Source organism: Kitasatospora sp. NPDC088861, from assembly GCF_044750105.1.
Classification (GTDB): Bacteria; Actinomycetota; Actinomycetes; order Streptomycetales; family Streptomycetaceae; genus Kitasatospora.
The window spans coordinates 56,480-112,896 of record NZ_JBIVJF010000010.1 but is presented as its reverse complement, the minus strand read 5'-3'; the positions used below and the strand labels follow the sequence as shown (position 1 = coordinate 112,896).

Annotated in this window: 51 protein-coding genes (2 of these 51 running past the window's edge); 16 read left to right on the top strand and 35 right to left on the bottom strand. The window is 73.3% G+C overall.

Annotated elements, in window-relative coordinates:
* The 7 genes from pheT to infC form a co-directional block, all read right to left on the bottom strand.
* Window positions 1-1,880 carry the 5' portion of a phenylalanine--tRNA ligase subunit beta gene (gene pheT / locus ACIP37_RS19155; RefSeq protein ID WP_363583814.1) on the bottom strand. It extends 622 nt beyond the left edge of the window, so 1,880 of the gene's 2,502 nt are visible here — the first part of the coding sequence; the start codon lies at window positions 1,878-1,880; the stop codon falls past the left edge of the window.
* Entirely contained in the window at window positions 1,880-3,001 is a 1,122-nt protein-coding gene (gene pheS, locus ACIP37_RS19150; protein ID WP_363372880.1) for a phenylalanine--tRNA ligase subunit alpha, read from the bottom strand. The genes pheT and pheS overlap by 1 nt, the downstream gene beginning before the upstream one ends.
* Window positions 3,002-3,336: 335 nt before the next feature.
* Window positions 3,337-4,440, bottom strand: coding sequence for an ATP-binding protein (locus ACIP37_RS19145; RefSeq protein ID WP_400803671.1), 1,104 nt, complete (start codon window positions 4,438-4,440; stop codon window positions 3,337-3,339).
* Between the two features lie 110 nt (window positions 4,441-4,550).
* On the bottom strand, window positions 4,551-5,417 hold the full coding sequence (locus ACIP37_RS19140) for an RNA methyltransferase (protein WP_350877932.1): 867 nt from the start codon (window positions 5,415-5,417) through the stop codon (window positions 4,551-4,553).
* A 104-nt stretch (window positions 5,418-5,521) separates the two neighbouring features.
* The gene (gene rplT / locus ACIP37_RS19135) at window positions 5,522-5,917 is read right to left on the bottom strand and encodes a 50S ribosomal protein L20 (RefSeq protein ID WP_030055649.1); all 396 of its coding nucleotides are present in this window, start codon (window positions 5,915-5,917) and stop codon (window positions 5,522-5,524) included.
* A 109-nt stretch (window positions 5,918-6,026) separates the two neighbouring features.
* A complete protein-coding gene (gene rpmI, locus ACIP37_RS19130; protein ID WP_030055648.1) occupies window positions 6,027-6,221 on the bottom strand; it encodes a 50S ribosomal protein L35 in 195 nt (64 codons plus the stop codon).
* A 141-nt stretch (window positions 6,222-6,362) separates the two neighbouring features.
* Window positions 6,363-7,124, bottom strand: coding sequence for a translation initiation factor IF-3 (gene infC / locus ACIP37_RS19125; protein WP_400803829.1), 762 nt, complete (start codon window positions 7,122-7,124; stop codon window positions 6,363-6,365).
* 482 nt (window positions 7,125-7,606) lie between these two features.
* Here infC and ACIP37_RS19120 point away from each other — a divergent pair, with 482 nt between their 5' ends.
* Window positions 7,607-7,984: a DUF1844 domain-containing protein gene (locus ACIP37_RS19120; RefSeq protein WP_350877933.1), complete on the top strand. Its 378-nt coding sequence runs from the start codon at window positions 7,607-7,609 to the stop codon at window positions 7,982-7,984.
* A gap of 76 nt (window positions 7,985-8,060) precedes the next feature.
* On the opposite strand, the gene ACIP37_RS19115 is transcribed toward ACIP37_RS19120, so the two are convergent.
* Entirely contained in the window at window positions 8,061-8,834 is a 774-nt protein-coding gene (locus tag ACIP37_RS19115) for an SseB family protein (RefSeq protein WP_363583818.1), read from the bottom strand.
* A gap of 91 nt (window positions 8,835-8,925) precedes the next feature.
* Here ACIP37_RS19115 and ACIP37_RS19110 point away from each other — a divergent pair, with 91 nt between their 5' ends.
* Both ACIP37_RS19110 and ACIP37_RS19105 read left to right on the top strand, forming a co-directional pair.
* Window positions 8,926-10,149 carry an alanine racemase gene (locus ACIP37_RS19110; protein WP_363618179.1) on the top strand — a complete coding sequence of 408 codons (1,224 nt, stop codon included), beginning with the start codon at window positions 8,926-8,928 and terminating at the stop codon, window positions 10,147-10,149.
* Window positions 10,150-10,441: 292 nt separating this feature from the next.
* Window positions 10,442-11,365 (top strand): lytic polysaccharide monooxygenase, encoded by a 924-nt coding sequence (locus ACIP37_RS19105; RefSeq protein ID WP_400803675.1) that lies wholly within the window; start codon window positions 10,442-10,444, stop codon window positions 11,363-11,365.
* A gap of 154 nt (window positions 11,366-11,519) precedes the next feature.
* On the opposite strand, the gene ACIP37_RS19100 is transcribed toward ACIP37_RS19105, so the two are convergent.
* The 4 genes from ACIP37_RS19100 to ACIP37_RS19085 form a co-directional block, all read right to left on the bottom strand.
* Window positions 11,520-12,710, bottom strand: coding sequence for a DUF2510 domain-containing protein (locus tag ACIP37_RS19100; RefSeq protein WP_400803678.1), 1,191 nt, complete (start codon window positions 12,708-12,710; stop codon window positions 11,520-11,522).
* A gap of 128 nt (window positions 12,711-12,838) precedes the next feature.
* The gene (locus ACIP37_RS19095) at window positions 12,839-13,627 is read right to left on the bottom strand and encodes a 3-oxoacyl-ACP reductase (RefSeq protein WP_363583826.1); all 789 of its coding nucleotides are present in this window, start codon (window positions 13,625-13,627) and stop codon (window positions 12,839-12,841) included.
* 6 nt (window positions 13,628-13,633) lie between these two features.
* Window positions 13,634-15,001: an aldehyde dehydrogenase family protein gene (locus tag ACIP37_RS19090; RefSeq protein ID WP_363583828.1), complete on the bottom strand. Its 1,368-nt coding sequence runs from the start codon at window positions 14,999-15,001 to the stop codon at window positions 13,634-13,636.
* A gap of 5 nt (window positions 15,002-15,006) precedes the next feature.
* A complete protein-coding gene (locus ACIP37_RS19085) occupies window positions 15,007-16,392 on the bottom strand; it encodes a glutamine synthetase family protein (RefSeq protein WP_363583830.1) in 1,386 nt (461 codons plus the stop codon).
* A 152-nt stretch (window positions 16,393-16,544) separates the two neighbouring features.
* Between ACIP37_RS19085 and ACIP37_RS19080 the strand changes: the two genes are divergently transcribed.
* The 4 genes from ACIP37_RS19080 to ACIP37_RS19065 all read left to right on the top strand — a co-directional run bounded on the left by ACIP37_RS19080 (window position 16,545) and on the right by ACIP37_RS19065 (window position 20,327).
* Window positions 16,545-17,273 carry a gamma-glutamyl-gamma-aminobutyrate hydrolase family protein gene (locus ACIP37_RS19080; RefSeq protein WP_371516265.1) on the top strand — a complete coding sequence of 243 codons (729 nt, stop codon included), beginning with the start codon at window positions 16,545-16,547 and terminating at the stop codon, window positions 17,271-17,273.
* A gap of 154 nt (window positions 17,274-17,427) precedes the next feature.
* Entirely contained in the window at window positions 17,428-18,495 is a 1,068-nt protein-coding gene (locus ACIP37_RS19075; protein ID WP_363583834.1) for a cation diffusion facilitator family transporter, read from the top strand.
* A gap of 58 nt (window positions 18,496-18,553) precedes the next feature.
* Entirely contained in the window at window positions 18,554-19,456 is a 903-nt protein-coding gene (locus ACIP37_RS19070) for a 5'-3' exonuclease H3TH domain-containing protein (RefSeq protein ID WP_400803832.1), read from the top strand.
* A gap of 610 nt (window positions 19,457-20,066) precedes the next feature.
* On the top strand, window positions 20,067-20,327 hold the full coding sequence (locus ACIP37_RS19065) for a hypothetical protein (RefSeq protein WP_400803684.1): 261 nt from the start codon (window positions 20,067-20,069) through the stop codon (window positions 20,325-20,327).
* A 422-nt stretch (window positions 20,328-20,749) separates the two neighbouring features.
* On the opposite strand, the gene ACIP37_RS19060 is transcribed toward ACIP37_RS19065, so the two are convergent.
* The gene (locus ACIP37_RS19060; RefSeq protein WP_350878048.1) at window positions 20,750-23,602 is read right to left on the bottom strand and encodes a DEAD/DEAH box helicase; all 2,853 of its coding nucleotides are present in this window, start codon (window positions 23,600-23,602) and stop codon (window positions 20,750-20,752) included.
* A 366-nt stretch (window positions 23,603-23,968) separates the two neighbouring features.
* On the opposite strand from ACIP37_RS19060, the gene ACIP37_RS19055 reads away from it, so the two are divergent.
* Window positions 23,969-24,343: a hypothetical protein gene (locus ACIP37_RS19055; protein WP_350877952.1), complete on the top strand. Its 375-nt coding sequence runs from the start codon at window positions 23,969-23,971 to the stop codon at window positions 24,341-24,343.
* A 29-nt stretch (window positions 24,344-24,372) separates the two neighbouring features.
* Window positions 24,373-24,750 carry an ArsR/SmtB family transcription factor gene (locus ACIP37_RS19050; protein WP_400803687.1) on the top strand — a complete coding sequence of 126 codons (378 nt, stop codon included), beginning with the start codon at window positions 24,373-24,375 and terminating at the stop codon, window positions 24,748-24,750.
* 55 nt (window positions 24,751-24,805) lie between these two features.
* Here the strand turns inward: ACIP37_RS19050 and ACIP37_RS19045 are convergent, their stop codons facing one another.
* Window positions 24,806-25,978, bottom strand: coding sequence for an aminotransferase class V-fold PLP-dependent enzyme (locus tag ACIP37_RS19045; RefSeq protein WP_400803690.1), 1,173 nt, complete (start codon window positions 25,976-25,978; stop codon window positions 24,806-24,808).
* An 82-nt stretch (window positions 25,979-26,060) separates the two neighbouring features.
* Here ACIP37_RS19045 and ACIP37_RS19040 point away from each other — a divergent pair, with 82 nt between their 5' ends.
* The 3 genes from ACIP37_RS19040 (at window position 26,061) to soxR (ending at window position 31,450) form a co-directional block, all read left to right on the top strand.
* The gene (locus ACIP37_RS19040; protein WP_400803693.1) at window positions 26,061-28,151 is read left to right on the top strand and encodes a prolyl oligopeptidase family serine peptidase; all 2,091 of its coding nucleotides are present in this window, start codon (window positions 26,061-26,063) and stop codon (window positions 28,149-28,151) included.
* 203 nt (window positions 28,152-28,354) lie between these two features.
* Complete coding sequence (locus ACIP37_RS19035; protein WP_400803696.1) at window positions 28,355-30,727, top strand: immune inhibitor A domain-containing protein; 2,373 nt, start codon at window positions 28,355-28,357, stop codon at window positions 30,725-30,727.
* Between the two features lie 240 nt (window positions 30,728-30,967).
* On the top strand, window positions 30,968-31,450 hold the full coding sequence (gene soxR / locus ACIP37_RS19030) for a redox-sensitive transcriptional activator SoxR (protein WP_400803699.1): 483 nt from the start codon (window positions 30,968-30,970) through the stop codon (window positions 31,448-31,450).
* Between the two features lie 205 nt (window positions 31,451-31,655).
* Here soxR and ACIP37_RS19025 read toward each other — a convergent pair whose 3' ends face one another.
* From ACIP37_RS19025 to ACIP37_RS19005, 5 genes are read right to left on the bottom strand one after another with little or no spacing between them, the layout of a single operon-like run.
* Window positions 31,656-32,633, bottom strand: a complete 978-nt coding sequence (locus tag ACIP37_RS19025; RefSeq protein ID WP_363583847.1) for an oligopeptide/dipeptide ABC transporter ATP-binding protein — start codon at window positions 32,631-32,633, stop codon at window positions 31,656-31,658.
* Window positions 32,630-33,628 carry an ABC transporter ATP-binding protein gene (locus ACIP37_RS19020; protein WP_363583849.1) on the bottom strand — a complete coding sequence of 333 codons (999 nt, stop codon included), beginning with the start codon at window positions 33,626-33,628 and terminating at the stop codon, window positions 32,630-32,632. Before ACIP37_RS19020 ends, ACIP37_RS19025 begins: the two co-directional genes overlap by 4 nt.
* Complete coding sequence (locus tag ACIP37_RS19015; protein ID WP_363583851.1) at window positions 33,628-34,614, bottom strand: ABC transporter permease; 987 nt, start codon at window positions 34,612-34,614, stop codon at window positions 33,628-33,630. The genes ACIP37_RS19020 and ACIP37_RS19015 overlap by 1 nt, the downstream gene beginning before the upstream one ends.
* Complete coding sequence (locus tag ACIP37_RS19010; protein WP_363627453.1) at window positions 34,611-35,570, bottom strand: ABC transporter permease; 960 nt, start codon at window positions 35,568-35,570, stop codon at window positions 34,611-34,613. Before ACIP37_RS19010 ends, ACIP37_RS19015 begins: the two co-directional genes overlap by 4 nt.
* A gap of 13 nt (window positions 35,571-35,583) precedes the next feature.
* Complete coding sequence (locus ACIP37_RS19005; RefSeq protein ID WP_400803703.1) at window positions 35,584-37,335, bottom strand: ABC transporter substrate-binding protein; 1,752 nt, start codon at window positions 37,333-37,335, stop codon at window positions 35,584-35,586.
* 213 nt (window positions 37,336-37,548) lie between these two features.
* Between ACIP37_RS19005 and ACIP37_RS19000 the strand changes: the two genes are divergently transcribed.
* The gene (locus ACIP37_RS19000) at window positions 37,549-39,018 is read left to right on the top strand and encodes an aminopeptidase P family protein (protein WP_400803706.1); all 1,470 of its coding nucleotides are present in this window, start codon (window positions 37,549-37,551) and stop codon (window positions 39,016-39,018) included.
* A 17-nt stretch (window positions 39,019-39,035) separates the two neighbouring features.
* Here ACIP37_RS19000 and ACIP37_RS18995 read toward each other — a convergent pair whose 3' ends face one another.
* Genes ACIP37_RS18995 through ACIP37_RS18985 form a run of 3 tightly spaced genes read right to left on the bottom strand, consistent with a single transcriptional unit; the run spans window position 39,036 to window position 42,031 of the window.
* Window positions 39,036-40,061 (bottom strand): nitronate monooxygenase, encoded by a 1,026-nt coding sequence (locus ACIP37_RS18995; protein ID WP_400803709.1) that lies wholly within the window; start codon window positions 40,059-40,061, stop codon window positions 39,036-39,038.
* A gap of 48 nt (window positions 40,062-40,109) precedes the next feature.
* Complete coding sequence (locus ACIP37_RS18990) at window positions 40,110-40,775, bottom strand: response regulator transcription factor (protein ID WP_363583861.1); 666 nt, start codon at window positions 40,773-40,775, stop codon at window positions 40,110-40,112.
* A gap of 56 nt (window positions 40,776-40,831) precedes the next feature.
* Window positions 40,832-42,031, bottom strand: a complete 1,200-nt coding sequence (locus ACIP37_RS18985) for a sensor histidine kinase (RefSeq protein ID WP_363583863.1) — start codon at window positions 42,029-42,031, stop codon at window positions 40,832-40,834.
* A 164-nt stretch (window positions 42,032-42,195) separates the two neighbouring features.
* Here ACIP37_RS18985 and ACIP37_RS18980 point away from each other — a divergent pair, with 164 nt between their 5' ends.
* Window positions 42,196-43,272 (top strand): ABC transporter permease, encoded by a 1,077-nt coding sequence (locus ACIP37_RS18980; RefSeq protein ID WP_400803714.1) that lies wholly within the window; start codon window positions 42,196-42,198, stop codon window positions 43,270-43,272.
* Window positions 43,269-43,949, top strand: a complete 681-nt coding sequence (locus tag ACIP37_RS18975; RefSeq protein ID WP_400803716.1) for an ABC transporter ATP-binding protein — start codon at window positions 43,269-43,271, stop codon at window positions 43,947-43,949. The genes ACIP37_RS18980 and ACIP37_RS18975 overlap by 4 nt, the downstream gene beginning before the upstream one ends.
* A 1-nt stretch (window position 43,950) precedes the next feature.
* On the opposite strand, the gene ACIP37_RS18970 is transcribed toward ACIP37_RS18975, so the two are convergent.
* Entirely contained in the window at window positions 43,951-44,547 is a 597-nt protein-coding gene (locus ACIP37_RS18970) for a Uma2 family endonuclease (RefSeq protein WP_400803719.1), read from the bottom strand.
* 109 nt (window positions 44,548-44,656) lie between these two features.
* Entirely contained in the window at window positions 44,657-45,367 is a 711-nt protein-coding gene (locus ACIP37_RS18965; protein WP_063346897.1) for a GntR family transcriptional regulator, read from the bottom strand.
* Window positions 45,368-45,630: 263 nt separating this feature from the next.
* Here ACIP37_RS18965 and ACIP37_RS18960 point away from each other — a divergent pair, with 263 nt between their 5' ends.
* Window positions 45,631-45,972, top strand: a complete 342-nt coding sequence (locus ACIP37_RS18960) for a hypothetical protein (protein ID WP_400329720.1) — start codon at window positions 45,631-45,633, stop codon at window positions 45,970-45,972.
* A gap of 3 nt (window positions 45,973-45,975) precedes the next feature.
* Here ACIP37_RS18960 and ACIP37_RS18955 read toward each other — a convergent pair whose 3' ends face one another.
* The 11 genes from ACIP37_RS18955 to ACIP37_RS18905 form a co-directional block, all read right to left on the bottom strand.
* Entirely contained in the window at window positions 45,976-46,905 is a 930-nt protein-coding gene (locus ACIP37_RS18955) for an ornithine cyclodeaminase family protein (protein ID WP_400803723.1), read from the bottom strand.
* 68 nt (window positions 46,906-46,973) lie between these two features.
* Window positions 46,974-48,002, bottom strand: a complete 1,029-nt coding sequence (locus ACIP37_RS18950; RefSeq protein WP_363583874.1) for a proline racemase family protein — start codon at window positions 48,000-48,002, stop codon at window positions 46,974-46,976.
* On the bottom strand, window positions 48,002-49,372 hold the full coding sequence (locus ACIP37_RS18945; RefSeq protein WP_363583966.1) for an aldehyde dehydrogenase family protein: 1,371 nt from the start codon (window positions 49,370-49,372) through the stop codon (window positions 48,002-48,004). Before ACIP37_RS18945 ends, ACIP37_RS18950 begins: the two co-directional genes overlap by 1 nt.
* A 75-nt stretch (window positions 49,373-49,447) precedes the next feature.
* On the bottom strand, window positions 49,448-50,452 hold the full coding sequence (locus ACIP37_RS18940) for a proline racemase family protein (protein ID WP_363627445.1): 1,005 nt from the start codon (window positions 50,450-50,452) through the stop codon (window positions 49,448-49,450).
* A gap of 115 nt (window positions 50,453-50,567) precedes the next feature.
* Window positions 50,568-51,431: a dihydrodipicolinate synthase family protein gene (locus tag ACIP37_RS18935; RefSeq protein WP_363627538.1), complete on the bottom strand. Its 864-nt coding sequence runs from the start codon at window positions 51,429-51,431 to the stop codon at window positions 50,568-50,570.
* 129 nt (window positions 51,432-51,560) lie between these two features.
* The gene (locus ACIP37_RS18930; protein WP_400803728.1) at window positions 51,561-53,015 is read right to left on the bottom strand and encodes an NAD(P)/FAD-dependent oxidoreductase; all 1,455 of its coding nucleotides are present in this window, start codon (window positions 53,013-53,015) and stop codon (window positions 51,561-51,563) included.
* On the bottom strand, window positions 52,996-53,310 hold the full coding sequence (locus ACIP37_RS18925; RefSeq protein ID WP_400803731.1) for a (2Fe-2S)-binding protein: 315 nt from the start codon (window positions 53,308-53,310) through the stop codon (window positions 52,996-52,998). The genes ACIP37_RS18930 and ACIP37_RS18925 overlap by 20 nt, the downstream gene beginning before the upstream one ends.
* A 132-nt stretch (window positions 53,311-53,442) precedes the next feature.
* Window positions 53,443-54,612, bottom strand: a complete 1,170-nt coding sequence (locus ACIP37_RS18920; protein WP_363583884.1) for an FAD-dependent oxidoreductase — start codon at window positions 54,610-54,612, stop codon at window positions 53,443-53,445.
* A 163-nt stretch (window positions 54,613-54,775) separates the two neighbouring features.
* On the bottom strand, window positions 54,776-55,717 hold the full coding sequence (tatC, locus tag ACIP37_RS18915; RefSeq protein ID WP_363618122.1) for a twin-arginine translocase subunit TatC: 942 nt from the start codon (window positions 55,715-55,717) through the stop codon (window positions 54,776-54,778).
* Window positions 55,718-55,793: 76 nt separating this feature from the next.
* Window positions 55,794-56,111 carry a Sec-independent protein translocase subunit TatA gene (gene tatA, locus ACIP37_RS18910; protein ID WP_363583888.1) on the bottom strand — a complete coding sequence of 106 codons (318 nt, stop codon included), beginning with the start codon at window positions 56,109-56,111 and terminating at the stop codon, window positions 55,794-55,796.
* A 285-nt stretch (window positions 56,112-56,396) separates the two neighbouring features.
* Window positions 56,397-56,417, bottom strand: partial view of a hypothetical protein gene (locus tag ACIP37_RS18905; protein ID WP_360230298.1) — the 3' portion only. The gene runs 156 nt beyond the window's last position; only the last 21 of its 177 coding nucleotides appear in the window; the start codon falls outside the window, past its right edge — the gene reads right to left on this strand; it ends in the stop codon at window positions 56,397-56,399.

Here is a 56,417-nt window from a genome sequence, read left to right as displayed (position 1 = left end):
ACCCGGCGCGGCTGGTCCGGCAGCGCGGCGTCCAGCGCGGCCAGCTCCTCGGCGCTCGGCCGGCGGTCGACGGCCGGACGCGGGGCCACGGACAGCTCGTCCTTGGGCAGGAAGACGGTGCCGGTCTCGTAGATCGCCAGGTCGGTGTTGCCGCGGCCGACGTTGCGGCGCAGCGAGCCGAGCAGGCCCGGCAGCAGCGTGGTGCGCAGCGCCGGCTCCTCGTCGTTGAGCGGGTTGACCAGCTTGACGGTGCGCCGACGCCGGTCGTCCGGCTCCAGGCCGAGCGCCTCGAAGGCGCTCTCGCCGAGGAACGGGTAGTTGTTGACCTCGACGTAACCGGCCCCGGCCAGCGCGACGCCGATCCGGCGGTGGACGCGCTGGGCCTCGGTCAGGCCCTTGCCCGGGGGCACGTTGGGCATCCGGGCGGGGACGTTGTCGTAGCCCTCCAGCCGGATGACCTCCTCCGCGAGGTCGTACGGGTCGGTGAGGTCGGGGCGCCAGGTCGGCGGGGTGACCTCCAGGACGTCGGCGCCGGCGACCGAGCAGCCGATCTCCTGCAGGCGCCGGGTCACGGTCTCGCGGCCGTACGCGGTGCCGGCGACCCGGTCGGGCAGGTCGGCGGAGATGGTGATGGTGCGCACCGGGTGCGGGGCGGCGATGTCGGTGACCCCGGCCTCGGCGGTGCCGCCGGCGATCAGGACCAGCAGGTCGACGGCGCGCTGGGCGGCGGCGCGGGCGGCCTCCGGGTCGACGCCGCGCTCGAAGCGCTTGGACGCCTCGGAGGGCAGCTTGTGCCGCTTGGCGGCGCGGGCGACGGCGACCGGCTCGAAGTGCGCCGCCTCGATGATCACCTCGGTGGTGCCCGGGCCGGCGGCCGGGTCGAGGATCTCGGTGGAGGCACCGCCCATGACGCCGGCCAGGCCGATCGGGCCGCTGTTGTCGCAGATCAGCAGGTCCTCGGCGGAGAGCTTGCGCTGCACGCCGTCGAGGGTGGTGAGGCTCTCGCCCTGCTCCGCCCGGCGGACCGTGATCGGGCCGCTCACGCGCTGCTTGTCGTAGGCGTGCAGCGGCTGGCCGACCTCCAGCATCACGTAGTTGGTGATGTCGACGGTCAGCGAGATCGGGCGGATGCCGGCCTTCTGGAGGCGGCGCTGCAGCCAGATCGGGGACTTGGCGGTCGGGTCGATGCCGACGACCGTGCGGGCCACGAAACGGTCGCACCCGGCCGGGTCGTTGACCTTGACCAGGTAGCCGAAGGAGTTGGCCGGCGGCACGTCGAGCAGCGCCGGGTCGGCCAGCGGCAGCCCGTACGCGGCGGCGGCCTCGCGGGCGACGCCGCGCAGCGACAGGCAGTAGCCGCGGTCCGGGGTGACGGCGATGTCCAGCACCTCGTCGACCAGCTGGAGCAGCTCGATCGCGTCGGTGCCGGGCTCGAACTCCGGCGGGAGCACGATGATGCCGTCGTGGTCGTCGCCCATGCCGAGCTCGCGGGCCGAGCAGATCATGCCGGCCGAGGTGCGGCCGTAGGTCTGGCGGGCCGCGATCGGGAAGGGGCCGGGCAGCACGGCGCCCGGGAGCACCACGACGACCTTGTCGCCGACGGCGAAGTTGGTGGCGCCGCAGACGATCTCCTGCGGCTCGCCGGTGCCGTTGGCGTCGCCGACGTTGACGAGGCAGTGCCGGATCGGCTTCTTGAAGCCGGTCAGCTGCTCGATGGAGAGCACCTCGCCGACGACCAGCGGGCCCTTGAGGTCGCCGCCGAGCTGCTCGACGGTCTCGACCTCCAGGCCGGCCCGGACCAGGCGCTCCGCCACGTCACGGCCGGTCTCGCCGGCCGGCAGGTCGACGTACTCACGCAGCCAGGAAAGCGGGACGCGCATCAGATCTCCATCCCGAACGGGAGGGTGAAGCGCACGTCACCCTCGACCATGTCGCGCATGTCGGCGACGTTGTGACGATTCATCAGGATCCGCTCCAGGCCCAGGCCGAAGGCGAACCCGCTGTAGCGGTTGGGGTCGACGCCGCAGGCGACCAGCACGCGCGGGTTGACCACGCCGCAGCCGCCGAGCTCGATCCAGCCCTCGGAGGAGCAGGTCCGGCAGGGGCGGTCCGGGTTGCCGACGCTCTCGCCGCGGCACACGAAGCACTGCAGGTCGATCTCGGCGCTCGGCTCGGTGAACGGGAAGTACGAGGGGCGCCAGCGGAGCTCCAGGCCGCCGCCGATCAGCTTCTCGACCAGCACCTCGATGGTGCCCTTGAGGTCGGCGAAGGTGATGCCCTCGTCCACCGCGAGGCCCTCGACCTGGCGGAACACCGGGGTGTGCGTGGCGTCCAGCTCGTCAGTGCGGTAGACGCGGCCGGGGCAGACCACGTAGACCGGGGGCTCGCGGTCGAGCAGGGTGCGGGCCTGGACCGGGGAGGTCTGGGTGCGCATCACCACGCCGGAGTCGGCGGAGCCGTCCGGGGCCTGCACGAAGAAGGTGTCCTGCATCGAGCGGGCCGGGTGGTCCGGTCCCAGGTTGAGGGCGTCGAAGTTCAGCCACTCGGCCTCGGCCTCGGGGCCCTCGGCGACCTGGTAGCCCATCGCGACGAAGGTGTCCTCGATGCGCTCGGCCAGGGTGGTCAGCGGGTGCCGGGCGCCGCGCGGGGCGCGGTCGTACGGCAGCGTGACGTCCACCGCCTCCTCGACCAGCACGCGGGCGTCGCGCTCCGCCTCCAGCTCGGCCTGCCGCTTGGCGAGGGCCTTGTTGACGGCGCCGCGGGCCTGGCCGATCAGCTTGCCGGCGGCGGCCTTGGCGTGCGGGGGCAGGGCGCCGATCTCGCGGTTGGCGAGGGAGAGCGCGGAACGGTCGCCGGTGTGGGCGACCTTGGCCTCCTTCAGCTCGTCGAGCGTGCTGGCGGCGGCGAAGGCGGCGACGGCCTCGTCCCGCGCCTGCTCCACCACCTCGGGCTTGAGGGCCTCGACCTCGACCGGGTCGTACGACTTGTTGGGTGCCGACATCTCTATCTTCCCGTGCTCCTGCTCGTCCGTGCTCAGGTAAGGGTGGCTCTCCCCTGCGGTACGCCCGGCGTGGCCGGGGCACGGGCAGCCGTTCTCCGTACGACGGGGAAGAGGGGTGTCCGCGGCTCAGCCGCACAGGGCGTCCCACAACGCCAAAGGTCGAGTGTAGTCGCAGCGCGTAGCGCGGCTGCCTGGAAGCCCGTCCAGCGGGACCGCGGAGCATGCGTTCATGCTCTTTCAGAGCATGCCCCGATCGTCGTCATGCTCCTTCAGAGCATGCTCTGCTTGTCGTTCATGCTCCTTCAGAGCATGCTCTGCTTGTCGTTCATGCTCCTTCAGAGCATGAAGTCCGGAACGCTGGCGGGCAGGATAAATCGGAACCGGGCGCCGCCGCAGGGGGCCCGGTCGACCCGGATCGAGCCGCCGTGGGCCTCCACGATGCCCTTGACGATGTACAGGCCCAGGCCGGTGCCGCCGCGCTTGGAACCGCGCCAGAAGCGGGTGAAGACGCGCGGCATCGACTCCTCGGGGATGCCGCTTCCTTCGTCGCTCACGGTGACCGCGGTTCCTTCCACGATGCGGGGAGGGGTGCCCGAGCGCTCCCAGAGGGGCGCCTCGACGACCTCCTTGGCCGGTGCCACCTCGATCGTGACAGTTCCCTCGCCGTGGCGCACCGCGTTTTCCAGCAGGTTGGCCAGCACCTGGTCGACCTTGTCCGGGTCGGCCCACAGGACGGTCAGCGACTCGCTGATCCGGACGTCGAAGCGCTCCTCGGGGATGCCGGTGGCGACCTTGCGCTCGACGTGCCGGCGCACCGCGGCGGCCAGGTCGACCACCTGCTTGCGCAGTTCCAGCCGGCCGGCGTCGATCCGGGAGATGTCCAGCAGTTCGGCGATCAGCCGGGTGACCCGGTCGGCGTCGGCGTCCACCGTCTCCAGCATCAGCCGCTTCTGCCCGTCGGTGAAGCGCTCCCACTTGGCCAGCAGCGTCGCCGTGAAGCCCTTGACGCTGGTGAGCGGCGAGCGCAGCTCGTGGGCGACGGTGGCGATCAGCTCGGCGTGGCTGCGCTCGGTGCGGCGCCGGGCCTCGGTGCCGCGCAGCGCGATCACCACCCGCTGCGGCGGCCCCAGCGGCACCTCCCGGACGTACCGGGCGGAGACCAGCACCTCGCGGCCGCCGGGCAGCAGCAGGTTGCGCTCCGGCTGGCCGGTGCGGGTGGCCAGGCCGCCGTACGGGTCGGTCAGCTGCCACCAGCGACGGCCGTCCAGGTCCTCCAGCGGGAGGACGTCCTCCAGCCCGCTACCGAGCGCCGCCTCCGGGGGCAGGCCGGTGAGCCGGGCCGCGGCCCGGTTGAAGCAGACCACCCGGCCCAGCGCATCGGCGACCACCAGGCCGTCCGGTAGGTCGTCCGGGTCGAGCTCTGGCCCGCTGCCGACCATGGGTGTCCTCCCCGATTACCCACCGTGCCGTTCCCCCCACAGAGGCAGACCCTAGCGCCTCGCAGCCCCCTGTAGTAGGCCCTCGGCCGGTGGCGCCGGGAGCGTGCGGGTCAGGCGTTCGAGCGGCAGCCGCCGGGCGAGCGCTGCGCCCGGGCCGAGGCGTACAGGCAGACGGCCGCGGCGGTGGCCAGGTTGAGGCTCTCGGCGTGCCCGTGGATCGGGACGCGCACGACCTCGTCGGCCAGCGCGCGGGTCTCCTCCGGAAGCCCCCAGGCCTCATTGCCGAACACCCACGCGCCGGGCGCGCCCAGGGTGCCCTCGTCGAGCTCCTGGTCCAGGTCGCGCTCCCCCGCGCCGTCCGCGGCGAGCACCCGGACCCCGGCCGCGCGCAGCTGCGCGACGGCCTCCTCGACCGGTACGCCGACCGCCACCGGCAGGTGGAACAGGCTGCCGACGGAGGCCCGGACGGCCTTCGGGTTGTACAGGTCCACCGAGGCGTCGGTGAGCACCACGGCGTCCGCGCCGGCCGCGTCGGCGGTGCGCAGCACGGTGCCGGCGTTGCCGGGGTCGCGGACGTGGGCGAGGACCGCGACGAGCTTGGGGCGGGCCTTGAGCACCTCGGCGAACGGGGTGTCGATGAAGCGGCAGAGCGCCACGATGCCCTGCGGGGTCACCGTGTCGCAGATGTCGGCGATCACCTCGTCGGTGGCGGTCAGCACCGGCAGCCCCTCGGCCAGCGTCGCCTCGACGATGGCGGCGTGCCGCTCGGCGGCCTCCGGGGTCACGTACACCTCGACCACGGCGTGCTCGGCCGAGCCCGGCAGCTGGCCGAAGGCGACGGCCTCCCGGACGGCCTGCGGGCCCTCGACCAGGAAGCGGCGTTCCTTGGTGCGCTGGTTCCGCTTGGCGAGCCGGCGGGCGGCGACGACGCGCGGCGAGCGCAGGGAGGTGAGCAGGGGGGTGTCGGTGCTCGGCATGGTCTCGTTCTCTGTGGCGGGCGGCGCTGAAGATCCGGGGAAACGCAGAACCGGACCCGCAGGGAGCCTGCGGGTCCGGTCAGAGCTCGACTGATCTCGGAAGATCAGGCGGCGTCGGCGGCAGCCTTGGGGGCGTTCACGTCGGCCGGCAGCGCCTTCTGGGCGACCTCGACCAGCGACGCGAACGCGCCCGGGTCGTTGACGGCCAGGTCGGCCAGCATCTTGCGGTCGATCTCGACGCTGGCGGCCTTCAGGCCCTGCACGAAGCGGTTGTAGGTGATGCCGTTGGCACGGGCCGCAGCGTTGATGCGCTGGATCCACAGCTGACGGAAGTCGCCCTTGCGCTTCTTGCGGTCGTTGAAGTTGTAGACCAGCGAGTGGGTGACCTGCTCCTTGGCCTTGCGGTACAGGCGCGAGCGCTGGCCACGGTAGCCGCTGGCGCGCTCCAGGATGACCCGGCGCTTCTTGTGGGCGTTGACTGCCCGCTTGACGCGTGCCACTTGATTACTCCTTGGGTTGGACCACGGACTACTTCACGTGGTCCGTCATTCGAATGGGTCGGGAAGGATCAGCTGCCCCGCTCACGGCTCGCACCGGGCGGGAGGGCGATCACTTGCCGAGAAGCTTCTTGATCTTCTTGGCGTCAGCGGGGGCCAGCTCGACGGTCCCGGCCAGCTTGCGGGTCAGCGTCGAGGGCTTGTGCTCCAGGAGGTGGCGGCGGCCGGCGCGCTCGCGGAGCACCTTGCCAGAGCCACTGATCTTGAAGCGCTTGCTGGCGCCACTGTGCGTCTTCTGCTTCGGCATTTCGCCGTATCTCCTCGTCGGTCCCGTCCGCGCCCGCGCGGCCTGCGCCACGCGGGCGTGAACTGGATGGATCTGTGTGACCGGGCGGGGCGCCCCGTCACCTTGGGGCCGGTCTCCCGGGCCGCCCTGGCCGGTGAAGGCTCAGGCGCCCTGGGAGGCGGCCGGCTGCTCGACCGGAGCGTCGGCCTCGACGGCCGGTGCCTCGGCCGGGGCGTCCTCTGCCTCGGTCGCCTCGTCGTCGGCGACCTCGTCGTCGGCGACCTCGTCGTCGACCAGCAGGTCGTCGTCCACCAGGTCGTCGTCCGCGGCGGCGTCGGAGCCGGGGGTACGGCCCTGACGCTCGGCCTTGCGGGCGTCGGCGAGGGCGCGGGCCTCGGCCATCGCCTCGGTCTTCTTCTTGTGCGGGCCAAGAACCATGATCATGTTTCGGCCGTCCTGCTTCGGCGACGACTCGATGAAGCCCAGGTCCTGGACGTCGTCGGCGAGCCGCTGCAGCAGGCGGAAGCCCAGCTCGGGGCGGGACTGCTCACGACCACGGAACATGATCGTGATCTTGACCTTGTCGCCCTGCTTGAGGAACCGGACGACGTGACCCTTCTTGGTGTCATAGTCGTGCGGGTCGATCTTCGGCCGGAGCTTCATCTCCTTGATGACCGTGTGCGCCTGGTTCTTGCGCGCCTCACGGGCCTTCATGGCCGACTCGTACTTGAACTTGCCGTAGTCCATGAGCTTGCACACCGGCGGCCGGGCGGTCGCCGCGACCTCGACCAGGTCAAGGTCGTACTCCTGCGCGAGCTCCAGCGCCTTGGCAAGCGGCACGATGCCGACCTGCTCGCCGCTGGGACCGACGAGTCGCACCTCCGGGACGCGAATCCGGTCGTTGATGCGGGGCTCGGTGCTGATGGGGCCTCCTCGGTTGCACCTTCTGCGATGCGGCCGTCGGACGGCGGACGCACGTAGTGGACTCGACCACTGGGCGGGGCTTCATTCGTGCTGCGCTGCCCGGCACCTGTTCGGCACCGTGTGCACCGCGACACGAAAAAAGCCCCGCTCGGTACAAGCGGGGCTCCACACAATCCGGGGGCAACACCCTGGTGAGGAGCGCTGCTGCGACTCGGCGCCGTGGCGCCCGTCGCGGACCGGGACCCGTCGACCCTGAGGTCGACCAGGTGAGAGACTTTCGCGGTTGCCCTCTCGGGCCTCCTGGGTGGAGCCTCCTCTTGCTGGCCAGGTGCCCATACGGGATCCCGGCCGGTCAGTCTCGAAGCATACAGCGCTGCGGAGTCGAACGCTATTCCGCCCCACCTCACCACCTTTGTCCGCCTCCGGAAGGGCCCTTGTACGCTCCAGGGGTACGGACACCGGCACGACGGAACGAGCCCCCCTTGAGCAGCGAGCCCACCAAGACCCCCGGCGCGGACGACGACGCGATCGGCTTCGACGACCTCACCCGGGACATCGCCGAGGTCCCGGCCGTCGAGGTGATCACCACCGTCGCGGTGCACCTGATGAGCGCCGCCGCGGTCAAGTGCGGCCTGGCCGAGGGCGGGGACAAGGACAAGGACCTCGACGAGGCCCGCAAGCTGATCACCGCGCTGGCCGGACTGGTCACCGCCGGCGCCCCGGAGATCAGCAACTTCCACGCGGCGCCCCTGCGGGACGGCCTGCGCTCGCTGCAGCTGGCCTTCCGCGAGGCCTCCATCGTCCCGGACGCGCCGGGCACGGGCCCGGGCGAGAAGTTCACCGGGCCGGTCTACTCCTGACCCGGACGCGACTCGGGGGCGGTGCGTCACGCGACGCACCGCCCCCGACGCACTTCCTACGGCTCCCCACCGCTCCCTACCGCCTGTAGAGCGGCTCCCCCGGCAGCTCCGCGCTCGCCGGCAGCACCGCGAGGTCCAGCCCCCGGTCCAGCCGCACCCGCAGCACCGGGTCGGCGGCCACCGCCCGCCCGACCCGCTGCACGGCCGCCTGCAGCCCGTCCTGCTCCAGCGCCGGGTCGAACACCACCGCGAGCACCCCGTCCGAGCCCTCCGAGGCCGCCAGCAGCCCGGTGAGCACCTGCGGCTCGGCCGCCAGCAGCCCGCGGACCGCCTCGCGCACCTCCGGGTCCCGGACCGGCGGCAGGAACGGGCGGTTCTCCGCGAGCGCCCGCAGCCGGGCGCCGCTCAGCTGGAAGGGCACCGGCCCGGCCGGGTCGACCAGCAGGGTGTCGGCGCGCTCGGAGAAGGCCACCATCGCGGCCTGCGGGGCCGCCGTCGGCGCCGGGCGGGCGTCGGCACGCCAGCGGGCGAGCGAGTCGAGCGAGGTGAAGGCCGGCAGCGCGCGGCGCCCGTCCGGGGCCTCCAGCACCGGGACGGCCATGTCGCTGGTCTTCTCGTGCTGGTGCCCGTGCTCGTCCACCTCGACCTCGCCGAGGATCGCGACGATCGGGACCATCAGCCGGGTGGGGGTCAGCGCCGCCAGCACCTCCGGCTCGGCCGCGCGGTCCTGCGACCAGCGGGCGAGGGCCTCGGCGAGCGCCGGGTCTGCGGTGCCGTCGTCGTCGGAGAAGCCGGGGTTCGGGATGCCCTTGCCGACGAACGCCGGGTTGGAGAAGTCTTTGCGGTCCACCCGCCCGACCCTATGCCACCGCGCGCGAGCCGCCCCATTTCCCCGCACGCGGGGGCTACCCACCGGTAGTGCGGTGTGGCACCCTGCGCCCATGGTGATCCTCGACGCACCCGCGACCGCTCCCGCTCCGGTCTCCGACCGCCTCCGGTACGACCGGGCCACCGCGCACCTGGACGGTCCGGTGGCCGTCGTCGACCTCGCCGCCTTCGACGCCAACGCCGCCGACCTGGTGCGCCGGGCCGCCGGCAAGCCGATCCGGGTGGCCAGCAAGTCGGTGCGCTGCCGGGCGCTGCTGGAACGCGCGCTGGCCGTGGACGGCTTCGCCGGGGTGATGAGCTACACCCTCGACGAGTCGCTCTGGCTGGCCCGCACCGGCGTGCGCGACGTCCTGCTCGCCTACCCCTCCGCCGACCGGGCCGGGTACACCGAGCTGACCGCCGATCCGGCGCTCGCCCGCGAGGTCACCGTCGTCCTCGACGACCCCGCCCAGCTGGATCTGATCGACAAGGCCCGCGGCGGCGACGCCGAGGTGCGGGTCTGCCTGGAGCTGGACACCGCGCTGCACCTGCTCGGCGGGCGGGTCCGGGTGGGCGCCCGGCGCTCCCCGCTGCGCACCCCCGAGGACCTCGGCGCCTTCGCCGAACTCGTCCAGCACCGCCGGGGCTTCCGGGTGGTCGGCCTGATGGCCTACGAGGGGCACGTCGCCGGGGTGGGCGACCAGGTGCCCGGCCGGCCGCTGCGCTCGCAGCTGATCCGGCTGATGCAGGCCAGGGCCAGGACCGAACTGGCCGAGCGGCGGGCGGCCGCGGTCCGGCGGCTGCGGCGGGTGGCCGAGCTGGAGTTCGTCAACGGCGGCGGCACCGGCAGCGTGGAGTCCACCGTGGCCGAGCGCGCGGTCACCGAGGTCGCGGCCGGCTCCGGGCTCTACCTGCCCCGGCTGTTCGACAACTACCGCTCGTTCCACGGCCGTCCGGCCGCGCTGTTCGGCCAGCCGGTGGTGCGCCGCCCCGGCGTCGGCGTGGTGACGGTGCTCGGCGGCGGCTACCCCGCCTCCGGCGCGGCCGGCCCGGACCGCTCGCCGGTGCCGTACCTGCCGCAGGGGCTGCGCTACGACCCGATGGAGGGCGCCGGGGAGGTGCAGACCCCGCTGCTCGGCGCGGCCGCGGACGACCTGCTGATCGGCGACCGGGTCTGGTTCCGGCACGCCAAGGCGGGCGAACTGTGCGAGCGCTTCGCCGAACTGCACCTGATCGAGGGCGATCGGATCGTCCGGACCGTCCCGACGTACCGGGGCGAGGGGAAGGCGTTCCTGTGACCGGTCGGCGGCCGGCGGCGGCCTGACCGTCCGAACGGCCGTCCGACGACCTTTCCGGAGCCTTAAGCGGGCCCGATGGAACGCCTAACCCGGCCGTTCCGTCGGGCCTTTGCCCTGTTCGGGGGCCTACAGTCCGTCAGAAAGCGTGGCATGCGCGACTATTGCCAGCTGGTCCAGACCAATCATACGCTCTGGCCAGGGGTCCGCGGTCCGGGCCGGCGGCCCCCGAACGGGCAGGCGTGTCCGCTCCCCCCACACTCGCCCGGAACGACGGTCAAGGAGTCCCCACCCCATGTCCATCAAGCGAAGTGCCCTGTCCGTCGGCGCGGTCGGCGCCGCGGCCCTCGCGGTGGCCGTTTCCACCGCAGGCACCGCCAGCGCCCACGGCACCATGACCAACCCGGTCAGCCGGGTCGCCGCCTGCTACGCCGAGGGCCCCGAGCACCCGGTGTCCCAGGTCTGCAAGGACCTCGTCGCCGCGAGCGGCACCCAGCCGCTGTACGACTGGAACGAGGTGAACATCGCCAACGCGGCCGGCAACCACCAGTCGCTGATCCCGGACGGCAAGCTCTGCTCGGCCAACCGCGACAAGTACCAGGCCCTGGACTGGCCGCGCACCGACTGGCCGGCCACCGCGGTCAAGGCGGGCGCCTTCACCTTCCAGTTCCGCACCACCGCGCCGCACGTGGGCACCCAGACCGTCTACATCACCAAGCCGGGCTACGACGCCACCAAGCCGTTGAAGTGGTCGGACCTCGACCCGACGCCGGTCGCCCAGGTGCAGGTCGACCGCACCGCCACCAACGGCTTCTACACCTACGCCGGCACCCTGCCGCAGCGCACCGGCCGCCAACTGCTGTACACGGTCTGGCAGCGCAGCGACAGCCCGGAGGCGTTCTACAGCTGCTCCGACGTCGACTTCGGCGCGGCCACCGCGGCCGGTGCCCCGGCGGTTCCGGCGCTCGCCGCGCAGGCCCCGGCCGCGCCCAGCGACGCGCAGATCGCGGCCGACGCGCCCAAGTCCACGGTCGCCCACCACGGCCACGGCGGCGACCCCAACTCCCCGGCCGGCGCCGTGATCCCGACCGCCGCCGCGGCCGTCGGCACGTCGGCCACCGGCCCGCTGCTGCTGGCCGGCGCCGCCGCGATCAGCGTCGGCTGGGCCGGCATGGTGCTCCGGCGCCGTCGCATCGAGGCTGTTCGACGCGACTCCTGACGCCGGACGCGGGGCCGGGGCGGCCAAAACCCCCGTCCGGCCCGGTTCCGCGGCTCCACCCCGTCCGGAACGAACGGCGGCGGCCCACCCGGAGAGTGCTCTCCGGGTGGGCCGCCGCCGTGTGAGGAGCGGGTGGCCCAGGTGCTGGTGCCGCTCAGGTGCTGGTGCCGCCGGTGCCACCGGTGGCGCCGCCGGGAAGCCCGCCGCCCGGGATGGACGGCAGCTTGCCCTTGAAGTCGGCGATGCCGTTGACGATGGTGTCCATCAGGCCGAGGTCCGGCGCCTTGTCGGCGATGTCGAAGCCGAAGTGCACGGAGATCAGCGTCTTGCCGTCGGTGGACGGGAAGACCACCGTCTGCACGTAGCCGTTGTTGCCCTTGGGAGCGTCGACCTTCCAGCGGACCAGGTAGCCGTCCTGGCCGTTGACCTTGACCGCCTCGGACTTCAGCTCCTGGTGCCCGGTGATGGCGCCGTACGAGTCCTTGGCCGCCTTCTCGATGTCGGCCTTGGCGGCGGCCTGGGCGTCGGTGCCGCCGCCGTCGATCCGGCCGGTGGTCACCCCGCCGAGGGTGCACGATTCGCTGCCGTCCGGGCAGGTGTAGGCGCCGACCGTGAGCGCGGCGTAGCCGTCGCTGGTGTAGCCGCCCTGCCAGCCGGAGGGGACGGGCAGGGTGAGCCCGTTCACCAGGTCGATCGCGTTCCCGCCGCCGGGCCTGGTCTTGCCGCTGCCGCCGTTCCCACCGTTCCCACCAGGCCCGCCGTTGCCACCGGGCCCGCCGTTGCCACCGGTCCCGTTGCTGCCGTCGCCGCTGCCGCCGTTGTTGCCGCCGTTCCCGTTGTTGCCGTTGCCGTTCCCGCCGTTCCCGTTGCCGCCGAGGCCCGGGAAGCCGTTCCAGGGGCCGTTCTCGCCGTTCGGCACGGCCTGCCGGGCACTGCGCTGCGGGCGGTTGTCGCTGTGGCCGTCCATCGCCAGGTAGGTGATCCCGGAGCCGGTGCCCAGGCCGAGCAGCGCCGCGACGGTGGCGGCGATCACCATCGGGGACGGCCGGCGCCGGGGCTTGCGCGGCGGCGGTGCCTCGGAGCCGTAGGCGGTGCCGAAGGGCGGCGGCTCCGGGTAGCGGACGGTCGGCCCGCTGTCCAGCACCTCGCCCTGCAGCACCGTGGGCTCGTCGGCCGGCCCCGGCCCCGGAGCCCCGGCCGCCGGGGGTACCGGCTCCGGGGCGTCCGAGGGTGCGGGCCGGGTGCTGGCCGTCCAACCCCTGCCGTCCCACCAGCGCTGCGGCCTCGGGTCGCCGCCGGTGTCCTTCGGGTCCGGGTACCACCCGGCGGGAATCTGCTCGCTCACAACAGAGAATCTAAAGGCACGCGGATAAACGCGAAATCAGCGCGGCCTCGAATTCCGGTGGTTTTCGATGAGATTACGGTGAGAAGGGGTGCGTCGGGCACGCTCAGGACCGTCGCGCCCGCCCGGGGCTACAGCGGGGTCACGTAGGCGCCCGAGATGCCGCCGTCCACCAGGAACTCGCTCGCCGTGATGAAGGACGAGTCGTCGCTCGCCAGGAAGGCCACCGCGGCGGCGATCTCCTCGGCCCGGGCGAACCGGCCCAGCGGGATGTGCACCAGCCGGCGGGCCGCCCGCTCCGGGTCCGTGGCGAACAGCTCCCGCAGCAGCGGGGTGTCCACCGGCCCCGGTGACAGCGCGTTCACCCGGATCCCCTCCCGGGCGAACTGCACGCCCAGTTCCCGGGACATCGCCAGCACCCCGCCCTTGGAGGCGGTGTACGAGATCTGCGAGGTGGCCGCGCCCATCCGGGCCACGAAGCTGGCCGTGTTGATGATCGAGCCCCGCCCGTGCCGCCGCATGTAGGGCAGCGCGGCCTTGCAGCACAGGAACACCGAGGTCAGGTTGACCTCCTGGACCTTGCGCCAGGCGTCCAGGCCGGTGGTCAGGATCGAGTCGTCCTCCGGCGGCGAGATGCCCGCGTTGTTGAACGCGACGTCCACGCTCCCGTACGTCTCGTACGCCTCGTCGAACAGCGCCTCGACCATGTACGGGTCGGTGACGTCGGTGTGCACGAACAGGCCGCCGACCTCCTTCGCGGCCGCCCGCCCGGACTGCTCGTCCACGTCCGCGCAGACCACCTTCGCGCCCTCCGAGGCGAGCCGGCGGGCCGCCGCCAGGCCGATCCCGCTGCCGGCGCCGGTGATCACGGCGGTGCGGCCGACCAGGCGGCGGCACACCGGTGCGTCGTTCTCCGTCATCGGCTGCTACTCCTCGCTGTGGATGAAGACGTTCTTGGTCTCGGTGAAGTGGCGCAGCGCGTCCGGCCCCAGCTCCCGGCCGACCCCGGACTCGCCGTAACCGCCGAACGGCGTCCAGTACCGCACCGAGGAGTGCGAGTTGACCGACAGGTTGCCCGCCGCGACGCCGCGGGCCAGCCGCAGCGCCCGGCCGAGGTCCCTGGTCCAGATCGAGCCGGACAGGCCGTAGCGGGTGGCGTTGGCCAGCCGCAGCGCGTCCGCCTCGTCGGTGAACGGCAGCACGGCGGCGACCGGGCCGAAGATCTCCTCGGTGACCGCCGGCACCTCCGGGTCGGTCGGCGCGATCACCGTCGGCGGGTACCAGTAGCCGGGCCCGTCCGGCACCGCGCCGCGGGCCAGCACCGGCAGGTCCGGGGTGACGTAGGAGGCGACCCGGCGCACCTGGGCGGCCGAGATCAGCGGGCCCAGCCGGGTCTCCGGGTCCGCCGGGTCACCGGTGCGCAGCGCCTCGACGGCGGGCAGCAGCAGCGCCAGGAAGTCGTCGTACGCCTCCCGCTGGACCAGGATCCGGCTGCGGGCGCAGCAGTCCTGGCCGCTGTTGTCGGCGAAGGACATCGGGTCCGCGGCGCGGGCCAGGTCGGCGTCGGCGAAGACGATGCTGGGGCTCTTGCCGCCCAGCTCCAGGGTGACCCGCTTGGCCCGGGCCGCGCAGCGGGCGGCCACCTCCTTGCCGACCACGGTCGAGCCGGTGAAGACGATCTTGCGGACCGCCGGGTGGTCCACCAGGGCCCGGCCGGTCGTCCCGCCCGGGCCCGGCAGCACCTGGAACAGGCCCTCCGGCAGCCCTGCCGCCAGGGCGAGTTCGGCCAGCCGCAGTGCGGTGAGCGGGGTCGCCTCGGCGGGCTTGAGCAGGACGGCGTTGCCCGCCGCCAGGGCCGGCGCGAAGCCCCAGGCGGCGATCGGCATCGGGAAGTTCCACGGCGCGATCACCCCGACCACGCCGACCGGCTCGTGGAAGGTCACGTCCAGGCCGCCGGCCACCGGGATCTGGCGGCCGGTCAGGCGTTCCACTCCCCCGGCCGCGTACTCCAGCAGGTCCCGGACGTTGCCGGCCTCCCAGCGGGCGTTGCCCACGGTGTGGCCGGCCTCGCGCACCTCCAGTGCGGCCAGTTCCGGCACGTGCACCTCGACCTGGTCGGCGAACCGGCGCAGCAGCCGGGCCCGTTCGCCCGGTGCCAGCGCCGCCCAGGCCGGCTGGGCCTTGGACGCGCGCTGGACCGCCGCGTCCACCTGCCCTGCGGTGGTGTCCGGGACGGTGGCGAGCACCTCGCCGGTGGCGGGATTGCGGACGGTGCTGACGGTGGGGTCGGTCATCGGCCTCACATCCGTTCGAAGGATCGGTAGCGCTCCCAGTCGGTGACGGTGCCGTCGAAGGCGCACTGCTCCACCCGGGCCATGTTGAGGTAGTGCTCGACCACGTCGTCGCCGAAGGCCACCCGGGCCAGCTCGCTGTCGGCCCACAACTCCGCGGCCTCGCGCAGCGAACCGGGCACCCGGGCGTACTCCTCGACGGCGTAGGCGTTGCCCAGGCACGGCGCCGGCAGCTCCAGCTTCCGTTGCAGCCCGTGCAGGCCGGCCGCGATCATCCCGGCCACCGCCAGGTACGGGTTGACGTCCCCGCCCGGCACCCGGTTCTCCATCCGCAGGCCCGGGCCGTGGCCGACCACCCGGTAGGCGCAGGTCCGGTTGTCCCGGCCCCAGGCCACCGCCGTCGGGGCGAACGAGCCCTGGCGGTAACGCTTGTAGGAGTTGATGTTCGGCGCGTACAGCAGGCTGAACTCGCGCAGCGCCGTCAGCTGGCCGGCCAGGAAGTGCCGCATGGTGTCGGTCATCCGGCCGTCCCGGTCGGCGAAGGCCGGCGCGCCCACCGCGTCGCGCAGCGACAGGTGGATGTGGCAGCTGTTGCCCTCGCGCTCGTTGTACTTGGCCATGAAGGTCAGCGCGCACCCCTGCTGCGCGGCGATCTCCTTCGCGCCCGTCTTGTAGACGCTGTGCTGGTCGCAGGTGGTCAGCGCGTCCGCGTAGCGGAAGGCGATCTCGTGCTGGCCGAGGTTGCACTCGCCCTTGGCCGACTCCACCACGAGCCCGGCGCCCGCCATCTCGTTGCGGATCCGGGACAGCAGCGGCTCGACCCGGGCGGTGCCCAGCATCGAGTAGTCCACGTTGTACAGGTTCGCCGGCGTCAGGCCGCGGTAACCGCCCAGCCAGGCCTGCTCGTAGGTGTCCCGGAACACCAGGAACTCCAGCTCGGTCCCGATGTCGGCGGCCAGCCCGTACTCCGCCAGGCGCGCGATCTGGCGGCGCAGCAGCTGGCGGGGGGCCGCGTCCACCGGGTGGCCGCCGTGCCGGGCCAGGTCCGCGGTCACCTGCGCGGTGCCCGGCTGCCAGGGGGTCAGCCGCAGGGTGCCGAGGTCGGGGCGCATCGCGAAGTCGCCGTAGCCGGTGGCCCAGGAGGAGAAGGCGTAGCCGTCGACGGTGTTCAGGTCGACGTCCACGGCGAGCAGGTAGTCGCAGGCCTCGGCGCCGTGCTCGACCACCTCGTCCAGGAAGAAGCGGGCGGCGAAGCGCTTGCCCTGCAAGCGCCCCTGCATGTCCGTGAACGCCAGCGCCACGGTGTGGACCTCGCCGGTGTCCACCAGCATGCGCAGTTCGTCCAGGGTCAGCGGCGCCCGGGGCGGCACGCCCGCGGCGGCGTTCTCGGGCATGACGGAACCCTCCACGATCACTCTTCGAGTTCAAGCGGTCACAGCGAACCGTACGGCCTGCGGCGGACGGCGCGGAAGAGGGCGGGCAGGTGTGGCGCGCCGACATGCGTGGTTGACGGGGGATCTGGCGGTGCGGGTGGAGAATGCCCGCCATGGATCGCAGGCCTTTCATCGGCGTCAGCACCTACCTGGTCGACGCGAGTTGGAGCAACTGGCAGGGCCGCCGGGTGGCCCTGGTGCCCGAGCGGTACACCGCGTACGTCCAGGAGTCCGGCGGGATCGCGGTGCTGCTCCCGCCCGACTCCCCCGACCGCGCACCCGAGGTGCTCGCCCGGCTCGACGCCCTCGTCATCGCGGGCGGGCCCGACATCGACCCCGCCTACTACGGCCAGCCCGCCCACCCCCGCACCGAGGTCGACTCCCCCGAACGGGACCGGTGGGAGTCGGCCCTGCTGCGGGCGGCCCTGGCGGCCGGGATGCCGCTGCTGGGGATCTGCCGGGGCATGCAGGTGCTCAACGTCGTCTGCGGCGGGACCCTCGTCCAGCACCTGCCGGACGTCGTGCCGGTGGACGTCCACGGCGGCGCGGACGGCGGCTACGGAACGCACCTGGTGCGGCCGGTGCCGGGGACGCTGCTCGGCGGGCTGCTGCCGGAGAGCGAGGTGGAGGTGCCGACCTTCCACCACCAGGCCGTCGACCGGATCGGGGCGGGCCTGCGGGTCTCGGCCCACGCGCCGGACGGGACGGTCGAGGCGGTCGAGGGCCCGGGATTCACCCTGGGCGTGCAGTGGCACCCGGAACAGGGGGACGACCTGCGGGTGATGCGGGCCCTGGTGCGGGCGGCCACCGCGGCGCAGTTGGACACCGCGCTGATCGGGTAGCCGAGGCGCGCCCGCCCCCTCGGAACGACCGCTCAACGGCAACGACAACGGTCACCAGTACAGCCTTTGGATCTTTGTCCGTTCTGCGGTTCACTTCGGGTGCAGGGCGATCGCGCCCCTCCCCTCCCCACCCGTGCGTCCAGAGAGGACTTCGATGGCCGGGCACGAGCATTCCCACACTGATCATGCGCATGACCACAAGCACGCGCACGACCACGGCGGACACCGGCACGGCGGACACGGCGGGCACAGCGGCCACTCGCACGGTGTCGCCGCCGACGCCGACCGCCGCTGGCTGCTCGGCGCCCTCACGCTCATCGTCGTCTTCATGGCCGGCGAGGTCGTGGTCGGCTTCGCCGCGAAGTCCCTGGCCCTGATCTCCGACGCGGCGCACATGCTCACCGACGCCGCCTCGATCGTCCTCGCGCTGGTCGCGATGCGCCTCGCCGCCCGCCCGGCCCGCGGCGGCTACACGTACGGCCTCAAGCGCGCCGAGATCCTGTCCGCCCAGGCCAACGGCGTCACCCTGCTGGTGCTGTCCGCCTGGCTGGGCTACGAGGCCGTCACCCGGCTGTTCGAGCCGCCGGAGGTCGCCGGCTCGCTGGTGCTGGTCACCGCGCTGATCGGGATCGTGGTCAACCTGGCCGCCGCCTGGTGCATGTCGAAGGCCAACCGCAGCTCGCTGAACGTCGAGGGCGCCTTCCAGCACGTGCTCACCGACCTGTACGCGTTCATCGCCACCGCCGTCGCCGGCGCCGTCATGCTGACCACCGGCTTCGTCCGGGCCGACGCGATCGCCTCGCTGATCGTGGTCGCGCTGATGCTCAAGGCCGGCATCGGCCTGGTCCGCGACTCCGGGCGGATCTTCCTGGAGGCCGCCCCGGCCGGCATCGACCCGGACGCGGTGGCCGACCGGATGGTCGCCCAGCCGCTGGTCGAGGAGATCCACGACCTGCACATCTGGGAGATCACCTCCAACCAGCCGGCCCTGTCCGCGCACATCCTGGTCACCCCCGGCGGCGACTGCCACGCCGTCCGGCGCGAGCTCCAGCGCGGACTGGCCGACGAGTACGGCATCACCCACAGCACGCTCCAGGTCGACCACGTCGGCGAGGACGCGGCCGGCGCCCTGCTCCAGATCGCCGCCCCGGGCGAACAACCCGCCGAACACTGCGCCGACGCGCACGGCCCGGTCCACCGCGCCGGCCCGCACGAACACTGAAGCCGCCCTCCTGTCGTCGCGGTGCGGCATGATCTGACACGTGACCGCACCGCGACTGATGCTCCTCGACTCCGCCAGCCTGTACTTCCGGGCCTACTACGGCGTGCCGGACACCCTGCGCTCCCCGCAGGGCGAACCGGTCAACGCCGTCCGCGGCCTGCTGGACTTCATCGCCCGGCTGGTCCACGACCACCACCCCGACCAACTCGTCGCCTGCATGGACGCCGACTGGCGCCCGCAGTGGCGGGTGGACCTCCTCCCCTCGTACAAGACCCACCGCGTCGCCGAGGCCGCCGAGGACGGCGAGGAGGAGGTGCCGGACACGCTCGCCCCGCAGGTCCCGGTGATCGAACAGGTGCTGGACGCGCTCGGCATCGCCCGGGTCGGCTCCCCCGGCTACGAGGCCGACGACGTCATCGGCACCCTGACCGCCCACGCCAAGGGCCCGGTGCAGATCGTCACCGGCGACCGCGACCTGTTCCAACTGGTCGACGACGCCCGCGGGATCACCGTGCTCTACCCGGTCAAGGGCATGGGCAACCTCCAGGTCACCGACGACGCGCTGCTCCTGGAGAAGTACGGCGTGCGCGGCGCCCAGTACGCCGACATGGCCGCCCTGCGTGGGGACCCGAGCGACGGCCTGCCCGGCGTCAAGGGCATCGGCGAGAAGACCGCCGCCCAGCTCATCAACGAGTACGGCGACCTCACCACCATCCGCGCCGCCGCCCTCGACCTCTCCTCCAAGCTCACCCCCGCCCGCCGCCGCAACCTCGTCGAAGGCGCCGCCTACCTCGACGTCGCCCCGACCGTCGTCCGCGTCGCCCTCGACGCCCCGCTCCCCGCCTTCGACCCGGCCCTCCCCCACGAACCGCTCGACCCGATGACCCTGGAGGAACTCTCCACCCGCTGGGGCCTCGGCAGTTCCCTCGACCGCCTCCTGGAGTCCCTCGCCACCCGCTGAGCCCCCGGCAGAGGGGCCTCTTTCCGCCGCCCCAGGCGAAACAATGCCGTCGGCGAGGACACCCGGTACCTCTGTCGGGCCGACGCCGAACGCCTGGACCTTCCGCAGGAGGAGACCGGACGCCCACCGCATCATCACGCGGTGCCGCAGGGCACTCGGTTCTGCCTGAGAATTCCCACGAACCCCAGCCGCCCGAGCCGGAATATTCGAAAATCACGATCCCGCCGGCGAATCTCGACCGCTTAACGTCCTGCCGATGGCTTCGATCGGCAGGGGAGTTGAGTGATGATCACGAGATCGCAGTGGTTGACGGATGGCGTCCCGCCGAGTGGTGTAGCAGGGATCTTGGTGTAACCCCTGGCCATAAGGGAGCCATCGCGCAACTCTCCGAGTAGGCATGCTCGTTGAGTGAGAGGTGCGCGATGGCCGCGGCTGGGCCGGCTCATCCGGGAAACAGGCCGACCGAACGAAGCCCTCGCCCGGGCCTTGTGCGCCGTTGCGGCCAGTCACAACGATCCGGCACGACCGAGCCGGGCATCCGTCACTCAGTGGGTCCGCCAAGGCGTCATGCCCTCCGGGAACATCCCCCCAGCACTACTACACCGTCGCCGTGAAGCTGGCGGCCGAGGCTGACGACCCCGCGATGGCCGGCCACGTCCTGCGCGCCATGGCCCACCAGGCGGTCGACCTCCGGAAGCCGCACCATGCTGTCAGGGTCGCCGAGGCGTCGATGGTCGGCGACCGATTCCGGCTCGCCAGCCCTCGCGAACGGTCTCTGCTCGGCGTCGTCCACGCACGCGCTCTCGCCGCTGCGGGGCGCGCCGCCGAGGCGAACGCCGCACTCCTTCGGGCACGCCGGTCATCGAAGTGAAGCCCTGGTTCGAGGAGTTCGGCCCGCGCGGAGAAGTGCGCCAACCCGCATGGACCACGGAGATGCTCCGCGACTACTTCGCCCCGGCGCTTCCCACACCCTGACCATCAGCGTCGCCTCGCTCGTTTCGGCTGCCTCTTCTCCACGAGAAGTCGACCTGATCGACTTCCCATGCAACCGCTCGCAATTCCGGTGCCGCTTCGGCCCCGCCGAAGCGGCACCGGCTTGGAATCTCGCTTCTGTCATCAGAATGCCTCTGCCCCTGTCATCGGCGGGGGCAGAGGCATTTCCTCTGCGGAGGAAGCCCCAGCGGCGAGGCGAAGCCGAAGCCGCACGGGGGCGGGGGGTGGGGGATGGAAGCCGCCGGGCACGCCAGGGGCCCGCACGTTCGGGGTGAACGGGCGGGCCCTTGCGTTCGGCGGTCAGCCCACCGAGGAGTAGGCGATGATGCCGCGGCGCAGGCCGTCGACGGCCTTGCGGGCCGTCCGGCGCAGTTCGGCGTCCTCGCCGGCCGCGTCCTGGATCTGGCCGAGGACGTCGATCAGTTGCTTGGTCCAGCGGACGAAGTCGCCGGCCGGCATGTCGGCGTCGCGCAGCACCTGGTCCAGGCTGTGGCCGAGGGCCCAGCGGTGGGCGGCCCAGGCGAAGCCGAGGTCGGGCTCGCGCTGGCCGACGCCCTCGGCGGTGTTGATCCGGTGCTGCTCCTCCAGGGCGTCCAGGTGGCCCCAGATCCGGACCATCTGGCCGAGTGCCTCCTTGGCCGCGCCCTCCGGCACCCGGGGGGCGGTGGCGTCGTCGGACTGGCGCGCCTCGTAGACCAACGCCGAGGCGCAGGCGGCGAGTTCGGCGGCGTCCAGGCCGCTCCAGACGCCTTCGCGGATGCACTCGGAGGCGAGCAGGTCGAGTTCGCCGTAGAGCCGGCCGAGGCGCTTGCCGTCGTCGGTGACGGTGTCGCCGCTCAGGTAGCCGAGGTCGGTGAGCAGCCCGCAGACCCGGTCGAAGGTGCGGGCGATGGTGTGGGTGCGGGAGCGCATCCGGCGTTCCAGTACCTCGGTGTCGCGGTGCAGGCGGTGGTAGCGCTCGGCCCAGCGGGCGTGGTCCTCGCGCTCGTCGCAGCCGTGGCAGGGGTGCTGGCGCAGTTCGGTGCGCAGCCGGGTGATCTCCTGGTCGTCGGCGGCGGCCGCGCGGCCCCGGCGGAACCGCTCGGGTTCGAGGTGGCCGGCCTTGGTGCGCAGCGCGGAGGCGAGGTCCCGGCGGGACTGCGGGCTGCGCGGGTTGAAGGACTTGGGGATGCGCACCCGCTCGACGGCGGCGACCGGGTACGGGAAGTCGATCATGGCGAGCCGTTTGACCTGCCGCTCGGCGGTGAGCACCACCGGGCGGGGCCCGTCCTGGAAGTCGGGGTGGCGGCCGACCCGACCGTTGCGGCTGACCGGCGGCAGGCCCGGGTCGAGGACGAGGGCGAGGCCGGCGAACTTGCCGGTGGGGACGTGGATGACGTCGCCCGGCTTGAGGTGCTCGATCGACTCGACGGCGGCCGCGCGGCGCTGGCTGCTGCCCTCGCGGGCGAGTTCGTTCTCCCGGTCCTTGAGCCGGCGACGCAGGTCCATGTACGCGTCGAAGTCGCCGAGGTGGCAGGTCATCGACTCGCGGTAGCCCTCCAGCCCCTCTTCGTTGCGCTGGACCTGGCGGGCGATGCCGACCACCGAGCGGTCGGCCTGGAACTGGGCGAAGGAGGTTTCCAGCAGTTCGCGCGAGCGGTGCCGGCCGAACTGGGAGACCAGGTTGACGGCCATGTTGTAGGACGGCCGGAACGAGGACTTGAGCGGGTAGGTGCGGGTGCCGGCCAGGCCGGCCAGCGCCTCCGGGTCGAGGCCGCGCTGCCAGAGCACCACGGCGTGGCCCTCGACGTCGATGCCTCGGCGCCCGGCCCGGCCGGTGAGCTGGGTGTACTCGCCGGGGGTGATGTCGGCGTGGGTCTCGCCGTTCCACTTGACCAGCTTCTCCATGACCACCGAGCGGGCGGGCATGTTGATGCCGAGCGCGAGGGTCTCGGTCGCGAAGACGGCCTTGACCAGGCCCTTCACGAACAGCTCCTCGACCACCTCCTTGAACCGCGGCAGCATCCCGGCGTGGTGGGCGGCGATGCCGCGCTCCAGCCCGTCCAGCCACTCGAAGTAGCCGAGGACGTGCAGGTCCTCGTCGGGGATGTCGGCGCAGCGCTCCTCGACGAAGGCCCGGACGAGGGCGCGGTCGGCGTCCTTGTTGAGCCGCAGGCCGGAGCTGAGGCACTGCTGGACGGCGGCCTCGCAGCCGGCCCGGCTGAAGATGAAGGTGATCGCGGGCAGCAGCCCCTCGGCGTCGAGCCGGTCGATGACGTCCACCCGGCCCGGCGTCCAGACCCGGCCGGGGCGCCCGTTGGGCATGCTGCGGCCCCGGCCGCGGCCGAACCGGTCGCGCGGGTTGCGGTCCAGCTCGGAGCGGGCGAGCCGGACCAGCTCGGGGTTGACGGCCTTGCCGGGGTTGCGCGGGCCGTCCTTGGGGCGGCCGTCCCGGTCGGGGTTGGCGAACAGGTCGTACATCCGGTTGCCGGCCATCACGTGCTGCCACAGCGGCACGGGCCTGGTCTCGGAGACGATCACCCGGGTGCCGCCGCGCACGGTGTCCAGCCAGTCGCCGAACTCCTCGGCGTTGGAGACGGTCGCGGAGAGCGAGACGAGGGTGACCGACTCGGGGAGGTGGATGATGACCTCCTCCCAGACGGCGCCGCGGAAGCGGTCGGCGAGGTAGTGCACCTCGTCCATGACGACGTAGCCGAGGCCGTCGAGGGTGCTGGAGCCCGCGTAGAGCATGTTGCGCAGCACCTCGGTGGTCATGACCACCACGGGGGCGTCGCCGTTGACGGTGTTGTCACCGGTGAGCAGGCCGACCTTGGCGGCGCCGTAGCGCTTGACCAGGTCGCCGTACTTCTGGTTGGACAGCGCCTTGATGGGCGTGGTGTAGAAGCACTTGCGGCCGCCCAGGAGGGCCAGGTGCACGGCGAACTCGCCGACGATGGTCTTGCCCGAGCCGGTGGGCGCGGCGACCAGGACGCCCGAGCCGGCCTCCAGCGCCTCGCAGGCCTCCAGCTGGAAGTCGTCCAGCGGGAAGTCGTACAGCTGCTGGAAGCCGTGGAGCGCGGTCGCCTGTTCCTTGGCCCGGCGGCGGCTGGCCGCGTACGCCTCGGCGGGGCTGAGCTCCTGGTCGTCGTGGGGCTGGGGCTCAGGGGTGTTCATCGCCGTCCGGGTGTGGTTGGTGTGATCTCGCATCTCAGCGAGAGGTTACCCGGCGGCACTGACATCGATAGCACCGTTTTTCCGTGCGACTTTCCGTGCGGCTTCCGTACGGCTTCCGTACGGCTTCCGTACGGCTTTCCCCGCGGCTTCCGTGCGGCTTCCGTAGGGCTTCCGCACGGCGGGATCGGCCGCGGGATCATTCCGGGATCGCTTCCCTCTCACATCCATAGTTGCAAACATCTTCAAGTGATCGGAGTCCGACCAGCTTCGGACGTCTCCGGTCATCCCCGGTGGACCGCCGCCGGTCTCCCTACCGTCGTTGCCACGGCGGAGCGACCGCCACCAACTCACGGGAGGACACCGACGATGGCGAACCTGGAGACGTCCCTCAAAGAGGCCATGGGGATCGACGGCGCGATCGGCGTCGCCCTGGTCGACTACGGCAGCGGCATGGCGCTCGGCAGCCTCGGCGACGGCGGCGAACTGGACCTCAACGTCGCCGCCGCCGGGAACACCGATGTGGTCCGCGCCAAGATGCGGGCGATGGAGATGCTCAACCTGCACGACAACGAGATCGAGGACATCCTGATCAGCCTCACCAACCAGTACCACATGGTCCGACCGATCACCACGCCCACCGGACGCGGCCTCTTCCTCTTCCTGGCGCTCAACCGCGGCCGCTCCAACCTCGCGATGGCCCGCCACCAGCTCAAGCGGATCGAACTCTCGCTGGAGATCTGAGCGGACCGACACCAGGGAAGGGGGGACTCGTGGCGGTAGCGCTCTACCAGGCCAAGGCCGAGTTCTTCCGGATGCTCGGCCATCCCGTCCGGATCCGGGTGCTGGAACTGCTCCAGGCCGGACCGACGCCCGTCCGCGGGCTGCTCGCCGAGCTGGAGGTCGAACCCTCCAGCCTCTCCCAGCAGCTCGCGGTGCTGCGCCGGTCCGGCATCGTCACCGCCACCCGGGAGGGCAGCACGGTGGTGTACGCGCTGGCCGGCGGCGACGTCGCCGACCTGCTGCGAGCGGCCCGGCGGATCCTCACCGGGCTGCTCGCCGACCAGAACCTGCTGCTCGCCGAGCTGCGGGCCAGCTCCGAGCGGGCCGGCTCCGACCGAGGCAGCTCCGAGCGGGCCGGCCCGGACTAGCCGCGTGCGGACCGGCCCGGACCAGCCGCGCGCGCAGGCGGCCCCCGCGAGCCGGTCAGCCCTTCAGCAGGTCGGCCAGCCCGTCCGCCAGCCGCTCGTACTCCCGCGGCCGGTTGTACAGCTGCGCGCTGACCCGCAGCACCCCGCCGCCGGCCCACGGGCGGATCGCGATCCGGGTGCCGAGCCGCTGCCAGACCTCGTCCCGCAGCGGTCTCACGTCCTGCTCCGCCTCGACGCACCCGGCCGGCAGCCGGACGGAGCGCATCGAGACCCCGGGCGTCGCGGGCAGCGGCGACAGGCCGGCCCGCTCGGCGAGCACCCGCTGGCCGTACCCGGCGAGCGCGGCGTTGTGCGCGGCCACCGCCTCGGGGCCGAGCTCGCGCAGCAGCTCGAACCCCGCCGGGGCGGCCAGCCAGCCCGTGTAGTCGCAGGTGCCGCGCCATTCGACGTTCCACGGGAAGCCCCGGTCGTGCTCCCAGGAGAAGGTGAGCGGGCGCACCCGGTCCACCCACTCCGGGCGGACGGCGAGCACGCCGGTGCCGCGCGGGGCGAAGGCCCACTTGTGCAGGTTGCCGAACCAGAAGTCGGCGTTCGGGTCGACCGGGGCGGGCAGCATGCCGGGGGCGTGGGCGCCGTCCACGACGGTGGTCACGCCGCGCTCGCGCAGGTCGGCGAGCAGGCCCGCTCCGGCGATCAGGCGGGCGGTGGGCGAGGTGATCTGGTCCAGCACCGCGACGGTGACGCGCTCGTCGACGGCGGCGAGCACCGCCTCCCGGACGGCCTGCTCGTTGGGGGTGTCCAGCGGCAGTTCGACCTCGACCACCTCGGCGCCGGTCTCGGCGGCCCGGCGCTCTGCGGCCCGGGTGACCACGCCGTAGCCGTGGTCGGTGACCAGGATCCGGTCGCCGGGCGCGAACGGGATGGTGTCCAGGGCGATCGCGACCGCCTCGGTGACGTTGGAGACCAGGGCGAGCCGGCCCGGGTCGACGGCCAGGTCGGCGGCGATCCTGGTCCGCGCCGCGCCGACCCGGGCCGGCAGGTCGGCGAAGAAGCCGTCCGGGTCCAGCTCGTGTTCGGCGCGCAGCCGCTGCTGCGCCCGCTGCACGGGGACGGGCACCGCGCCGAACGAACCGTGGTTCAGGTGCGCCGCGTCCGGTGAGACGCCGAACAGCCCGTCGGCCGCGGGCAGCGGGGCCGGGGGTTCGGCGGTCCACAGGTCCTCGATCACGGCATCCTCCGCATTGTGATGTGTGACATTTCACATGACAGGGTACTGGTCGGGTGGCGTGTCCCGAGACGACGATCGGGCCGTGACCATCACCGACCCCTTCCTGTCGCTCAGCGCCCGCACCGGCCGGTTCACCTTCGGTGCGCCGCGCGCGTTCACCCTCGCCGAGGACGGTACCCGGCTGCTGCTGCTCCGCTCGACCGGTTCCGAGGATCCGGTCGACCGCCTGCACCTGCTCGACACCGCCACCGGCGAGGAACGACTGGTCGCCGACCCGGCCGTCCTCGCCCCCGGGCGCGCCGGCCGCCGCGACGACCTGCCCGCCGTCGAACGACGGCTGCGCGAACGCACCCGCCTGGTCGCCGCCGGCATCGGCACGTACGCGGCCACCGCCGACCTCGCGACCGCCGTCCTCGTCCTCGACGGTCGGCTGTTCCGGATCGACACCGCCACCGGCACCGGCACCGAACTTCCCGTCGCCGGGCCCGCGTTCGACCCCCGGCCGGACGCCGCCGGCGAACGCGTCGCCTACGTCGCCGACGACGCCCTGTACGTCACCCCCGGCCTCGAACCGCTCTCCCCCGCCGACGGCGCCCGCTGGGGCGTCGCCGAGTTCGCCGCCGCCGAGGAGCTCGGCCGCTCCCGCGGCCACTGGTGGCGCCCCGACGGCGGCGCGCTGCTGGCCGCCCGGGTGGACGAATCCGCCCTCCCCCGGCGCTACTTCGCCGACCCCGCCCACCCCGGCGAGCCCGCCGAGGACTTCGCCTACCCGCAGGCCGGCGGCCCCAACGCGGACGTCCAGCTCTGGGTGCTCGGCCTCGACCGCAGCCGGGTACGGCTCCGCTGGGACGCCGCCGCGTTCCCGTACCTCTGCGCCGCCACCTGGGCCTCCGACCAGGAGCTGCTGCTCACCGTCGCCGACCGGCTCCAGCAGCACGTCCTGCTGCTGACCGCCGACCCGACCACCGGCGAGACCCGCGAACTCTCCCGCACCACCGACGAGTTCTGGGTCGACGACCTGCCCGGCACCCCCGCCCGGCTGACCGACGGCCGGCTGCTCACCGCCCACGACACCCCGCAGGCCCGCGGCCTCGCCCTGGACGGCAAGCCGCTGGACACCACCGGGCTCCAGATCCGCCGGGTGGTCGGGCACCTGGACGGCCGGCTGCTCTGCGAGACCGGCCAGGGCGACCCGGCCGACCAGTACGTCCACCTGGTCGACCCGGACGGCGGCGCACCCGAACCCGTCACCACCGGCCCCGGCGTGCACTCCGCACTCGCCGCCGGCCGCACCCTGCTGCTGACCACCGCCGACGCCGACGGCATCCGGCGCCAGCTGCTGCGCGACGGCTCGCTCGACGCCTCGCTCGACGGCCCCGCACTGCCGCTCACCGACCTGAGCGCCACCCTGCCCTACCGGGTGCGGCCACGGCTCGCCCGGGTCACCGAACTCGGCCTGCCCACCGCCGTGGTGTACCCGCGCGACCACGTCCCCGGCCGCCGGCTGCCGGTGCTGCTGGACGTCTACGGCGGGCCCGGCTTCCAGGCCGTGGCGGCCGAGCCGCGCCGCTGGCAGCTCCGCCAGTGGTGGGCCGACCAGGGCTTCGCCGTCGTCACCACCGACAACCGCGGCACCCCGTTCGTCTCGCCGGAGTTCACCCGGGCGATCTTCCGCCGCTTCTCCCAGGTGGCGCTGGACGACCAGGTGAACGCCCTGCGGGCGCTCGCCGGGCAGCACCCCGACCTCGACCTCGGCCGGGTCGGCGTGCGCGGCTGGTCGTACGGCGGGTACTTCGCGGCGCTCGCCGTGCTGCGCCGCCCGGACGTCTTCCACGCCGCCTGCGCGGGCGCCCCGCCCACCGACTTCCGGCACTACGACACCGCGTACACCGAGCGCTACCTCGCGCTGCCGCAGGACAACCCGGAGGGCTACGCCGACGACTGCCTGGTCACCGACGCGCCCGGGCTGACCCGGCCGCTGCTGCTGATCCACGGGCTGGCCGACGACAACGTCCACCCCTCGCACACCCTGCTGCTCTCCGAGGCGCTCACCAAGGCCGGCCGGCCGCACAGCGTGCTGCCGCTGCCGGGCGTCACCCACATGACCCCGGGCGGAGTGAACGAGCAGGTCACCCAGGCCGAACTCGCCTTCCTGCGGGCGTCCTTGGGCTGAGCCTCCGGATTCACGGGCAAGGGCGTCGCACCGGTGGTGCGGCGCCCTTCGCCTTGCCCTCACCTCTTCCACGTGACCCGTGACATGTGAAATATTACCTGCGCTTCACCGAACGATTACTCCCACCCGGACCACCCGGGGCGCCCGGAAGCCCGGACCGCCCGGAAGCCCGGGACCCCCATCCCCCGGAAAGGACCGGTCAGTTGCGCAGACTGTCCGCCGCACTCGCGGCCGCGCTCACCACGAGCGCGATAGCCGCCACCCTGCTGGGCACCCCCGCCCAGGCCGCTCCCCTCACCGCCACGACCGCCCCCGCCACGATCGCCGCCGCCCCGGCGGAGCAGGGCGCCGAAGCCCCGCCCGCGCCGCTCGCCCCCCAGGAGCGCGAGCGCCAGGCGCTCCGCACCAAGGCCCTGGAGCAGCTCAACCAGGGCACCGTCGCCAAGACCGCCGGCAAGCGGGCCCCCGCCAAGGTGAAGGTCGGCAACGACTACGTCCAACTGGCGCACCAGCGCACCGACAAGGTCTTCGTGATCCTCGCCCAGTTCGGCGACGAGGTCGACAACACCACCCAGTACAACGGCCAGCCCCGCTACGGCGGCACCCCCGGCCCGCGCCACGACCAGATCCCCAAGCCGGGCAAGGGCGACAACCACACGCTGTGGGAGCCGGACTTCGACCGCGGCTACTACCAGAAGATGTTCTTCGACGACACGCCCGGCGCCGTGTCCATGCGCAACTACTACCGCACCCAGTCCTCCGGCCGCTACGACGTCCAGGGCACCGTCAGCGACTGGGTCACCGTCCCGTACAACGAGGCCCGCTATGGCAGCAACAAGGGCCCGCAGGGCTCCGGCGCCTGGACCCAGGGCCAGGAGTTCATCCGGGACGCCGTCAAGGCCTGGTACGACGGCGAGATCGCCAAGGGCCGCAGCGTGGCCGACATCAAGGCGCAGCTCGCCCAGTACGACGTCTACGACCGCTACGACCACACCAGGACCGGCGAGTTCAACCAGCCCGACGGCTACCTCGACAACGTCATCGTGGTGCACGCCGGCGTCGACGAGACCTGGGGCGGCGGCGCCCAGGGGGCCGACGCGCTGTGGGCGCACCGCAGTTGGACCTTCCCCGACGCGACCGGCCGGACCGGCCCGGAGGGCAACAAGATCGGCGGCGCGCCGGTCGGCGACACCGGCCTCTACGTCTACGACTACGTCCAGGCCGGCGAGAACAGCGGCGTCGGCCTGTTCGCCCACGAGTACGGCCACAACCTCGGTCTGCCTGACCTGTACAGCACCAACGGCGGCGACAACAGCGTCAACTTCTGGTCGCTGATGTCCTCCGGCTCATACCTCGGCAAGGGGCCGAACACCACCGGCGGCTACCCCGGCGACCTCGACGCCTGGAGCAAGCTCCAGTTCGGCTGGCTCGACTACGACGAGGCGCAGGCCGCCACCCGGTCCAGCCACGCCCTCGGGGTGAGCGGCTACAACACCGACCAGGCCCAGGCGCTGCTCGTCCACCTGCCGGACAGCACCACCAGCACCGACCTCGCCGACCCGTACGAGGGCGCCAGGCAGTGGTGGAGCGACACCGGCGACAACCTCGACAACTCGCTCAGCCGGGACGTCGACCTGCGCACCGCCACCGGCCCGGCCGCCCTGGACGCCGCCGCCTGGTACGACACCGAGCAGGACTACGACTTCCTCACCGTCGAGGCCTCCACCGACCAGGGCAAGCACTGGACGGCCCTGGGCGGCACCGTCGACGGCGCACCGATCGGCAACACCAACGCCAACACCCCCGGGCTCAGCGGCAGTTCGGGCACCTACCGGAAGCTGCACCTCCCGCTGGACAGCTACCTCGGCCAGCAGGTCCGGCTGCGCTTCCACGCCACCTCGGACGGCAACACCCACGGCCGGGGCGTGCTCGTCGACGCCGTGAGGATCACCTCCGGCGGCACCGAGCTCTTCGCCGACGGCGCCGAGAACGGCGCCAACGGCTGGACCGCCACCGGCTTCACCGTCATCACCGGCCGCACCGCCGTCAAGCAGCACCCGCGCGCCTACCTCGCCGAGAACCGCCGCTACACCGGCTACGGCGCGTTCCTGAAGACCGGCCCGTACAACTTCGGGTACACCGGCGTCGCGGGCAAGGCCGATGTCGTCGACACCTACCCGTACCAGGAGGGCGTCCTGCTCTGGCTGTGGGACACCGCGTACGGCGACAACAACACCAAGGACCACCCCGGCGGCGGGCTGATCCTGCCGATCGACGCCCACCCGGCGGCGGTCCGCTTCGCCGACGGCACCCTGGTCAACGGGCGGGCGCAGACCTACGACGCGCCGTTCTCGCTCAGGCCGACCACGGCGTTCACCCTGCACAAGGGCGGCGTCGCGGTGCGGATCCCGTCCGAGCCGGCCGTCCCGGTCTTCAACGACCACACCGGCACGTACACCGACCCGGCCCTCCCGCAGCTCGCGGTGAAGGTCCCGGACACCAACACCAGGATCGAGGTCGTCCGGGAGTCCCAGGGCGGGCGGATCACCACCGTCCGGGTCGGCCCGGCCTCGTAGGAACCCACAGCGAAGGCCCCGGGCCCCCCCGACGAAAAGGGACCCGGGGCCGGCTCGTGGGTCTCACCGCGCCCGGCGAACGGTTCACGCCGACCTCGGGCGGGGCCGTTCGGCGCCGACTCCAGGGGACAACTGTCCTGCTCGGCAACGGCAGTAATGCTCTGCGCAGCGAATGATCCGACCACGTCCGGTACGCTAGATCTTCAACAGGACTTGAAGTCAAGGAGTCGAGGAGCAGGCATGGACACCGCACCGGTCGACCTGCTGAGCGTCGGCGAGGTGGCCCGGCGGGCCGGGATCGCCACCTCGGCGGTGCGCTTCTACGAGGACCAGGGGCTGATCTCCTCCGAGCGGTCGCCGGGCAACCAGCGCCGCTACCGGCGGCACGTGCTGCGCCGGATCTCGCTCATCCTGGTCGCCAAACGGCTCGGCATCCCGCTCTCCGAGGTGGCCGAGGTGTTCACCGGGCTCCCCGAGGACCGGATGCCGGGCAAGCACGACTGGGACCGCATCTCGCGGCGCTGGTCCGAACAACTGCGCGCCCGGCGGGCCGAGTTGGAGCGACTGGAGGAGGAGCTGACCGGCTGCATCGGCTGCGGCTGCGTGTCGCTGCGCCGCTGCCGGGTGCTCAACCCCGGGGACGAACTGGCCGCCGAGGGGCCCGGCCCGCGCCGGCTGCTGCCGGGCACGGCGGGCGAGGCGGGCGGGCCGTCCGGACCGTGAAAACGGTCGGGCCATGAAAACGGACGGTCCGTGAGAATGGTCGGTCCGTAAACATGGTGGAACCCGGTCGGACGCGGCCCTCGTGAGGTTCCCCGCCGCGCCCGACCGGGCGTCTGCGGCGAGGGATCGCGTCCCTCGCCCGTTGGGTGCCGTACCGCCCGGCGTGGGGGCAACTGGGCGGTACGGCGGCTCTATGTGGTCGGCCTCAGGCCTCCGGGAAGTGGCAGGCCGCCTGCCGGCTACCCGCCCCGGCGATCTGCAGCAGCGGACGGTCCGTGCGGCAGATCTCCTGCGCCTTGGGGCAGCGCGGGTGGAAGGTGCAACCGGACGGCGGGTTCGCCGGGCTCGGCGGGTCGCCGAGCAGCACGATCCGCTCCCGCGCGCGCTCCGCCGCCGGGTCGGGCAGCGGGACGGCGGACAGCAGCGCCTTGGTGTACGGGTGCGCCGGGCTGCCGTACACCTCGGCCTTGTCGCCGATCTCGACGATCCGCCCGAGGTACATCACCGCCACCCGGTCGCAGACCCGCTTGACCACCGAGAGGTCGTGCGCGATGAACACGTACGCCAGGCCGAGCTCCTGCTGGAGCCGCTCCATCAGGTTGACCACCTGGGCCTGGATGGAGACGTCGAGCGCGGAGACCGGCTCGTCGGCGATGACCAGCTTCGGCGAGGTGGCGAGCGAGCGGGCGATGCCGATGCGCTGCGCCTGGCCGCCGGAGAACTCGTGCGGGTAGCGGTCGATCTGCTCGGGGATCAGCCCGACCAGTTCCATCAGCTCGCCCGCCCGCCGGCGCGCGTCGGCCGCGCTCGACCCCTGGAGCAGCAGCGGCTCGGAGATGATCCGGGCCACCGTCTGCCGGGGGTTGAGCGAGGAGTACGGGTCCTGGAAGACCATCTGCAGGTGCCGCCGGTGCGGCCGCAGCCGGGCCTGGGAGAGCCCGCCGATCTCGGTGCCGTCGAAGGTGACGGTGCCCGAGGTCGGGTCGAGCAGCCGGACGATCATCCGCCCGGTGGTGGACTTGCCGCAGCCGGACTCGCCGACCAGGCCGAGCGTCTCGCCCTTGCCGACGTCGAAGCTGACGCCGTCGACGGCGCGGACCGGGGCGCCGGGCCGGCCGGTGCGGCTCCGTCGGCCGGGGAAGGTCTTCACCAGGTCCCGTACGGACAGCAGGTTCTCGGTCATGGCCGGGCTCCTTCCGGTACCAGCGGCAGGTGGCAGGCGGCCTGGTGGCCGGGGCCGAGCGGGCCGAGCTCGGGTCGGTCGGCCAGGCAGCGGGCGTGTTCCTCGGCGGTGGCGGTGCTGGTGCGGGCGCAGCGCGGCGCGAAGGAGCAGCCGGGGGCGGGGGCGATCAGCGACGGCGGGCTGCCGGGGATGGCCCGCAGCGGGGCGTCGTCGGTGTCGTCCAGGCGCGGCAGCGAGTCCAGCAGGCCGCGGGTGTACGGGTGCCCGGGGGTGGCGAACAGCCGGTCCACCGGGGCCTGTTCGGCGGCCCGGCCGCCGTACATGACCAGCACCTCGTGGGCGACCCGGGCGACCACCCCGAGGTCGTGGGTGATCATGACGACGCCGAGGCCGCGCTCCTGCTGGATGCGGGCGATCAGGTCGAGGATCTGCGCCTGGACGGTGACGTCGAGGGCCGTGGTGGGCTCGTCGGCGATCAGCAGTTCGGGTTCGCAGGCGAGCGCCATGGCGATCATGACGCGCTGGCGCATGCCGCCGGAGAACTGGTGCGGGTACTCGTCGACCCGCCGGGCCGGCTCCGGGATGCCGACCTCGGCCAGCATCTCGACCGCCCGCGCGCGGCCCGCCCTGCGGTTGGCCTTGAAGTGCACCCGGTAGTGCTCGGCGATCTGCTCGCCGACGGTGTAGAAGGGGTGCAGGCTGGACAGCGGGTCCTGGAAGATCATCGCGATCCGGCGGCCCCGGACGGTGCCCAGCTCCCGTTCGCCGAGCCCGTTGAGCTCCATCCCGTCGAGCCGGATCGAGCCGGTGACGGCGGCGCCGCGGTGCAGGCCCATGACGGCGAGCGAGGTGACGGACTTGCCGCTGCCGGACTCGCCGACCAGGCCGAGGGTCCGCCCGGCGTCGACGGCGAAGGAGATGCCGTCCACCGCCCGGACGGTGCCGCGGGGCGTGTCGAAGGAGACCTTGAGGTCCTCGACCTCCAAGAGAGTCATCAGTACCTCACTCGTGGGTCGACGAACGCGTAGAGCAGGTCGACCAGCAGGTTCGCCGCGACGATGAAGAAGGCCGCGAGCAGGGTGACGCCGAGGATCACGGGCTGGTCGGAGCGGCCCAGACCGTCGTAGAACAGCCGGCCGACGCCGGGCAGGCCGAAGATGGACTCGGTGATGACCGCACCGGCCAGAAGGCCGCCGAGGTCCATGCCGAAGATGGTGAGGATCGGCGTCACCCCGGCGCGCAGCCCGTGCTTGACCGTGACCGTCCGCGACGGCAGGCCCTTGGCCCGGGCGGTGCGGATGTACGGCTCGGCCATCGCCTCGATCATCGAGTTGCGGCTCTGCCGGGCGTACATGGCCGCGTACAGCAGGGCCAGGGCGATCCACGGCAGCAGCAGGTTGGAGGCCCACTCGAAGGGGTTCTCGGTGAACTTGTGGTACGCCGGGTAGGGCAGCAGCCCGGCCGTACGGACGACACCCCAGATCAGCATGATCGAGGTGAAGTAGACCGGCAACGAGGCGGTGCCGACCGAGAGCACCATCAGCGTCTTGTCGGAGGCCTTGCCCTTGCGCAGCGCCGAGGTGACGCCCGCGCCGAGGCCGAGGACCAGCCAGAGCACCGCCGCGCCGACGGCGAGCGAGATGGACACCGGCAGCCGGTCGACGAGCAGGTCCCAGACCGGCAGCCCGTACTCGTACGAGTAGCCGAGGCAGGGGAAGCCGCAGTGCACGGCACTCGGGCCGCTGCCGTAGTCGCGACCGGCGAAGATGCCGCCCAGGTAGGCGAGGAACTGTTCCCAGATCGGCTTGTTCAGGCCCATCGCCGCCTTGACGTCGGCGAGCCGCTCCGGGCTGCAGGTCTTGCCGCAGGCCGCCGCCGCCGGGTCGTTCGGCAGCAGGTAGAAGATGGTGAAGGTGATGGCGCAGATGGCGAGCAGGATGCCCGCCACGCCGAGCAGTCGGCGGCCGAGGTAGAGGATCACGACCGGCCTCCCCGGGGGTCGAGGATGTCGCGCAGCGCGTCCCCGAGCAGGGTGAACGCGAGCACGGCGACGAACAGGAAAGCCGTCGGGATCAGGAAGTACGTCGGGTCGGTCTCGTAGTGGACGATGCTCTCCGCGATCATCTGGCCCCAGGACGAGGTCGGCGGGCGGACGCCCACACCGAGGTAGCTGAGCGCGGCCTCGGTGGCGATCATGCCGGGGATGAGCAGGGTGGTGTAGGCGATGATCGGGCCGGAGACGTTCGGCAGGATCTCCCGGGTGAGGATGCGCCAGGAGCGCGCCCCGCCGACCTTGGCGGCCTCGACGTACTCGCGGTGCTTGAGCGAGAGGGTCTGGCCGCGCACGACGCGGGCGATGCCGGGCCAGGTGAACAGGCCGATCACCAGGGTGATCAGCAGGATCCGGTTGACGTCCTTGGCCACCGACATCATCGCGATCATGAAGATCAGCGAGGGGAAGGACATGGTGAGGTCCATCAGCCGGGACAGCAGCGTGTCCGTCCGGCCGCCGAAGTAGCCGGCCGCGATGCCGGCCAGGGTGCCGGTGATGACGACGACGGCGGTCGCGGTGAACGCGATCAGCAGCGAGACCTGCCCGCCGTGCAGGACCCGGGCGAACAGGTCGCGCCCGGTGATCGGCTCGACGCCCAGCCAGTGCCGGGCGCTGATGCCGCCGAAGTCGCCCCGAGGCATGCCGCCCAGGTACGGGTCGATGGCGCGCTTGTCGAACTCCTCGGGGGACCAGCCGCCGAGCGAGCTCAGCGGGCCGGCCAGGGCGGCCAGCAGCAGCAAGGCGCCGACCGTGATCAGGCCGAAGCGGGCCGATCCCTTGGCCCACAGCTGGTCCCAGACCAGCCGCCACGGGCCGCGCCCGGTGGCCTTCGCGGGGCCCGTCGCCGTGGAGTCCACGGCGACGGGCTCAGTGGTTGTACTCATCGCCGACGGCCCCTCAGCCCTTGCCCTTGGCGGGGTCCTTGAGGCCGACCACGGCCAGGTCGATCATGCCGGCGTAGCCGGAGTTCCCGAACGCGCCGGCCACGTTGGTGCCGGCCAGCAGCGGGCGGCGCTGCCACATCAACGGGACGGCCGGGGCCTTCTTCAGCAGGTCCTCGTCCAGTTGCTGCCAGGCCTTGTTGGCCTCGTTGACGTCCGTCATGGCCGCGATCTGGTCCATCCGGTCCATCGTGGCCTGGTCCTTGAACTGGCTGTAGTTACCCTGGTTGCCCTTCTCCTTGATGGTCCGTCCGTCGAAGATGAACGGGAGGAAGGTCGCGCCGGACGGGTAGTCCGGGCACCAGCCGTTGATGGTCAGCTCGGGGGCGTTCTTGGTGTCGCCGAGCGTGTCGGTGAAGGCGGACGGGTCGACGGTGTTCACGGTGACCTGAACACCGGCCTTGGCCAGCGACTGCTGGATCGTCTCGGCGCGGGTCTTGTCGCCCAGGGAGACGGTGATCGACACCTTGAGGTCGGTCTTGCCCGCGTCCTTGAGCATCGCCTTGGCCTTCTCCGGGTCGCCGGCGGCCGGGATCTTCAGCGGGTCCGCCTTGGCGCCGCCGGTCAGCGACGGCGGGAGGTAGGAGGTGGCCACGTCGGCCATCGCCGGGCCGCCGAAGGCCGTCACCTGCGCCTCGCGGTCGACCGCCCACATCATCGCCTCGCGCACCTTCGGGTCGTCGAAGGGCGCCTTGGCGGTGTTCAGGTACAGCATGTCCGTACAGCCGGTCTGCTCGGCCGCCATGCGGGCCTTGACGTCCGGCTTGGTCAGCACCTTGGAGACGGACTCGTGGGCCATCCACGGCATCTCGATCGCGTTGGCGTCGGCGCCGTCGCTGGCGATGATCCGGTCGTCGGCCTGGCCGCCCTTGATGCCCTGGGTGACCACGATCTTGTCGGGGTACGCCTTGCGGACGGTGTCGGTGGACTGGTCCCAGTTGGTGTTGCGGACCAGCGTCAGCTGCTTGCCCCGGTCGTACGTGTCGATCTTGTAGGGGCCGGAGGAGAACGGCCGCGAGTCGTACTGGGTGCCCTTCTCCTGAGACTGCGGCACCGGGGAGAAGGTCGGGAGGGTGACGGTGTCCGAGAACTCGGCGACCGGGCGCTTCAGGTGGAAGACGATGGTCCTGTCATCCGGGGTCTCGATGCTCACCAGGTGCTCGCCAGTGAGCGGGCCCTTGTAGTTCTCGCCGCCGGCCAGGTACTGGACGGCGTAGTCGGGGCCGCCGGTGAGGTCCGGGGAGAAGGACCGCTCGACGTTGTACTTGATGTCGGCGGACTTGATCGGCGTGCCGTCCTCGTACTTGAGGCCGTCCTTCAGGGTGAAGGTCCACACCTTGCCGCCCTCGCTGGACTTGCCGAGGTCGGTGGCGAGGTCCGGGACGATCTCGCTGCCCGCCGCACCCGGCTCGGACTTGAAGGTGGTCAGGGTGCGGTAGATCAGCCGGGTGCCGAAGTCCATGTGCGGCACGGTCCAGTTGCGGGCCGGATCGAGGTGGGCGAAGTCCTGGTTCGTCAGGACGTTGAGGGTGCCGCCCTTGACCGGGGTGCCGCCGATGACCGAACCGGACGCGGCGCCCGGGCCCTGGCCGTTGGAAGGCGCGGCGTCACTTCCGCTGTCGCTCTTGTCGTTCTTGCAGGCCCCGAGGCCGAGGGTGAGGGTCGCCGCGAGGACCGCCGCGAGGGCGGCGTGGGTGCGCCTGGTCATGTGCAACTCCGCTGTGGGGGGCCTGCCGTGAAGCCCGTGTCCGCCCCGGGAGGTGATCCGGGGCCCGACCGGGAGGCGACCTTCGAGGTCTGGCCGCTCCGCGGTGTGACCCGTAACATAGTAATGTGAAATTGCACTGCACAAGAGGTGACGCCCCCCGTTACCGAGCTGTGTCCGGGCCACACCACCCCCTCCCCACCTAGGAGTTCACCGGTGCCCCTCCGACAGACCGGCCTCAACACCGGGAGCCACGACCTCCCCGTCTCCCCCGCCCTCGACGCCTTCATGGGCACCCGCTGGGCCGCCACCCCCCTCCCCGCCGACCAGCGAGTCCCCGGCCACGACCGCCTCCCCGGCCGCCACGCCCGCCTCTCCGCCGCCTTCCCCGGCGAGCGGCTGATCGTCCCCGCCGGCCGGCTGAAGGTCCGCTGCAACGACCTCGACCACCGCTTCCGCCCGCACAGCGCCTACGCCTGGCTCACCGGCCTCACCGGCGAGGACCAGGCCGACCACGTCCTCGTCCTCGAACCGACCGGCCCCCACGGCCACGAGCCGGTCCTGTACCTGCGCCCCCGCTCCCCCCGCGGCCGGCAGCACGCCAACGGCACCGAGTTCTACCGCGACCGCCGCTACGGCGAGTTCTGGGTCGGCCGCCGCCCCGACCTCGCCGAAGCCGCCGCGCTCACCGGACTGCGCACCGAACACCTCGACGACCTCGACAAACTCCTCGCCGGCCCCCAGCCGCCCACCCGCGTCCTCGCCGGCACCGACCCCCTCGTCGACGAATGCACCGGACGCCCCGGCGCCCACACCACGCGGGACGGCGAACTCGGCGCCGTCCTCGCCGAGTTGCGCCTGGTCAAGGACACCTGGGAGATCGGCCAGCTCCAACTCGCCGTCGACCACACCGTCACCGGCTTCCAGGACGTCGTCCGCGCCCTGCCCACCGCCCTGCGCCACCCCCGCGGCGAACGCTGGATCGAGGGCGTCTTCGACCTGCGCGCCCGCGCCGAAGGCAACGGCACCAGCTACACCACCATCGCCGCCTCCGGCGCCCACGCCTGCGTCCTGCACTGGATCCGCAACGACGGCGCCCTCGACCCGAACTCCCTGCTCCTGCTGGACGCCGGCGTCGAAACCGACACCCTCTACGCCGCCGACATCACCCGCACCCTCCCGCTCAGCGGCACCTTCACCCCCGTCCAGCGGCAGGCCTACGACCTCGTCCTCGCCGCCCAGAGCGCCGGCATCGCCGCGCTGCGCCCCGGCGCCCGCTTCCGCGACTTCCACCACGCCGCCATGCGGGTCATCGCCGAAGGCCTCGCCGACTGGGGCGTCCTACGCATCCCCTCCGAACAGTCCCTCGCCGAGGACAACGGCCTCCACCGCCGCTACACCCTCTGCGGCAGCGGCCACATGCTCGGCCTCGACTACCACGACTGCGCCAGGGCCCGCGCCGACCGCTACCTCGACGGCACCCTGGAAGCCGGCATGGTCCTCACCGTCGAACCCGGCCTCTACCTCCAGCCGGACGACGAAACCCTCCCCCTCGAACTCCGCGGCCTCGGCATCCGCATCGAGGACGACCTCGTCATCACCCCCGACGGCGCCCACCTCATGTCCCACGCCCTCCCCCGCACCGCCCCCGCCATCGAATCCTGGATGGCCGACCTCCTCGGCTGAGCCCGGGGAGCGGCCGCTCACACCGCCCGTGCCGCCGCCCAGAGCTCCGCGATCAGGTCCGCCGCCGGGCCCGTGCGGGCCAGGTGGTGGGCGGTGCCGGCCCAGAGGTGCATGGACTGGAGGTCGGCGCGGCGGGTCGCGGCGGCGCGCAGCGGCTGGGTGAGGTGGTGCACCTCGGGGTAGGCGGGCGGGGCGTACGGGCCGTGGCGGTCGATGAAGGCGTTGCGCAGACCGCGGGCCGGGCGGCCGGTGAAGGCCCGGGTGACGGCCGTCTCCGGGAGTTCGGTGAGCGCCGCCCGGTGCGCGGCCGAGGTGCCCGCCTCGTCGGCGCGCAGCAGGGCCGTCCCCAGCTGCACCGCCGCCGCCCCGGCCCGCAGCGCCGCCGCCACCGCCGGGCCGTCGCCCAGCCCGCCGGCCGCGATCAACGGCAGCGCCGTCACCGCCCGGACGGCGGGCAGCAGCTCCAGCAGCGGGACGTCACCGGGCTCGTCCCCGATCCGGTGGGTGGCGCGGTGCCCGCCGGCCTCCGGGCCCTGCACGCACAGCGCGTCCATCCCGACCGCCTCCGCCGCCCGCGCCTCCGCGGGCGTGGTGACGGTGCCGACCTGGAACGACCCGGCCGCGCGGACCGCCGCCGCCTCCTGCGGCGTCGGCAGGCCGAAGGTGTACGAGACCACCGGGACCGGGTCCGCCAGCAGCACGGCGAGCTTGGCCTCCCAGTCGTCCCGGTCCGGCCCGATCTCCTCGGGCAGCGCCACGTCCCACCGCTCGGCCTCGGGCCGCAGCCGCTCCCGGTAGGCGGCGACGGCCGCCGGATCGCCGGGCGGGGCCGGGACGAACAGGTTCACGCCGAACGGCCCACCGGTCAACTCCCTGACCAGCGCGACCTGTTCGGCCATCGCGGCGGCGCTCCGGTACCCGGCGGCGAGGAACCCCAGCCCGCCGACCCGGTTCACCGCCGCCACCAGCTCCGGGGTGGACGCCCCGCCCGCCATCGGCGCGCCGACCACCGGCACGGAAAGTTCATCGAGACGCACGGCCATCGGGGTCCTCCACTCCGGGCAACGGTTCGGACCCGGCCCACCCTACGCTCAGCGGATCAGCCCCCGCCCGCGCGCCGCCCGCACCGCCGCCGTCCGCGAGTCCACCGCCAACTTGGTGTAGACGTGCACCAGATGGGACTTCACCGTGGCCTGGCTCAGGTGCAGCCGCTGGCTGATCTGCTGGTTGGTCAGCCCGTCCGCGACCAGCCCCAGCACCTCGGTCTCCCGCGCGCTGAGCGCCGCCGCCGGCGTCCGCATCCGTTCCAGCAGCCGGTCGGCGACGCTCGGTGCCAGCGCCGAGCGGCCCGCGGCGGCGGCCCGGACGGCCTGGGCCAGTTCCTCCGGCGGGGCGTCCTTGAGCAGGTAGCCGGTGGCGCCGGCCTCCAGCGCGGGCAGGGTGTCGGCGTCGGTTTCGTAGGTGGTGACGACGAGGACCCGGGGCGCGCCCGGCCCGGCGGTGATCGCGGCGGTCGCCTGGGCGCCGTTCATGGCCGAGCCGGGCCCGAACTGGAGGTCCATCAGCACCACGTCGACCCCGCCCGCCGCGGCGAGTTCGACGGCCCGTTCGGCGGTCGCGGCCTCGGCGGCGATGGTGAAGTCCGGCTCGCCCTCCAGGACGGCCCGCAGCCCGGCCCGCACCACCGGGTGGTCGTCCGCCAGCAGCAGCCGGATCACCGCGCCGCTCCCGCGCCCGCCGTCACTGCGCTCGTTCACGCCCTGACCTCCGTCACTCCGTCCGTTCACGCCCCGTACGCCGTCGCTCCGCCCGTTCACGCCCCGCCCTCCGTCACCGGCAGCTGCACCGCGAGCGCCGTGCCCCCGCCGGGCGCCGACTCCACCGTGAAGGTGCCGCCGAGCGCCCGCGCCCGGGCCCGCATCGACGGCAGCCCGAACCCGCCGTCCCCTCCGCTGCGCCCGGCGACCGCCGCCGGGTCGAATCCTGCCCCGTCGTCGAACACGTCCAGCGCCACCTCGCCCTCCATGTAGCTGAGCGTCACCTCGGCGTGCGAGGCGTGCGCGTGCCGGACGGTGTTGCCGAGCGCGGACTGCGCGATCCGCAGCAGCGCGACCTCCTGCGGCACCGGCAGCCGTACCGGGTCCCCGGAGACGTGCAGTTTCACCGGCAGGCCGCTGTGCGCCGCCGTGGTGGCGCACAGCCGTTCCAGCGCGACCGGCAGCGGGTCTCCGTCGAGCGCGGGCGGGGTGAGCGCGCGGACGAACCGCCGGGCCTCGTCCAGGTTGTCCTGGGCGGCCTGCCGGGCCTGCTCGACGTACCCGGAGGCCGCCTCGGTGCGTTCCGGCAGGGCCCGCTGGGCGGCCCGCAGCAGCAGCTGGATGGAGCTGAGGCTCTGCGCGAGGGTGTCGTGGATCTCCCGGGCGAGGCGCTCGCGTTCGGCGAGCACCCCGGCGGTGTGGTGGGCGGCCGCGGCGTCGGCGCGGGCGGCGGTGAGTTCGTCGATCAGCCGGCGGCGCTCCTCGCTCTCCCGGTACAGCGCCTGGTAGCCGAGCACGGTGGCGGTGGCGACGGCCGCGCCGAGCGCGGGTCCGATCGCGGCGGGCAGGCTGAAGGTGTGCTGGTGCCAGGACCAGGCCGCGATGGCGGTGGCGGCGGTCAGCCCGACGGCGGTGAGGCCGCCGCGCCGCCCGAGCAGGTGCAGTTCCAGGAAGTACAGCGGGAACGCCAGCCACACCCCGTCCTGGGTGGCGATCAGCACGCCCACCCAGGTGACGCCGAGCAGCGCCAGCCAGAGCGCGGCGGCCCGGCGCGAGCGGCGGACGGCGGCCAGCCGGGGGCCGACGGCGTACACGGCGGCCATCGCGGTGGCCGCGGCGGCGACGGGCACCGGGTCGCCGTCCCGGCCGACGGCGGCACGGGCGACGGCCAGGGCGAGCAGGCCCGCCACGAGCAGGTGCAGGCAGACCTGGAGGACGCGGGCGACGGGGGTGGTGCGGGATCGTTCGGTCGCCATCCGTCCAGCCTAGGTTCCGAACCGGGCCCCGGCATCAATCAAAAGGTTGAACTCCGCTTCTGCCCTTTGATGCCGAGGATGCAATCCGCGGTGCGATGCCCGCGGGGCCCCTTCTCCGGCACGGTGGAAGCGTCGGAAACACTCGTTCAGCAGGAAGGCCCACCGTGTTCGTCGCCTGGAGGGATCTGGGGTTCGCCAAGGGGCGGTTCGCCCTGATGGGGACCGTCATCGTGCTGATCACCGTACTGGTCGGTCTGCTGTCCGGACTGACCGCCGGACTCGGCCGGCAGAACATCTCCGCGATCACCGGCCTGCCCGCCGACCACCTGGTGTTCGGCGAGCCCGCCGACGGGCAGAAGCTCTCCTTCACCGACTCCCAGGTCACCCCCGAGCAGTGGCAGGCCTGGGCGGCCGAGCCGGGCGTCACCTCCGCCCAGCCACTGGGCATCACCACCACCAAGGCCGCCGCCGGGACCCGCACCACGGCGCTGTCCGCCTTCGGCGTCCCGGACGGCTCCGCGCTGGCCCCGCAGGGCGCCCGGATCGCCCCCGGTCAGGCCGTCCTGTCGAAGACCGCCGCCAAGAACCTGGGCGGCCTCGCCCCCGGCGCCGACTTCACCCTGGCCGGGCACCGCCTCCGGGTCGCGGCCGTCGACGGCGACGCCGCGTACAGCCACACCCCGGTGATCTGGACCAGCCTCACCGACTGGCAGCAGGCCGTCCCCGGCGGCGCCGGCCACGCGACCGTCATCGCGCTCACCACCGCCAAGGGCGCCGACCTGCACGGCACCGACGCCCGCCACGGCACCGAGACCCGCACCCGCGACGACGCCCTCGCCGCGATCGGCTCCTACACCTCCGAGAACGGCTCGCTCCAGCTGATGCGCGGCTTCCTGTTCGCCATCTCGGCCCTGGTGATCGGCGCCTTCTTCACCGTCTGGACGATCCAGCGCAGCGGCGACATCGCGGTGCTGAAGGCGCTCGGCGCCTCCACCCGCTACCTGCTGCGCGACGCCCTCGGTCAGGCCGTCCTGCTGCTGGTGCTCGGCACCGCCGTCGGCACCGCGCTCGCGGCGGGCGTCGGGGCCCTGGTCGGCTCCACCGTGCCCTTCGTCCTGGACGCCCCGACCGTCCTGTTCCCCGCCGCCGTCATGATCGCGCTCGGCGCGGTCGGCGCGGGCCTGTCCATCCGCCGGATCACCTCCGTCGACCCGCTGACCGCCCTGGGGAGCGCCCGATGAGCCTCGTCCTCGACCGCATCACCCTCACCTACCCGGACGGCGACGGCCGGCTCACGGCGCTGGACGACGTGTCGCTGACCGTCCCCAAGGGCTCGATCACGGCCGTCGTCGGCCCGTCCGGCTCCGGCAAGTCCAGCCTGCTGGCGGTCGCCGCCACCCTGATCACCCCGGACTCCGGCCGGGTGGTGCTGGACGGCACCGACACCACCGGCCTCGGCCGCGCCGAACTGACCGCGCTGCGCCGCGCCCGGATCGGCATCGTCTTCCAGCAGGCCAACCTGCTGCCCTCGCTCACCGCCGTCGAACAGCTCCAGGTGATGGCCCACCTGGACGGCCGCTCCCCGCGCACCGCCCTCCCCCGGGCCCTGGACCTGCTGGCCGCCGTCGGCCTGCGCGACCAGGCCGCCCGCCGCCCGCACCAGCTCTCCGGCGGTCAGCGCCAGCGCGTCAACATCGCCCGCGCGCTGATGAACGACCCCACCGTCCTGCTGATCGACGAACCCACCAGCGCCCTCGACCACGAACGCGGCGCCGCCGTCCTCGACCTCATCACCGACCTCACCCACCGCCGCGCCACCGCCACCGTCCTGGTCACCCACGACCGCACCCACCTGACGGCCGTCGACCAGATCGCCGAAGTCCACGACGGCCGCCTGACAGTGCCCGCGGCTGCCTGAGCTACTTCTTCGCCGCCAGCACGTCGTCCACCGACAGCGTCACCGCCGCCCCGATCGACTCCGGCAGGGTGAACGACTGCCCCGGGTGGTGGACGGCGTGCACGCGGTACTCGCCGTCCTGTGGGTCAGTGAGCACCATGACCCGCTGGTTCGTCCGGTCCACGATCACGTAGACGGGTATTCCAGCGGCGGCATAGACGAAGGGCTTCCGCTTCAGGTCGTCGCTGAGGTTGGACGACGTGACCTCCAACACGAGCCGGAAGACCGCCGGGTCGTAACAGTTGTACTCGATCAAGTGGTCATCGATGTCGGCATCGACGATCGCCAGGTCGGGAACGGCGTAGTCCGACGGCCCGTCCGGCAGCCAGATGCCAACGCCCTGAATGACGTCGACCTCATCCCCGTCGAGGCCGGCGGCGAACAGCACACGCATGAGGCGGCTCAGCGACTTGCCGTGCGAAGCATTCGGCGGCGGCGTCACGGTGATCTGGCTCCCGACGATCTCGACCCGGTGCCCGGCGAACTGGTTGGAGATCAGCTCGGCGACTTCGAGCAGCGTCGGCTGCTCGATGGGCTCTTCCACTGCTGCGGCGGACATGGATTTCCTCCTGGCTGCCGATGTCGAGAACATCATCGTAGGGCGCGAACGCATTCCGACGCCCGATCCCCAGTCTTCACCCGAACGGGCGGTTTAGCCCCGGTTAGCCCTACCGCGCCCGCAGCTTCAGCGCCGGGCGGGCCTCCTCCGCCGCCTCGTCCTGCCCCGCCCACAGCGAGCGGACGTGGCTGAGGTGGCGGGTCATACAGGCCTCGGCCGCCTCGGCGTCGCCGGCCAGCATGAGGTCGAGCAGTTCCAGGTGCTCCTCCGCCGAGGAGGTCAGCTCGCCGCGCTCGTCGAGCCGGTTGAGGCCGTACAGTCGCGAGCGCTTCCGCAGGTCGCTGACGACGTCGACCAGCCGGGCGTTGCCGGCCAGCCCCAGCAGGTCCAGGTGGAACTGCCGGTCGGCTTCCAGGTACCCGATGAGGTCGTGCTTGCGCGCGGCCGCGACGATCTCCTCGGCCTGCGGGCGCAGCCGCTCCAGCTGCTCCTTGGTCGCCGTGCGCGTCACCCGGCCGACGGTGGGGACCTCGATCAGGGCGCGGATCTCGGTGTAGTCGTCGAGGTCACGCTCGGTGAGCTCGGTGACCCGGAAGCCCTTGTTGCGGACGGCCTCGACGAGGCCTTCGCGGGCGAGGTCGAGCATGGCCTCGCGGACGGGGGTGGCGGAGACGCCGAAGTCGGCGGCGAGCGCGGGTGCGGAGTAGACGACGCCGGGGCGCAGTTCGCCGGAGATCAGGGCTGCCCGGAGCGCGTGGGCGACCTGGTCGCGAAGCCGCTCCTGTACGGAGATCAGGGTGCGGGGTTTGAGGTCGGCCATGGTGTTCCTCCGGGTGGGTGCAGAACACCAGCGTACAATGTCACGTTACGTTGAGTGCGCAACATTCCACGATTCGAACGGCCCCTCAGCACCCGAGGCCCCGGCCGAAACCCATGGTGGCAGCGGCCGCCGGCCGTGACAACGGCCGGCGGCGCACGACCTGTCGCCCGCCCTGCTCATACGGAGCCGGCCCGGCAGGGGATCCCTTCCCGCCGGGCCGACTCCCGCTTCATAGCCCCCGACACCCGCCAGGAGCAACGGACTTGGGAATCGAGATCGCCCTGTACGACGACCACCCCAACAAGGGCGGCCGGTCCGTCCCGACCCTGCTGCACCTCTCGGTCGACCACGGCCCGGCCCTCGCCGCCGCCCTGGCCGCGCACGCCGGGCCGGCCGACCACCGGCCCGGACGGCTCGGCCGGATCGACCCGTACGGCGACACCCGGTTCAACGAGCAGGACGCCGGCGCCGCCTTCGAGGAGGCCACCGTCCTGCTCGCCCGCTGCACCACCGAGGAAGAGCGGGCGGCCGTCCGCGACCTGCGCAACCTGCTCGCCCACTGCGCCGCCACCCCGGGCAGCTGGCTCCACTTCCTCGGGGACTGAAGGTCAGCCTGCCCCGGTGCTCCGGTACACCTCCGCCGCGACCGCCAGGTCCTCCCACGCCATGCCGACGCTCTTGAAGAACCGCGGCCGCCCCGCCGGCACCAGCGCGTCGCCGCGCACCAGCTCGGCCAGGTTCCACACCTGTCGGCCGGTCACGCCCGCCATGATCAGGTCGCCGGCCTCGCGGGCCGCCACCGTCCGTGCCTCCACGTACAGTTCGGCCCGCTCGACCAGCGCCTCGTCCACCTCCCGCGCGTCCGGCTCGTGCGAGCCGACCGCCGCGACGGCGGCGTGCGCGGGCACCAGGGCGCCGTCGAACAGCGGCGTGCGCGCGGTGGTGCAGCAGACCACCAGGTCGGCCCCGGCGACCGCCCCCGGCTCGCCGACCCCGGCTGCCAGCCCGAGCCCCCGCCCGTACGCGGCCAGGGCCTCGGCCCGTCCGGCGTCCCGCGCCACCACGGTGAGCCGGGTCAGCGGCTGAACGGCCAGCAGCGCGTCCAGGTGCCCGTACGCCTGCGGCCCGGAGCCGAACAGCACCAGGTGTTCGGCGTCCGGCGCGGCCAGCCGGCGCAGCGCGACGGCGGTGACGGCGGGTGTGCGCAGCGCGGTGAGCGCGGCGCCGTCGAGCAGGGCGAGCGGCTGCAGGGTGGGCCCGTCGAGCAGCAGGTAGCTGCCGGTGATCCGGGGCAGTCCCCGCCCCGGGTTGGCGGGCGCGACCCCGGCGATCTTCACCCCGGCGTACGGGCCGGCGGCGGCCGGCATCATCAGCAGTTCGCCGGCCGGGACGGGGACGGCCGAGCGGGCCGGTGCCGACTCCGGGTCGAACCCGTCGAGCAGCACCCGCTCGATCGCCGCCACCGCAGCCGCGGGCCCGACCCCGCCGACGCCCGGCACGGCGTACTGGAGCGGCTCAGCCGCCGTACCGGGCGGCACAAGAGGCGACGCAGGAGGCGGCGCAGCAGGGTCCACAGGAGGGTTCGCGGGAGGGTTCGCGGGAGCGGTCACAGGAGGAACCCCGCGCCCAGGTCGTCGTCCGGTTCCAGGACGAACGCGTGCTCGCCGGTGCGGTGCGCACTGCCGGTGACCTCGGTGACGACGCCGCCGTCCAGCGGGTCGCCGCCGGGCAGGACGCGGCCGGTGAAGACCGTCCCGATGACGGACTCGTGCCGCAGCTCCTCCCCCGGCGCGAGCCGGCCCTCGGCGGCGAGGACGGCGAGCCGGGCGGAGGTCCCGGAGCCGCAGGGCGAGCGGTCGATCTGCCCGTCCGCGAAGACGGTGACGTTCCGTTGGTTCAACACGCCGTCCTCCGAGACGAGTTCGTCGAACAGGATGACCCCGTACACCCCCGACAGCAGCGGGTCGCTCGGGTGCGCCACCGCCGCCGCGCCGGCCAGCAGCTCCCTGATCTCCCGCCCGGCGGCGGTGAGTTCGGGCAGTTGCGCGGGCTCGACCGCGAGGCCGAGGGCGGCCGCCGGCACCGAGGCGTAGCAGGCGCCCGCGTGCGCCACCGCGACCTCCACGGTGCCCCGTGAAGTGGCCAGCGGCAACTTCAGAGCGGCGACCCGGGTGGGCACGTTGCGGAAGGTGACGCCGGTGGTCCGCCCGCCGGCCCGGTGCACCAGCGCGGTGACCCGGCCGGACGGCACGTCGATCCGCACTCGGGCCACGCCGTCGGCGGGGGCCGCGACCCGCCCGGAGTCCACCGCCCAGGCGCCGAGCGCGATGGTGCCGTGCCCGCAGGCCGTCGAGTAGCCGTCCTTGTGCCAGAACAGCACCCCGAAGTGCGCCTCGTCGTCGTCCGGCGGTACCAGGAACCCGCCGTACATCCCGGCGTGGCCGCGCGGTTCGCGGCTGAGCAGCTGCCGGGCGTCGTCCAGCGCGCTCGGCCGGGGCGCGGTCGCGCTGCCGCCGGCGCCGAGGGCGATGGCCCGCCGCTCGGCGACGCTGTCGCCGGGGATCGCGGGCACACCGTCCAGCACGATCCGGAACGGCTCGCCGGCCGCGTGGTAGTCGACGGTGCGGACGGGCATCACGCGCCACCGCCCGGCAGGACGCTGACGGTGCGGCTGACGGTGTAGAAGTCCAGCGCCGCCTGGCCCTGCTCGCGCTCGCCGTGGCTCGCGCCCTTGGCACCGCCGAACGGCAGGTGGAAGTCGACGCCGCTGGACGGCGCGTTGACCCGGATCATGCCCGCGTCCAGCCGGTCGGCAGCGGCGAGCGCCACGTCCAGGCTGCGGGTGTGCACCGAGGTGGCGAGGCTGTGCGGGGTGTCGTTGGCGAGCGCGATCGCCTCGTCGAGGTCGGCCGCGGCGTGCAGCAGCGCGATCGGGCCGAAGAACTCCTCGCGGGCCAGCGGGTGTTCGGCCGGCACGTCGGTGAGCAGGGCCGGTTCGACGTACCAGCCGTCCCGCTCGGGTGCCCGGCCGCCGGTGAGCAGGGTGGCCCCGGCGGCGACGGCCGAGTCGACGGCGGCCGTCAGCCGGTCCCGGGCGGCGGCGTTGATGACCGGCCCGCAGGCCGCGTCGTCGACCAGTTCCAACGCCTTGACCAGGGCGTCGCGCAGCGGCTCGTACGCGGCGCCGACCGCGATCACCCGGCTGGTGGCGGTGCACTTCTGCCCCGCGTACCCGGCGATGGCGGCGGCGAGGTGGGCGGCGGCCTGCGCGAGGTCGGCGTCCGGCAGCACCAGCGCGGCGTTCAGCCCGCCGAGTTCGGCCTGCACCGGCACGCCGCGCTCGGTGGCGGCCCGCACCACGGCCCGACCGACGCCGGTCGAGCCGGTGAAGGAGACCACGTCGGCCGTGTCGACCAGCGCCGCGCCCTCCTCGGCGCCGCCCGGCAGCACGGTGAACACGTCCTCCGGCAGCCCGGCCCCGGCGGCCAGTTCGGCCAGCCGCAGCGCGCAGGCGGTCGCCTCGGGCGCCGGCTTGAGCACCGCGGTGTTGCCGACCGCCAGCGCCGGCGCGGCCTTCCAGGTGGGGATCGCCAGCGGGAAGTTCCACGGCGCGATCAGCCCGGCGACGCCGTACGGGCGGCGCCGGGTGAGCAGCAGCCCGGGCCCGGCGGCGGTCTCGTGCACCGCCCCGGACGGCGCGAACGGCGCCTGCGCGTAGTAGCGCCAGATCGCCGCGGTGCGAGCGACCTCGCCGCGCGCCTCGGCGAGCGGCTTGCCGACCTCGCGCACGATCAGCCCGGCCAGCTCGTCCGCGTGCGCCTCGACCGCTTCGGCGATCCGGCCGAGCGCCGCGGACCGGGCGCCCGCGCCGGCCGCGAGCCAGCCGGGCTGGGCTGCCCGGGCCCGGGCGACGGCGGCCCGGACGGCTTCGGCGCCGGGTTCCTCCACGGCGACGACGAGGTCCGCGGGGTCGGCGGGGTTGTACGAGGTGATGGTCACGACCAGCAGCCCTTCGAAGGTGGTTCAGCGGACGTCGGAGCGGGCCCCTCCCCCAGAGGCCGGCTCCTCTTTCAAACAGCTCTACAACAGGAACCCGGCCGGGAACGGGTCGCGCGGGTCGAGGAAGTACTGGGCGGTGCCGGTGACCCAGGCCCGCCCGGTGACGGTGGGCACCACGGCGGCCAGACCGGCCACCTCGGTCTCCTCGACCAGGCGCCCGATGAAGGTCGTCCCGATGAAGGAGTCGTTGCGGAAGTCGCGCCCCAGCGGCAGTTCGCCGCGCGCGTGCAGCTGCGCCATCCGGGCCGAGGTGCCGGTGCCGCAGGGCGAGCGGTCGAACCACCCGGGGTGGATGGCCATCGCGTGCCGGGAGTGCTCGGCGGTGGAGCCGGGGGCGAGCAGCTGGACGTGGTGGCAGCCGTGGATGGACGGGTCCTCCGGGTGCACCGGGCGGTCGGGGCTCGCGTTGATGGCGGCCATCAGGGCCAGTCCGGCCTCCAGGATGTCCTGCTTGCGCTCGCGCTCGAAGGGCAGCCCGAACTCGGCGAGCGGCAGGACGGCGTAGAAGTTGCCGCCGTACGCCAGGTCGTAGCCGATCGTGCCGTACCCGGGCACCTCGATCTTGGCGTCCAGCGCGGCCGAGTAGGACGGCACGTTGCGGATGGTCACCGCGGTGGCGGCGCCGTCCTCGACCCGCACCTCGGCGATCACCAGCCCGGCGGGCGTGTCCAGCCGCACCGTGGTGACCGGCTCGACCACCGGCACCATGCCGGTCTCGACCAGCACGGTGGCGACGCCGATGGTGCCGTGCCCGCACATCGGCAGCAGGCCGGAGACCTCGATGTAGAGCACGCCGAAGTCGGCGTCCGGCCGGGTCGGCGGCTGGAGGATGGCGCCGCTCATCGCGGCGTGGCCGCGCGGCTCGTACATCAGCAGGGTGCGGAAGTGGTCCAGGTGCTGCTGGAAGTGCACCCGGCGCTCGGCCATGGTGGCGCCGGGAATGACGCCGAAGCCGCCGGTGATGACCCGGGTCGGCATGCCCTCGGTGTGCGAGTCGACGGCGTGGAACACGTGACGGCTGCGCATGGCTCTGACGACTCCCGTCGGAGTGGGCGTACGGAGGAGCTGACCGTACGCGGGATCGGGTGGGTGGGGCCGGGCCGGCTGCCCCCTCAGCCGGCCTGGTGACGAAGTCTCCCGGTTACGCCAGGCCCTCGGCCAGCGCCTTCTCGGTGGCCGCTCGGACGGCCGCCTCGATGTCCGGGGTCAGCGGCTGGCGCGGCGGGCGGACCGGGCCGCCGGCGCGCCCGGCGATGTCCATGGACAGCTTGATGGCCTGGACGAACTCGGTCTTGGAGTCCCAGCGCAGCAGCGAGTGCAGCGACTTGTACAGCGGCAGCGCGGTGTCCAGCTCCTGCGCCACGGCGGCCCGGTACAGCGCGACGCTGGCCTCCGGCAGGGCGTTCGGGTAGCCGGCGATCCAGCCGACCGCGCCGGCCAGCGCCAGTTCCAGCAGCACGTCGTCGGCGCCGATCAGCAGGTCCAGCCCGGGGGCCAGTTCGGCGATCTCGTAGGCCCGGCGGACGTCGCCGCTGAACTCCTTGACCGCGACGATCGAGCCCTCGCCGTGCAGTTGGGCGAGCAGCGCGGGGACGAGGTCGACCTTGGTGTCGATCGGGTTGTTGTACGCGACGACGGGCAGTCCGGCCTTGGCCACGTCGGCGTAGTGCGCCCGGACGGACGCGTGGTCGGCCCGGAAGGCGTTCGGCGGCAGCAGCAGCACGGAGCCGGCGCCGGCCTCGGCGGCCTGCTCGGCCCAGCGGCGGGACTCGGCGCTGCCGTAGGCGGCCACGCCGGGCATCACCCGGGAGCCGTCGCCGGCCGCCTCGACGGCCACCTCGACGACGCGGGCGCGCTCCTCGGCGGTGAGCGTCTGGTACTCGCCCAGCGAGCCGTTGGGGACGACGCCGTCACAGCCGGACTCGATCAGCCAGCGGACGTGCTCGGCGTACGCGTCGTAGTCGACGGAGAGGTCCGGGCGCAGCGGGATCGTGGTGGCGACCATGATGCCGCGCCAGGGCCGGGCGGTGTCGTGTGGGGTGTTGGACACGATGAGCTCCTTGGTGAGGTGTGACATTTTATTAGAAGAGATGGGCCGGAGACAAGAGTCCCCGGCCCGCATGTTCGACGGACCTCAGGCCGTGTCGGCGTCCTCGCCGGACGACCCGGACGACCCGGACGGCCCGGCCGCCAGCTGCGACAGCGGCACCGGGCAGGCCAGCGGCCGCCGGTCCGGCACCGGCTCACCCGAGCCGGCCAGGCAGGCCACGGCCGGACCGCACATCCGGCCCTGGCACCAGCCCATCCCGGCCCGGGTGAGCAGCTTGACGGTGCGCGGATCGCCCGCGCCCAGCTCGTCCACGGCCTCCCGGATCGCCGAGACCGGCACCTCCTCGCACCGGCAGACGTCGGTGTCCGGGCGCAGCCAGCCGGTCCAGCCGGGGCCGGGCCGGTGGGCCGCGGCCATCAGGTCGGCGAAGTTCCGCAGCCGGGCCCGGCTGCGCAACAGTGCGGGCTTCGGCACCCGGTCGGCCACGGCGTGCGCGGCCAGTTCGCCCTCCACGATCGCGAGGTCCGCGCCGCCGACGCCGTTGGTCTCCCCCGCCGACCAGAGGCCGGGCACGGTGGTGCGCAGCCGGGCGTCGACCCGGAGCCCGACGGCGCCGTCCGGGGCGGTCCTGGTGGCCGCGCCCAGTTCGGTGGCCAGGTCGATCTGTGGCAGCAGCCCGTGGCCCACGGCGACGGCGTCGCAGGTGATCCGGCGTTCGGTGCCGGGCACCGGCCGCCAGTCGGTGTCCAGCCGGGCCACCGTGACGGCGGTGACCCGCTCGGTCCCGTGCGCCTCGACGACGGCACTGCGCGGGCGCAGCCGTACGCCGTGCCGCAGCAGCGTGCTCCCGTGCCCGGCGCCCTCGACGAGCTTGGCGGGGACGGCCGCCAGGGCGCCGGGGCGCCGGGCGTAGCCGAGGTAGTCGGTGGCCTCGACGACCGCGGGCACCTCGGCCCCGGCGGTGACCAGCGAGGACGCCGCCGCGAGCAGCAGCGGCCCGCTGCCGGCCACCACGATCCGCCTCCCGGGCAGCACCAGCCCGGCCTTGAGCATCGCCTGCGCGCCGCCCGCGGTGACCACCCCGGGCAGGGTCCAGCCGGGGAACGGCAGCTGGCGCTCGTACGCACCGGTGGCGAGCAGCACGGACGCGGCCGGGACGGTGGCCCGGTCGGTGGCCTCCGGGCCGCGCGTGACGTGTACGGCGAAGCCGTCGCCGGTCCGCTCCAGCGCCCACACCTGGTGGCCGCCGAGGAAGCGGACCCGCCCGGCCCGCTCGTGCGCGGCGAGCCGGTCGGCCAGTCCGGTGTAGACGGACCAGCCGTGGTGGAGCCGGTCCGGGCGGGCGGCGCCGAGGCCGGGGGCGGGGTGCCGGTAGTACTGCCCGCCGGTGCTGTGGCCGGCGTCCAGCAGGACGCAGCGCAGCCCGAGGTCGGCGGCGGTCACGGCGGCCGCGAGCCCGGCCGGGCCGGCGCCGATCACCGCGAGGTCGGGGCGTCGGGCCGCTTCGGCGGCGGCCCGGTCAGACGGCGAGGTCGGCACGGCCGTGGCCCTCCTGGGTGGTGACGGTGGTGCCGGGTTCGGCGGGGAGCAGGCAGGTGCGCTGGTTGGGGCGGCCGTCGACGGTGGCCAGGCAGTCGAAGCAGGCGCCGATGCCGCAGAACACCCCCCGCGACCGGCCGCCGACCCGGGTGGTGCGCCAGGCGAGCACGCCGTCGGCCCAGAGCGCGGCGGCGATCGACTGTCCGGGCAGGGCCGGGACGGGTCGGCCGTCGAACTCGATGTGGTGGGCGGGGCCGGGTTCGGCCCGGACCAGGTCGGCGGGGGTGCGGCGCATCGGCGGCTTCTCCGTTCCGGGGTTGGTCGACGGACGAGGGCGGTCTACACGACAGGGGCGGTCGACACGGCGGGGGCGGTCGACGAACGAGCGTGGTCGGCAGGCGGACAGCGGTGGTCGAGGAGCCCGGGCTCAGGCCCCGGCGTCCGACGGGAAGCGGTCCGGGCGGAACGGCGCGAGGTCCAGTTCCGGCTGCTTGCCGGTCAGTTGCTCGCTGATCAGCAGGCCGGTCGCCGGAGCCAACCCGATGCCGGCGCCCTCGTGCCCGCAGGCGTGGTAGAGCCCGGGCACCCTGGGGTCCTCGCCGATGGCGGGCAGGTGGTCCGGCAGGTACGGACGGAAGCCCCGGTAGGTGCGCATCACGGTGACGTCCGCGAGCACCGGGAAGAGCGCCGCGGCCTGGGCGGCGAGCCGCCGCAGTACCTCCTGGGAGAGGGTGCGGTCGAAGCCGACCCGTTCGCGGCTGGCGCCGATCAGCACGGGCCCGCCGGGGGTGCCCTCGACCACGGCGGAGGTCTGGAGCCCGGCCGAGCCGCTGGCGACGTCGGCGACGTAGTCGGCGGCGTAGACCTTGTGCCGGACGATCCGCGGCAGCGGCTCGGTGACCAGGACGAAGCCGCGGCGGGGCATCACCGGCAGGTGCACCCCGGCCAGCCCGGCCAGTTCGCCGCCCCAGGTGCCGGTCGCGTTGACGACGGCGGGGGCGTCGAGTCGGCGGCGGTCGGTCCGCACGCCGCGCACGGCGCCGTCCGGCCCCCGGTGCACGGCGGTCACGGTCTCGCCGGTGATCAGCTCGGCGCCCATCCGGCGGGCCTCGCGCAGCAGGTGGGCGGCGGCGAGGGCGGGCTGGACCTGGGCGTCCTGCGGGTAGTGGAAGCCGCCGGCGAGGCCGGGGGCGAGGTGCGGCTCCAGCTCGTGCAGCCGCTCGGCGGGGATCTCCTCGGCGGTGACGCCGGCGGCGGCCTGGCCGACGGCGAAGGCCCGCAGGGCGTCCTGCCCGGCCGGGGTGGAGGCGATCACCACGCCGCCCTTGGGCTCGTACTCGACGGCCGCGCCGAGGTGTTCGGCGAGGTCGTGCCAGAGCCGGGTGCTGAGCAGGGCGAGGTCGAGTTCGGGCCCGGGCTCCTTGTCGGAGACCAGCAGGTTGCCCTCGCCGGCGCCGGTGGTGCCGCCGGCCACCGGCCCGCGGTCGACGACGGCGACGGTGAGCCCGGCGCGGGCCGCGTAGTAGGCGCAGGCGGCGCCGACCACGCCGGCGCCGACCACGACGACATCCAGGGGAGGTCTCTGGGTCTTGAGCACGTCAGTAATATGTCACATGCCATCCACCCTGCCAAGACCACCCGCCGAATCCCGCACCGGGCCGGAGCAGCACAAAAGCCCGGGCTCACCGGGCCGGAGCAGCGCAAAGGCCCCGGCCCACCGCGTCGGGCGGCGGGCCGGGGCCTCAGGGTGCGCTACCGGCTCAGGTGATGTCGTCGATCTGCTCGTGACGGGCCGCCGGCACCGGGGCGCCCGCCGTCGGCGCGGCCGAGGCCTGGACCATCTCCGTACCGGCCACCGGCTGCACCGAGAGGTCCAGCTCCGAGGCCTCCTCGTCGCTCAGTCCGGCATCGGGGTCGCGGCGCTCCTTGCGCCTGTCGTTGAAGATCGCGATGCCCACCGCGAGGAAGTACAGCGCCCAGATCGGCGCGGCCAGCGTGAGCATGCTCACCGGATCGGCGCTCGGGGTGGCGAAGGCGGCGAAGACCGTGATGCCCATGACCATGCCGCGCCACCAGCCGAGCAGCCGCTTGCCGGTGACCATGCCGACCATGTTCATCATCACCAGCAGCAGCGGGAACTCGAAGGCCAGGCCGAAGACCAGCACCATCCGGGTGGCGATGTCGAGGTAGTCCTCGGGCGGCAGGATCGGCGTGGTCTTGTCCGGGGTGAACGAGATCAGCACGTCGACGGTGGTCGGCAGCACCAGGATGGCGCAGCCCACGCCGGCCAGGAAGAGCGGCGCCCCGCACAGCATGAAGATGACGGCGTACTTCTTCTCGTGCCGGTGCAGACCGGGTGCCACGAAGGCCCAGACCTGGTAGAGCCAGACCGGCACGGTCGCGACCACACCGGCCGTCAGTGACACCTTGAGCATCCAGGTGAAACCGGCGGTCAGACCGATGTTGGAGACCTGGGCGCACTTGCCCTTGAAGTGGTCGGCAGTCTCCACGGTGCAGCGCGGCAGCGGCTCCAGCAGGAAGTTCTCGATCTGCCTGTGGTAGATCGCCGCCACGATGGTGATCAGCACGATCGCCAGGACCGACTTGACCACGCGGTTGCGCAGTTCCCGCAGGTGGTCGGTGAGGGCCATCCGCCCCTCAGGATCCTTGGACGCCTTCGACGCCTTGGAGAGCTTGCTCAACCCCGGTCCTCAACTCGTGCGTCGAGGCCCGCCGGTCGACGGGCCTCCGTGGTCGCGTTCGTCACGTGCGCCGCACTCAGTGCGGGCGGTCGCCGTCGGCCGCGGACGGCCCGGCGGCGGGCTCGGCCACCGGGCGGGCGGTGCCCGAGGCACCCGGAGCGGCCTGGATGGTCCTGGCCGCGGTCGTCGCCGAACCGCCGTCGACCCGGGGCGCCGGAGGCGGCGTCGCGGCGGCGTCCTCCTCGGCGCCGTCCGAGCGCATGGCCTTGGCCTCGCTCTTCAGGATCCGCATCGACTGCCCGAGCGAGCGAGCCAGGTCGGGCAGCCGCTTGGCGCCGAACAGCAGGACGGCGAAAATCACGACCACCACGATCGCGGTCATCGAGATGCGCATTGCGCGACCACCTTCACTCATGGCGACCCGTCGGGCCCCCCGCCGCGGATGGTAACCGCTGCGGATGACGCCACGACGACGGCCGCCCGAACAGGACAGCGGCCCCGGTTCGCAGTTCAGGAGCCATCTGCAGGAGCCATCTGAGAGCGTAACCCGCCCCCGCCTCCCCGCAGCAGCCCCCGTACCACCGACGGCCCTCCTGTGCTACCGAACGGGCGCTACCGGACAGGCGCTACCGGACAGCCTGCCCGGCGGGGCGCCACCGGAAGGGCGCCACGGACGGCCCTACCGAGCCGGTACGGCCTC

Excerpts from the sequence above, each read along its gene's own strand:
- pheS (WP_363372880.1), bottom strand. The coding sequence starts at position 3,001 with ATGTCGGCACCCAACAAGTCGTACGACCCGGTCGAGGTCGAGGCCCTC.
- ACIP37_RS19145 (WP_400803671.1), bottom strand. The coding sequence starts at position 4,440 with ATGGTCGGCAGCGGGCCAGAGCTCGACCCGGACGACCTACCGGACGGC.
- ACIP37_RS19140 (WP_350877932.1), bottom strand. The coding sequence starts at position 5,417 with ATGCCGAGCACCGACACCCCCCTGCTCACCTCCCTGCGCTCGCCGCGC.
- rpmI (WP_030055648.1), bottom strand. The coding sequence starts at position 6,221 with ATGCCGAAGCAGAAGACGCACAGTGGCGCCAGCAAGCGCTTCAAGATC.
- ACIP37_RS19110 (WP_363618179.1), top strand. The coding sequence starts at position 8,926 with ATGGTGATCCTCGACGCACCCGCGACCGCTCCCGCTCCGGTCTCCGAC.
- ACIP37_RS19105 (WP_400803675.1), top strand. The coding sequence starts at position 10,442 with ATGTCCATCAAGCGAAGTGCCCTGTCCGTCGGCGCGGTCGGCGCCGCG.
- ACIP37_RS19095 (WP_363583826.1), bottom strand. The coding sequence starts at position 13,627 with ATGACGGAGAACGACGCACCGGTGTGCCGCCGCCTGGTCGGCCGCACC.
- ACIP37_RS19090 (WP_363583828.1), bottom strand. The coding sequence starts at position 15,001 with ATGACCGACCCCACCGTCAGCACCGTCCGCAATCCCGCCACCGGCGAG.
- ACIP37_RS19085 (WP_363583830.1), bottom strand. The coding sequence starts at position 16,392 with ATGCCCGAGAACGCCGCCGCGGGCGTGCCGCCCCGGGCGCCGCTGACC.
- ACIP37_RS19080 (WP_371516265.1), top strand. The coding sequence starts at position 16,545 with ATGGATCGCAGGCCTTTCATCGGCGTCAGCACCTACCTGGTCGACGCG.
- ACIP37_RS19075 (WP_363583834.1), top strand. The coding sequence starts at position 17,428 with ATGGCCGGGCACGAGCATTCCCACACTGATCATGCGCATGACCACAAG.
- ACIP37_RS19070 (WP_400803832.1), top strand. The coding sequence starts at position 18,554 with ATGCTCCTCGACTCCGCCAGCCTGTACTTCCGGGCCTACTACGGCGTG.
- ACIP37_RS19060 (WP_350878048.1), bottom strand. The coding sequence starts at position 23,602 with ATGAACACCCCTGAGCCCCAGCCCCACGACGACCAGGAGCTCAGCCCC.
- ACIP37_RS19055 (WP_350877952.1), top strand. The coding sequence starts at position 23,969 with ATGGCGAACCTGGAGACGTCCCTCAAAGAGGCCATGGGGATCGACGGC.
- soxR (WP_400803699.1), top strand. The coding sequence starts at position 30,968 with ATGGACACCGCACCGGTCGACCTGCTGAGCGTCGGCGAGGTGGCCCGG.
- ACIP37_RS19025 (WP_363583847.1), bottom strand. The coding sequence starts at position 32,633 with ATGACCGAGAACCTGCTGTCCGTACGGGACCTGGTGAAGACCTTCCCC.
- ACIP37_RS19020 (WP_363583849.1), bottom strand. The coding sequence starts at position 33,628 with ATGACTCTCTTGGAGGTCGAGGACCTCAAGGTCTCCTTCGACACGCCC.
- ACIP37_RS19010 (WP_363627453.1), bottom strand. The coding sequence starts at position 35,570 with ATGAGTACAACCACTGAGCCCGTCGCCGTGGACTCCACGGCGACGGGC.
- ACIP37_RS19005 (WP_400803703.1), bottom strand. The coding sequence starts at position 37,335 with ATGACCAGGCGCACCCACGCCGCCCTCGCGGCGGTCCTCGCGGCGACC.
- ACIP37_RS18995 (WP_400803709.1), bottom strand. The coding sequence starts at position 40,061 with ATGGCCGTGCGTCTCGATGAACTTTCCGTGCCGGTGGTCGGCGCGCCG.
- ACIP37_RS18985 (WP_363583863.1), bottom strand. The coding sequence starts at position 42,031 with ATGGCGACCGAACGATCCCGCACCACCCCCGTCGCCCGCGTCCTCCAG.
- ACIP37_RS18975 (WP_400803716.1), top strand. The coding sequence starts at position 43,269 with ATGAGCCTCGTCCTCGACCGCATCACCCTCACCTACCCGGACGGCGAC.
- ACIP37_RS18970 (WP_400803719.1), bottom strand. The coding sequence starts at position 44,547 with ATGTCCGCCGCAGCAGTGGAAGAGCCCATCGAGCAGCCGACGCTGCTC.
- ACIP37_RS18965 (WP_063346897.1), bottom strand. The coding sequence starts at position 45,367 with ATGGCCGACCTCAAACCCCGCACCCTGATCTCCGTACAGGAGCGGCTT.
- ACIP37_RS18950 (WP_363583874.1), bottom strand. The coding sequence starts at position 48,002 with ATGCCCGTCCGCACCGTCGACTACCACGCGGCCGGCGAGCCGTTCCGG.
- ACIP37_RS18940 (WP_363627445.1), bottom strand. The coding sequence starts at position 50,452 with ATGCGCAGCCGTCACGTGTTCCACGCCGTCGACTCGCACACCGAGGGC.
- ACIP37_RS18935 (WP_363627538.1), bottom strand. The coding sequence starts at position 51,431 with ATGGTCGCCACCACGATCCCGCTGCGCCCGGACCTCTCCGTCGACTAC.
- ACIP37_RS18925 (WP_400803731.1), bottom strand. The coding sequence starts at position 53,310 with ATGCGCCGCACCCCCGCCGACCTGGTCCGGGCCGAACCCGGCCCCGCC.
- tatA (WP_363583888.1), bottom strand. The coding sequence starts at position 56,111 with ATGCGCATCTCGATGACCGCGATCGTGGTGGTCGTGATTTTCGCCGTC.